Annotated in this window: 37 protein-coding genes and 8 pseudogenes (1 of these 45 running past the window's edge); 21 read left to right on the top strand and 24 right to left on the bottom strand. The window is 57.1% G+C overall.

The annotated features are described in order from the left end of the window. A protein-coding gene (locus ACYP5B_RS48150; protein WP_459574483.1) for a hypothetical protein crosses the window boundary here: on the top strand, positions 1-525 show its 3' portion. It extends 453 nt beyond the left edge of the window; the window shows 525 of its 978 coding nt (coding positions 454-978); its start codon lies beyond the left edge, outside the window; the stop codon is at positions 523-525. A gap of 1569 nt (positions 526-2094) precedes the next feature. On the opposite strand, the gene ACYP5B_RS48145 is transcribed toward ACYP5B_RS48150, so the two are convergent. From ACYP5B_RS48145 to ACYP5B_RS48135, 3 genes and pseudogenes are all read right to left on the bottom strand, one after another. Beyond that, positions 2095-3126, bottom strand: a complete 1032-nt coding sequence (locus ACYP5B_RS48145; RefSeq protein ID WP_459574632.1) for a type I glyceraldehyde-3-phosphate dehydrogenase — start codon at positions 3124-3126, stop codon at positions 2095-2097. A gap of 512 nt (positions 3127-3638) precedes the next feature. Continuing rightward, positions 3639-4666: pseudogene (locus ACYP5B_RS48140) on the bottom strand (tyrosine-type recombinase/integrase); the annotation flags it as partial. Positions 4667-4849: 183 nt separating this feature from the next. Further along, positions 4850-5359: pseudogene (locus tag ACYP5B_RS48135) on the bottom strand (IS5 family transposase); the annotation flags it as partial. Positions 5360-5597: 238 nt separating this feature from the next. On the opposite strand from ACYP5B_RS48135, the gene ACYP5B_RS48130 reads away from it, so the two are divergent. Next, complete coding sequence (locus ACYP5B_RS48130; RefSeq protein ID WP_459574482.1) at positions 5598-6704, top strand: porin; 1107 nt, start codon at positions 5598-5600, stop codon at positions 6702-6704. A 207-nt stretch (positions 6705-6911) separates the two neighbouring features. Then, positions 6912-8321 (top strand): purine-cytosine permease family protein, encoded by a 1410-nt coding sequence (locus tag ACYP5B_RS48125; RefSeq protein ID WP_459574480.1) that lies wholly within the window; start codon positions 6912-6914, stop codon positions 8319-8321. A 1513-nt stretch (positions 8322-9834) separates the two neighbouring features. On the opposite strand, the gene ACYP5B_RS48120 is transcribed toward ACYP5B_RS48125, so the two are convergent. From ACYP5B_RS48120 to argE, 4 genes are all read right to left on the bottom strand, one after another. Continuing rightward, positions 9835-10968, bottom strand: a complete 1134-nt coding sequence (locus ACYP5B_RS48120; RefSeq protein WP_459574479.1) for an aminotransferase class V-fold PLP-dependent enzyme — start codon at positions 10966-10968, stop codon at positions 9835-9837. 24 nt (positions 10969-10992) lie between these two features. Next, a complete protein-coding gene (locus tag ACYP5B_RS48115) occupies positions 10993-12111 on the bottom strand; it encodes a porin (protein ID WP_459574477.1) in 1119 nt (372 codons plus the stop codon). Between the two features lie 72 nt (positions 12112-12183). Beyond that, positions 12184-13509, bottom strand: a complete 1326-nt coding sequence (locus ACYP5B_RS48110) for an MFS transporter (RefSeq protein WP_459574475.1) — start codon at positions 13507-13509, stop codon at positions 12184-12186. Between the two features lie 42 nt (positions 13510-13551). Continuing rightward, the gene (gene argE, locus ACYP5B_RS48105; protein WP_459574473.1) at positions 13552-14742 is read right to left on the bottom strand and encodes an acetylornithine deacetylase; all 1191 of its coding nucleotides are present in this window, start codon (positions 14740-14742) and stop codon (positions 13552-13554) included. A 590-nt stretch (positions 14743-15332) separates the two neighbouring features. Here argE and ACYP5B_RS48100 point away from each other — a divergent pair. The 5 genes from ACYP5B_RS48100 (at position 15333) to ACYP5B_RS48080 (ending at position 21314) form a co-directional block, all read left to right on the top strand. Then, positions 15333-16826, top strand: coding sequence for a glutamine synthetase family protein (locus tag ACYP5B_RS48100; protein ID WP_459574472.1), 1494 nt, complete (start codon positions 15333-15335; stop codon positions 16824-16826). A 32-nt stretch (positions 16827-16858) separates the two neighbouring features. Continuing rightward, positions 16859-18244 (top strand): aromatic ring-hydroxylating oxygenase subunit alpha, encoded by a 1386-nt coding sequence (locus ACYP5B_RS48095; RefSeq protein WP_459574470.1) that lies wholly within the window; start codon positions 16859-16861, stop codon positions 18242-18244. A gap of 2 nt (positions 18245-18246) precedes the next feature. Then, positions 18247-20064 (top strand): FAD-dependent oxidoreductase, encoded by a 1818-nt coding sequence (locus tag ACYP5B_RS48090; protein WP_459574469.1) that lies wholly within the window; start codon positions 18247-18249, stop codon positions 20062-20064. Positions 20065-20105: 41 nt separating this feature from the next. Then, complete coding sequence (locus ACYP5B_RS48085) at positions 20106-20426, top strand: 2Fe-2S iron-sulfur cluster-binding protein (RefSeq protein ID WP_459574467.1); 321 nt, start codon at positions 20106-20108, stop codon at positions 20424-20426. A gap of 165 nt (positions 20427-20591) precedes the next feature. Then, a complete protein-coding gene (locus ACYP5B_RS48080) occupies positions 20592-21314 on the top strand; it encodes an SDR family oxidoreductase (protein WP_459574465.1) in 723 nt (240 codons plus the stop codon). Between the two features lie 774 nt (positions 21315-22088). On the opposite strand, the gene ACYP5B_RS48075 is transcribed toward ACYP5B_RS48080, so the two are convergent. From ACYP5B_RS48075 to ACYP5B_RS48065, 3 genes and pseudogenes are all read right to left on the bottom strand, one after another. Next, positions 22089-22442: a transposase DNA-binding-containing protein gene (locus tag ACYP5B_RS48075; protein ID WP_459574464.1), complete on the bottom strand. Its 354-nt coding sequence runs from the start codon at positions 22440-22442 to the stop codon at positions 22089-22091. A 563-nt stretch (positions 22443-23005) separates the two neighbouring features. After that, positions 23006-23239 (bottom strand): annotated as a pseudogene (locus tag ACYP5B_RS48070) (helix-turn-helix domain-containing protein); the annotation flags it as partial. A gap of 117 nt (positions 23240-23356) precedes the next feature. Continuing rightward, positions 23357-23878, bottom strand: a pseudogene (locus tag ACYP5B_RS48065) (LuxR C-terminal-related transcriptional regulator); the annotation flags it as partial. A 717-nt stretch (positions 23879-24595) separates the two neighbouring features. Between ACYP5B_RS48065 and ACYP5B_RS48060 the strand changes: the two are divergent. Next, a pseudogene (locus tag ACYP5B_RS48060) lies at positions 24596-25580 on the top strand (IS5 family transposase). Between the two features lie 240 nt (positions 25581-25820). On the opposite strand, the gene ACYP5B_RS48055 reads toward ACYP5B_RS48060, so the two are convergent. From ACYP5B_RS48055 to ACYP5B_RS48040, 4 genes are all read right to left on the bottom strand, one after another. After that, positions 25821-27050: a dienelactone hydrolase family protein gene (locus ACYP5B_RS48055; RefSeq protein WP_459574462.1), complete on the bottom strand. Its 1230-nt coding sequence runs from the start codon at positions 27048-27050 to the stop codon at positions 25821-25823. Between the two features lie 139 nt (positions 27051-27189). Then, a complete protein-coding gene (locus tag ACYP5B_RS48050; RefSeq protein WP_459574460.1) occupies positions 27190-28320 on the bottom strand; it encodes a zinc-binding dehydrogenase in 1131 nt (376 codons plus the stop codon). Positions 28321-28797: 477 nt separating this feature from the next. Then, positions 28798-30264, bottom strand: a complete 1467-nt coding sequence (locus ACYP5B_RS48045) for an aldehyde dehydrogenase family protein (protein WP_459574458.1) — start codon at positions 30262-30264, stop codon at positions 28798-28800. Beyond that, positions 30261-31268 (bottom strand): PhnD/SsuA/transferrin family substrate-binding protein, encoded by a 1008-nt coding sequence (locus ACYP5B_RS48040; protein ID WP_459574456.1) that lies wholly within the window; start codon positions 31266-31268, stop codon positions 30261-30263. Before ACYP5B_RS48040 ends, ACYP5B_RS48045 begins: the two co-directional genes overlap by 4 nt. 236 nt (positions 31269-31504) lie before the next feature. On the opposite strand from ACYP5B_RS48040, the gene ACYP5B_RS48035 reads away from it, so the two are divergent. The 5 genes from ACYP5B_RS48035 to ACYP5B_RS48015 all read left to right on the top strand — a co-directional run bounded on the left by ACYP5B_RS48035 (position 31505) and on the right by ACYP5B_RS48015 (position 36636). Further along, on the top strand, positions 31505-32467 hold the full coding sequence (locus ACYP5B_RS48035; protein WP_459574454.1) for a LysR family transcriptional regulator: 963 nt from the start codon (positions 31505-31507) through the stop codon (positions 32465-32467). A gap of 135 nt (positions 32468-32602) precedes the next feature. Then, positions 32603-33295, top strand: coding sequence for a GntR family transcriptional regulator (locus tag ACYP5B_RS48030; protein WP_459574452.1), 693 nt, complete (start codon positions 32603-32605; stop codon positions 33293-33295). A gap of 339 nt (positions 33296-33634) precedes the next feature. Next, complete coding sequence (trpB, locus tag ACYP5B_RS48025) at positions 33635-34828, top strand: tryptophan synthase subunit beta (RefSeq protein ID WP_459574451.1); 1194 nt, start codon at positions 33635-33637, stop codon at positions 34826-34828. 185 nt (positions 34829-35013) lie between these two features. Next, positions 35014-35829 carry a tryptophan synthase subunit alpha gene (gene trpA, locus ACYP5B_RS48020; protein ID WP_459574449.1) on the top strand — a complete coding sequence of 272 codons (816 nt, stop codon included), beginning with the start codon at positions 35014-35016 and terminating at the stop codon, positions 35827-35829. 441 nt (positions 35830-36270) lie between these two features. Beyond that, the gene (locus tag ACYP5B_RS48015) at positions 36271-36636 is read left to right on the top strand and encodes an EF-hand domain-containing protein (RefSeq protein ID WP_459574448.1); all 366 of its coding nucleotides are present in this window, start codon (positions 36271-36273) and stop codon (positions 36634-36636) included. A 175-nt stretch (positions 36637-36811) separates the two neighbouring features. On the opposite strand, the gene ACYP5B_RS48010 is transcribed toward ACYP5B_RS48015, so the two are convergent. Next, positions 36812-36910, bottom strand: a complete 99-nt coding sequence (locus tag ACYP5B_RS48010; RefSeq protein WP_459574447.1) for a hypothetical protein — start codon at positions 36908-36910, stop codon at positions 36812-36814. Positions 36911-37448: 538 nt separating this feature from the next. Here ACYP5B_RS48010 and ACYP5B_RS48005 point away from each other — a divergent pair. The 6 genes from ACYP5B_RS48005 (at position 37449) to ACYP5B_RS47980 (ending at position 44806) form a co-directional block, all read left to right on the top strand. Continuing rightward, positions 37449-40910, top strand: coding sequence for an adenylate/guanylate cyclase domain-containing protein (locus ACYP5B_RS48005; protein ID WP_459574631.1), 3462 nt, complete (start codon positions 37449-37451; stop codon positions 40908-40910). 88 nt (positions 40911-40998) lie between these two features. Next, entirely contained in the window at positions 40999-41223 is a 225-nt protein-coding gene (locus ACYP5B_RS48000) for a helix-turn-helix domain-containing protein (RefSeq protein WP_459574445.1), read from the top strand. A 205-nt stretch (positions 41224-41428) separates the two neighbouring features. Beyond that, positions 41429-41650, top strand: a complete 222-nt coding sequence (locus ACYP5B_RS47995) for a hypothetical protein (RefSeq protein WP_459574443.1) — start codon at positions 41429-41431, stop codon at positions 41648-41650. After that, on the top strand, positions 41651-41902 hold the full coding sequence (locus ACYP5B_RS47990; RefSeq protein WP_459574629.1) for a zinc ribbon domain-containing protein: 252 nt from the start codon (positions 41651-41653) through the stop codon (positions 41900-41902). Between the two features lie 431 nt (positions 41903-42333). After that, positions 42334-43722 (top strand): citrate/2-methylcitrate synthase, encoded by a 1389-nt coding sequence (locus tag ACYP5B_RS47985; protein ID WP_459574442.1) that lies wholly within the window; start codon positions 42334-42336, stop codon positions 43720-43722. A gap of 97 nt (positions 43723-43819) precedes the next feature. Then, positions 43820-44806, top strand: coding sequence for a tripartite tricarboxylate transporter substrate binding protein (locus ACYP5B_RS47980; protein ID WP_459574440.1), 987 nt, complete (start codon positions 43820-43822; stop codon positions 44804-44806). 463 nt (positions 44807-45269) lie between these two features. Here the strand turns inward: ACYP5B_RS47980 and ACYP5B_RS47975 are convergent. The 7 genes and pseudogenes from ACYP5B_RS47975 to ACYP5B_RS47945 all read right to left on the bottom strand — a co-directional run. After that, a pseudogene (locus tag ACYP5B_RS47975) lies at positions 45270-45503 on the bottom strand (transposase); the annotation flags it as partial. A gap of 484 nt (positions 45504-45987) precedes the next feature. After that, the gene (locus ACYP5B_RS47970) at positions 45988-47979 is read right to left on the bottom strand and encodes a hydantoinase B/oxoprolinase family protein (protein WP_459574438.1); all 1992 of its coding nucleotides are present in this window, start codon (positions 47977-47979) and stop codon (positions 45988-45990) included. 10 nt (positions 47980-47989) lie between these two features. Continuing rightward, complete coding sequence (locus ACYP5B_RS47965; RefSeq protein WP_459574437.1) at positions 47990-50107, bottom strand: hydantoinase/oxoprolinase family protein; 2118 nt, start codon at positions 50105-50107, stop codon at positions 47990-47992. Positions 50108-51480: 1373 nt separating this feature from the next. Further along, positions 51481-52092 (bottom strand): annotated as a pseudogene (tnpC, locus tag ACYP5B_RS47960) (IS66 family transposase); the annotation flags it as partial. 123 nt (positions 52093-52215) lie between these two features. Further along, positions 52216-53214: a tyrosine-type recombinase/integrase gene (locus ACYP5B_RS47955; RefSeq protein ID WP_447430064.1), complete on the bottom strand. Its 999-nt coding sequence runs from the start codon at positions 53212-53214 to the stop codon at positions 52216-52218. Beyond that, positions 53207-54151 carry a tyrosine-type recombinase/integrase gene (locus tag ACYP5B_RS47950; protein ID WP_459574435.1) on the bottom strand — a complete coding sequence of 315 codons (945 nt, stop codon included), beginning with the start codon at positions 54149-54151 and terminating at the stop codon, positions 53207-53209. Before ACYP5B_RS47950 ends, ACYP5B_RS47955 begins: the two co-directional genes overlap by 8 nt. Continuing rightward, the gene (locus ACYP5B_RS47945) at positions 54148-54693 is read right to left on the bottom strand and encodes a tyrosine-type recombinase/integrase (RefSeq protein WP_459574434.1); all 546 of its coding nucleotides are present in this window, start codon (positions 54691-54693) and stop codon (positions 54148-54150) included. Before ACYP5B_RS47945 ends, ACYP5B_RS47950 begins: the two co-directional genes overlap by 4 nt. 510 nt (positions 54694-55203) lie before the next feature. Between ACYP5B_RS47945 and ACYP5B_RS47940 the strand changes: the two genes are divergently transcribed. After that, positions 55204-56469, top strand: coding sequence for an IS256 family transposase (locus ACYP5B_RS47940; RefSeq protein WP_459574433.1), 1266 nt, complete (start codon positions 55204-55206; stop codon positions 56467-56469). Positions 56470-56508: 39 nt separating this feature from the next. Here the strand turns inward: ACYP5B_RS47940 and ACYP5B_RS47935 are convergent, their stop codons facing one another. Both ACYP5B_RS47935 and tnpC (ACYP5B_RS47930) read right to left on the bottom strand, forming a co-directional pair. Continuing rightward, positions 56509-56808 (bottom strand): hypothetical protein, encoded by a 300-nt coding sequence (locus tag ACYP5B_RS47935; RefSeq protein ID WP_459574431.1) that lies wholly within the window; start codon positions 56806-56808, stop codon positions 56509-56511. Positions 56809-56933: 125 nt separating this feature from the next. Further along, a pseudogene (gene tnpC, locus ACYP5B_RS47930) lies at positions 56934-57671 on the bottom strand (IS66 family transposase); the annotation flags it as partial.

Raw genomic sequence — 57671 nt, 5'->3', positions numbered from 1 at the left:
AAGTACAAGCGCAAGGTCGAATGGTTCGAGCGAGAGTCTTTGGTTCAACTCGCTTCGAAAGTCGAACGAGAGCTTGCAAAGAACCTATACGCCTATCTGTTCGACCAGGGACTGGACTTTCACATTGAGCCTCAGTCGGCATCCGGGGAGGCCGACCTTGTAGCGCCCGACTTGGTCTTGGATGCCAAGGTATTCGATGGCTCCAGGAGAGGTGTTCAGTATCTGGCAAGTGGCGTTCATCAAGTTCACACCTATGCTCGCGACTTCAATCAAGACGTCGGGTATCTAGTTGTGTACAAGACCTGTCCGGAGACGCTGAATTTCACTTTCGCATCTGCTGGCCAGCATGCCCCATATGTGACCGTGGGAGGTAAGACAATCTATATCTTTGTCGTGGACATTTGCGAGTATGAGGTGAGCGCGTCCAAGCGTGGCGCAATGAAGGTGCATACGATCGAGCAGGAGTCTTTAGTGCGCATGGCAGAAACAATGGCGGACGCCGCCACTATTGCTTCGTCCCTGTAAAACAACGGTCGCCGACCAAGTAATCCGGCGGAGACTGTCTTAGCGGTGAAACTGGCTGAGGCGAATAGGTTCCCACCATCATAGGTGGGAACCTATGGCCGGGTTAGGCGGAGGGCACGTTGCCGCAGTCTGGGTGGGCAGTCAGGGGACGAGCTTTGCGCTCCCCTGGTAAAACGTATCGAGAGGGGCGACCCTCACGCGGCCAAATCTTTAGGGAGGGGTTCTGTAAGGGAGGGGCGAGAACCGAATCGCAGATCACCGCCCCACACGCCTTCCCTGGGGACGGGTTTGAGCAGCGCTACGCCCCAAGCCATCCGCCCTGGCTGCCCGACCGCGAAGCGGTCTGCATCCACACGTATTGATATCCTCGTCACTCGTGTTCACAAAAGCGCAGGTATGCATCTGGTTATTCCGGTTCGATATGCATACCCTTGAGTATGCTCAGGAATAACCTTCTATCCTCAATTGAGGATCTCCACACGTTGTTTCAGTAAGCATATCCTCCCTTTAGAGTAGAAAGGCCATGCCGAAGGCCCCCGCAAGCATATTGCAGGAATCCTTCTACCATCCATAGCCAGGATGGTTCCGACAGTCATTCGAGCCACGCGCTATCTTCGCCCGCGTGCTGGTCGTCTCAACTCTTTCCCCCACAGAGACCAGTATCCCCCCATCGCTGCCGTATCAAGCCGACCAATGAGGCGGTCACCACCGAAGCCTCCCAGTCGGGGAGGGCGGCACTCTCGTCGGGCGGCTTCGTGCTCGGCCGACGCGTGACAAGAGAGTATACGTTCGCAGCGGCGTCATGGCTCAGAACGATTTTGCATATCAAGCAATGTAGTGCGCCGAAAAGAATATAAATCGTGTGCGCACGCGCGAGAAAATGGTTCCAATACGTCTTTGACGTGCAATCTGCTGCCGGGACACCGTCCCCGGTTGCCCATTCGCTGTCGGCGCGACTTCCAGTTGGCGAGATCGCGCAAGCTGTGCAAGCGGACGGCTATCTGGCAACACAAGTCGTCTCAGTTGTACCCAAGGATAGCGACTCTGGCCACAGGAGAAGATACAGCTCATGGCAAAACTCCTGACGACCATCCCGTAGACATTGAGTGGCTCGCGAAAGGGCAATAGCAGTAGTGGACTACACGGAGCAAAATGCGCCGGATGTCGGGCCCGTTCCGCACGGCGCAGAACCCGGCAGCAAGCAGCGCGGTAGCACTAGCATCAAACTGTTTGCAAGCTCAGGTTCGGTTTGATCGGGGCTCGATGTCAGGAAGAATAGCCCTGCTTTGGCGCCTGAATTGGGTGGACCCGGCCGCGCTGGCGCAGGATTCAAGCGTATTATCAAGCGGATGAGCCGGAGTTCTGCAAAATGCAGCCTCTGTCACTGAGCTGACGCAGAATCTTGTTACGCCAGCCCACAAAAGCGAAGCCGCTGTGCAGAGTTGGGAAAAGTGGCCGCCGTGTTCGGAAAGCGCCTGGATGTTGCCGAGGGCTGCAGCAGCTACGCAAGAAGCGGAATGCCTGCGACGCTTTGGCTTGCGGGGGCACGACAAGACGGCGTACCTCGTTTCAAGTCTTCCCGAGCCAGTGGCGCGCCACGTCCAAAAGTCGGCTCGCGAACCCCCATTCATTATCAAACCAAACCATCAGATTAACCAGGCGCCGGCCGCTGACATAGGTCTGCGCACCGTCCACGATTGCGGAATGCGCGTCGTGGTTGAAGTCGATCGAGGCGTGCGGGTCCTCGGAATACGCAAGGAGCCCCGCGTAAGGCCCAGCCGCCGCCTTCTGCAGCAGTTCGTTAACGCCGGTGGCACTGACGTCGCGCCCGACCGATAGCACCATGTCGATAGCCGAAACGTTGTGCGTTGGGACGCGGATCGCTTTCGCATGTACACGTCCATGAAGCACAGGGAGCAGGCGTTCCACGCCGCTCGCAAGACCTGTGGAAACTGGGACAATGGACTGCATTGCGGACCGTGTACGGCGCAAGTCGCGATGATGGTAGCCATCGATGAGTGGCTGGTCGTTCATCACAGAATGCAGTGTGGTGAGCACGGCCTGCTCAATCTCGAACTCCTGATGCAGTAGCGCTAGGACCGGGACCACAGCATTAGTTGTGCAGGATGCGTTGGAAACCAAGCGCTCCTTGCCGGAAAGGATGCCCTCGTTTGTACCGAAGACGACCGTGGCATCGACATCCTCGGCACTGTTGCCAGGGTGGGATAGAAGCAGCCGTCTGCATCCCGCATCGAGGAAGCGCGTCAGTGATGCGCGATCGCCGTATTGTCCCGAGCATTCAACGAGCAAATCGACGTTGAGCGAGCCCCAGGAGGCCGCTTCGGGTGTGGTCGCGTGGAACACCGGGATTGCATCGCCGTTGATAAGTAGTGTCTCGTCACCTACCTCGACTTTTCCGGGAAAGCGGCCGTGAGTCGAATCGAAGCGCGTCAAGTACGCCATGCTTGGGAGGTCGGCGGGCTCGTTGATAGCCGCGATTTGGAAGGCGTCGCGGAAATCTGACTCATACAGCGCCCGAACGAAGCAGCGGCCGATGCGGCCATATCCGTTGACGGCGATACGCTTCGGTGCAGGGAACATGTGAGGCACGGCTTGCTTCCTTCCATAGTAGAAGGCGAAATTCTACCGCGCACGGCGCGCAGTCTTGCTGCACATTGCGGCGGGGTAGTAGAGGAAATTCGCGAATGTCGCCGGTATGGGGTCGTGCGCTCCAATACGGATTCCCGGCTCGGGCAGCCAGGTGGGAGTTGTGGGGGCTCGCGCTATTCGCAGAAGGGCAACCAGATGCGCGTCGACTCGCTTCGCAGCGACGAGAAGTTCTATGACTTCTACCGGATGATGCGAGAGTGCTTTGCTTGCGCGAGAGACGGAAATACCTTGGTGACGTGTCCAGCACAATCCGGGGAAACACGGAGGCCGGTGCTGCGCGTCTCCTGGCCTGTAGCCATGGTCACGCTGACTCAGCGACGCACCCTGAAGACAGGATTTGCCTTCAAAGAGAGGCTCAATGCTTGGAGCAAGGGCGGGGCCACGGCCGGGAGGGTGGGCGCGAGGCCTTTGATATTTGCGATAGTGAAATCGTCAGCAGGCCATCATCTTTCGCTTCCCCACCCGATCCGGTGCCGCTCCTGTGCGGCTTCATGGCGCGCATCCTCGTCGCTGTGCAAGTAGCCGCGCGTCGTCGACAGCGAGCTGTGCCCGAAGTTGTCGCGCACAAAAAGCTGGTCGACCTGCCGGTCGGTCATGTGCGAGCCAGCGGTATGACGCAACCAGTGGGCCGAGGCGCTGGCCAGCACCGCGGCCTGCGCCTCCCATTCCGGTCCGCGCGTGTGCAGGCGCGCCGCGGCCATGCCGAACACCTCTTTCAGGGCCAGGTGCAGCGCGCCGCGTGACAGGGGCTTATCGCGGCCGATCACCGGCAGCACCAGCGGACGCGTCTCCCCGAACTGCGGGGTTGGCGGTAACGCGCCAGTTTGGCAATCAGCTCGTCGGTGGCCGGCACCAGCCGGGTCTTGCTGCCCTTGCCGGTCACTTCCAGCCACCAGCGCTCGATGCCCTGGGCATCGCGCCGGCAGAAGAACGCGCCCATGGTGGTGGCCGTCAGCTCGGATGCACGCAAGCAGCCCAGATACAGCACGGTCAGCACCCAGCGCCAGCGCGCCGCGTGCAGGCGTTCCCGCGCCGCCTCCGTCGGCATTGCCGCGACCGTGTCCCTGACCGTCGCCCACAGGTCGTGGCTCAGATAGCGGGTGACGCGCGCCTGGGTGGAGGCACGCCGGTGGCGGGCGAGGGCGAGCGGGTTGCCGGCCAGGTAGCGCGCCTCGGTCAGCCAGGCGAACAGCGCGTTCAGGATTACCATCGCCTGGCGCCGGCTGCCGGGCGACAGCGGCCCGGCAAACGGGCGCTAGGCGGGGTGGCTGCGCGCGAGCTTCTCGCTGCCGGCCAGCACCCAGCCCGCGACCGGTTGCGGATCGGCGAGGAAGCGCTCGTAGGCGAGCAGATCCTCGTGCGTGAGCGAGGACAGCGGCTTGTCCAACTGCAGCATGGCCCACAGGATCAGCCGCTCGACTTCGCGGCGGTAGGTGGTGAGCGTCGCGGCGCTGTCGGCATAGCGAGCCAGCCGTAGAACGAAGCAATTCTGTCACTCCGGAAGCCGCCTGGAACCCGCGCCGTTTATTGTCCCCTGCGCTTCACACCGAGCAGTTGCCTGCTCCGCATGTCCGGCTAGGGAGCGGTTGATGGAGCAACTGGTTTCATTAATACCTTACTTCGTGAAACAGAAACTCATGCGACTTTCAGATCGCACGTGCGCTTTCATGCCAAAGTACCATTGGTTGATCTTCTTGCTCTGGTGCATTTCCGGGTCGCGTTCGCCTGACGCATTCTTGGTCGAATTTTTGTGCGCTGATCAGAGTGGCGTCCACCGCCGTGCCGGCCCGCAGCAGCAATCCCTTGGCGCGCAGAATTTCGTTGACCAGCGCGAGGATTTTGGCAGCCAACTTTTGCTTCTTCAGCAGGTGACGGAATCGCAGGATGGTGCTCTCGTTGGGTAGCCGTACCGTCCAGTTGTCGAGCCCGGCAAACTCGGGGTACAGCGGTCGTGCAGCGCTTCTTCCATCGCCGGGTCCGACAGGCCGAACCACTGCTGCAGGAAGTGGATACGCGGCATGGTCTCGATCGCGAATGTCGGGCGTCCGCGCTTGCCCTCCGGGGCGTGTGAGGCAATCAACATCACCAGATCGGCCCACGGCACTACCCGGTTCATCTCTTCCAGAAATTCGCGCTTGCGTGTGCGCTTGGTCGACAGGTTCAGTCCACGGCCAGCTTGTTTATGGGCAACTTGCTCGCTTGGTCCGTTCCCTCTTGCAAGTACAACTGCCGGGAATTTGTGCAGATTTTCCCTACTAGGTAGCGTCATTTCAGGGAAACGCGTCCCGTAGCCCCGTCACATCATCGTAAATACCTATGCCATTGATTCAACTTTCAAGATTGATCTGTCGACTTTTGGTCACTAAATTTGCGGTCACTACAAAACAAAACGGAGACATGGCATGTCAAAGAGGATTTTGCTTTTCGTTGGATGGATGCTCTGCGTAACGATCGCTCAAGCGCAACAGAGTCAGGATTCATCGGGAAGCAGTGTCATGATTTCTGGATTGCTCGATGCGGGTGTCAGTTACGTGACCAATCAAGCAGGTCATTCTGCCACGTTCGCAGATAGCGGGATTATCGCGCCAAATCTGTTGGGGTTTCGTGGTACCGAAGATCTCGGTGGAGGATCGTCAGCAATATTCAACATAGTTACACAGTTCAATCTGATGAATGGAACGGTGTTGCCAAGCGCTGGCGCCCTGTTTAATCGAGAGGCCTACGTGGGGCTGAGTAACAGACGGCTCGGTACCCTGACTTTTGGTAACCAGTTTGACTTCATGATGGACGAGTTGCTTCAGTATGATCCATCCTGCTACTTCGGAGGGTTCTATAACTTCAGACAGGGCCCGTTCGCCGGGTTGGGAATCCCACAGAACCCGACCGGCTCATTTGACTTCGATCGAGTCTCGGGGTCAACGCGCATTCCAAACTCAGTCAAGTACAAATCGCCTACTATAAGCGGTCTGACAGTCGGAGCCATGTATGGGTTTAGTAACCAGTCTGGTGCTTTTTCCGCTGGCAATACACTAAGCTTCGGTGCCGATTACACGATCGGCCGGCTTGGGCTAGGCGCGGCCTACACATATATCAAGTACCCGCAGCTCAATAACGGTCACGATGGAATTAGGAATTTCGGACTCGGAGGACGCTACGATGCGGGGATCTTACAAGGATTCCTACTTTACACGCATACAGAAAACACGTTGTCCGGGGCAGAAATAAACGTCCTGGTGACCGGCGCAAACTGGAACATAAGAGGTGCTTGGTCGCTGGGAGTTTCATATGAATACATGAAAGGTAATACTGTGCTCGCAAACAACAGCGCCAGCCAGTTTTCCACTACGCTTGGCTATGCGCTCTCTAAGAGAACTGCACTTTCTATTACGGCGCTATATCAACATGCAAACGGCAATGGAGCACAGACGCAGGCATGGATGAACGCGCTGCAATCGTCATCGACGAGCGACCAGGCACTATTCAGAGTCGGCATGACAACGCGATTTTGATTCAAGTCAAATATAGATGGTTAGAGAATGGTCGGATTTACTTCGTTCTATCGGTGTGAACAAAGCTGTGTTTGATTTTGGTCGGCTGAATGGCTAATCGCTAATCGCGGAAAAGAATGTCGTTGTCTTGCCGTTCGCGCATGAATTGTTTTATGTTTTTATAATCATTCAGTTGGGTCGGTTTTTAAAAAATACAAGGAGGCAGGTATGAACAAAGATGGTAAAACGGAAGATCACGCGCTGGAATCTGTGCCGCACCATTTGCGGCACGGGTGGATGAAGTTGTCTTGGAACACAGCCGGTATTGCGACGACACTCGTGGTGCTCTTCCTTGGCGCGCTCACGAGCTTCACTGCCGGGATCAAGATCGCGATGGTGGCCGGCATCTTTGTGGCATCGGTCGGTTCGCTTATCGGATGGGCGTGTGGGCACATTGCGTTCAAAACGGGGCTTTCCAGTACCGTCATGGCCCGTCACTATGGGTTTGGTACGCGCGGCAGCCTAATCGGCTCTCTTATTTTTGGATTCATGATAATCGGATTTCTGGCGCTCGAGAATGCCTTACTCTACTCGGGTTTTCGCTTTGCGTTTGGATTTCACGATACGCTCATTAACAAGCTTTTTGTGTACGGACTGTTGACGCTTGCGTGGATTCTAATCACGGCCTACGGGTTCGAGACAGTGTCGAGAGTATCTTCCTATACGCTAATCGCCTTTATCGGGTTGTTGATATATATCACTTGGAAAGTTGTGAGTAAGCAGGCGGACAGTCATGTATTCGATTTCCCCGCGCTATTTCCGCCGGAAGTTCTCGCCGGGCTCGGCGCTTCCAACGATCTCGGCAAATTCATCTTCTGTACGAACGTACTAATCGGCTCAGCAGGTGCGCTTGCCCTCGTGGACGCGGATATCGGTAGGTTCGCGCGGAGTACCTCTGACATTGGCGTTGCTGCCGCCGTTGGGAACGTCGCACTCGGTGTTGGTATGGTGTTTGTCGGTGGTGTATTCATGTATGCCGGCATGGGAGAGTTGGTAACGTATTACTCTACAGTGATGCACATGGAACCGGAAATGGCGCGGAAGTTGGCCATGAGCCCAGACGGCGTGACCGCTGCTTTCCTGCTATTCGGTGGCGGAGTCGGGGTTGTGCTCATGATTCTGGCGCAGAGCAAGGCACAGGTTCTCAATACATACAGCGGCTCCCTCGCGCTCTCGAATCTCTTTGATGCGGTTGGGCTTCGGACACGGCGTATTGTGACGGTCGTCATTGCGAACGTGTTGGGGTTGGTCATGGTGGCATTGGGAATCCTTGATCAGGTCCAGGCATGGCTTGAAATACTGGGTGTGATTACAACGGCATTTGCAGGCGTCATGATTGTCGACTACTTCGTCGTAAGTCGTATGGCCGGAAGCAATGCCGTCTCGCAGCCTGAATTGGTAAATTGGGCAGGTGTGATCACCACTGTGATCGCTGCAACGATGGCGCACTACGTGCTGGACCGGATCGTGCCCATTCAGTTTTTCACTTCGCTTGGTATGAGTTTCTTGCTATATCCGATCCTGAGGTTGGCTGTGTTTCGGCCCGTTTTTGCAACGGATGTCGGTGACCCTGCCTGAATCCGGTCAGCAATTAGGCACGTTGCAAATTTGGAAGCACGGCGGTACCGGATGCCGCCGCGGTCCCGTGGTTGACACCGCCGTCTTGTTGGGCTAACTCCTGGCCTGCAAATCCTCAGGAAATCCTGCGGACGCCCAACTGGTGTTGACATACTTCGAGCCTTTAGACTTGCCTTCAGGACTGGGCCAGGCCAGCCACTTGACCCAAAGGGAGCACTTTCAATTGCCCAATATTAAGTCCGTCCCTGGGGGGCAATCCCTACGACGGCCACACCCTGCATGCCCAGCTTGATCAGACCACCATTCTGCTGCAGGAGCCGCCGGGCGCCCCGAAACCCAGCACGGCCATCGTCGATCTGGGATACCGCGGCATGGATGCCGAGGTGGCACCGGTGAAGAGCGCGCATCGCGGGCGAATCAAGGCGATGAACCGAGTCCATCGCGGCACGCTCAGGCGGTCGAACCCGTCATTGGCCACGTCAAGATGGACCACGGACTGCGGCGCAACTGGCCCAGAGTGAAGCCGGTGATTGGCAATAGCTTCCCCGCCCTGTGCGTGCGGCGCAGTGTCACAACCGCAACCCCCAACATCACCGCTAACTCGCCGATCGAAAGTAGTTGCACCTGACTCCGTTACTCCGCCGCACGGGTGTAAATGATCAGATTTGATTGCAGAATCCGCCTACAGTTTAAAACCCCTCGCTGTGGAGGGCGCGCAAAATGACTCCGGCACCACGGCCGGAGCGAAGCTTCCGTCGGAGCGCGAGCTCGACGGACACTGGAGACGTGGCTCTTGTTGGATCATGGGCACATTGCTGCTGCGCAAGTCGACCGGCCAGCTGGCGAGCCATCAGTTGTAGCCAAGGATCGCGACCTTAGCTACATCCGGGCGTATGCTAGAATTCTCAACCAGCACTTCAGAAGGCCTTTTGCAGAAGGCGACGCTCGGTAAAGAATAGGCGATAGCAAGCGTGTCAAACTCCGTCTTTGCCTGTCGATCGCGTTCAAAGCCACTCGCATAGCAATACGAGGGAAGGGTGCTAGCCATCATAAACTCCTGATGAGAGAGATATCTGCCGACGTCTGCAGGCACCGATCCAAGCTGCGTGCATCCAGATACGGGCACTTTTAGACCCATTCGTTGAACCGGAAAAAATGAGTCTGGTTTACGACGGGGTGGAGACGGGTCCCGGGGTGCGCAGCCGCGCCAAGGGTCGATTCGCAATTAGGGATGGAAAGCTAAACAACAATCCACCGAACGGGCGATACGGCACCTTCTGAAGGATTGTCTTCACAGCCCTTAACTGTCAAGGACATGTAGCACTGCACTGGAAGTAGCATAGCCTTGCTTGAGAGCGGAATTGCGTGAAGCCGCCGCGGCAAACGCAGAAAGAAAGCGCTCTAGTTGCGTTGCAAGGTGCACAACGCCCCACAGGAGCGTTGTTTCGCACTAAAAAATCAGCACCATTCGACGTCAATGGAGCGCAACTACCTGCGCCGTGCTATTCGTCAATTAGTTCGGAAGCAGGTCCTCAAGCACTGACGTCACCGATTCGTTGGTGACGACCCCCGGCGAAAAACGCATGACGCGGCCACGCGTGTCAACGCTCACCCCAGCTGCAAAAAGGTTTTCTTCCAGGACACGTGGACTGATATGGTCCGGCAGTCGAGCCATCACGCTCCCACCTCGTTCGTCATCAGAGCGAGGGGAGGCGAGCGCATAACCTCTGCGATCCAGCACCTCCATAATCTTGTGGCTGACGCGCAAATTTTGGGCGCGCAGGTCCTGAGATCCGCCAGCCAGGTGCCACTGCAGCCCCGGTCCTGACGCCACAAACGGTAACAGCGATGGCGTTCCGATATCAAATCGTCTCGCGTCCGGTGCAAACGTAAATTTATCCAGGTCCCAGTTGAACGGGTTTGGTTGACTGTACCAGCCGCGGTTGACGGGAAAGAGTCCCTCCTCCAGTATTGCCGGGTTGATGTATGCGAGCCCCGCGCCCGTGGTACCGCAGAGCCATTTGAGCGTCGTCGATACGACGAAATCAAGGGGTGTTTCCGAAATATTGAAGGGCAACAATCCCATGCCCTGCGTCATATCGGCAGCCAGCAGGCTTCCTTGCTTACGACCATGTGCCACCAGTCGCTTAAGGTCGGCACGCTTCGATGCCGTCGATGTCACCCACGTAATAACGGCCAACGCGACGCTGTCGTCCCAACTCGCGATGTAATCATCGTCCGTAACATAGGACTTGTCATGCGAGAGTGGAACTGTCTCGAGTGTAAAACCGAGCGATGGCGCTAGGCCCGTCAAGAGAAAGTGCAGGCTCGGGAAGCAGTCTGCAGCAATCAGCACCTTTCGCCCGGCCAGACGTCGCTGGCCCAATGCATCGATGAATTTGACGAAGGCTTCAGTGACGTTTTCTGCGGTGAACACCGCGTTCGAAGGCGCACCGATGAGCTTCGCCCAATCGTCAATGACCTCCTGCCGGGCCTGCAGTCCGTACTCCCAACGGGCATCGTCTGGCCGATACCACACAGAAGTGAATGACTCGAGCGCAGCCTGGACGGCGTCCCGTTGACCAGGGAACAGGCCTACCGAGTGGTACAGCAACCACCCATCGTACCCACTTTTGTAATCGTTCATATGCGTCTATCGTTGATATAAGGTTTAGAACTTGTGGCGCATGCCAACTCGAAACAGCATCTGATTGCTGCCGGAGGAGCCTGGCATGCTGATAATGGCCGCATGAGCCGTGTCGCCATCCGCATGCTGGAAGATGGTTTGCACGTAGACATCAGTACGCTTCGACAGGAAGTAGTCTGCCGTCAGGTTTCCCTGGTGGTACTTGTTGCCATTCATTGTGGTCAACGTATAACCGAATCCAAAATTCCATGAGTAATCGTAGAGCCACGCAACGCCACCTTCATAGTTGCGAAACGTTCCATTTGACGCGGCGGATTCTCCACGATAGATGGCCTGAGTGAGCAGCGCATACAAGGTTACGTTTGGAACTACCTTATACGTTCCTCCTGCACCCCACGTGTGCGCAAAGTCTCCTCCCAAAGATACTGGTGTTGGTGACCCGATTATTGGAGAAATATCGAGCTTCTGGCCCTTGACACTGGCATACGCCGTTCCAATATTAAAAGGGCCGTTTGTATAACTTGCGCTAAGGCTATAGGTGGCACCCGTACCGCTGAACTGACCAGGAATTTCCGAAAAGCCATACATGGCGCCGAACGTGATGCCACCGTAGTTCGGACTGAGGTACTTCACCGCATTGTTGACTCGCTGGCCGCCCAGCCGTCCATTGTCAAGCGGGTAGTTTGCATATCCGCCGGCGGACAATGTCGGCGTGTTGTAAGTGCCGAGCGGGTCATACATGAAGTCCAGCTGACGGCCCAGCCTCACCGTACCGAAGCGATTTTCATCGGACAGCGAGACAAAAGCTTGACGTCCGAAGGCGAGTCCTCCTTGACCAAGTACGCCGGTGTCAAGGCTGTAGCCCATCTCCAGCGTGAAGCCAGCTTTCAGGCCGCCGCCAAGGTCTTCCGTTCCACGGAAGCCCAGGCGGTTGGCCTGCATGATGCCGGTGTCCAGCAACACGTTGGAGTGGCCACCTGCATTGCTGACATACGTGATGCCGCCGTCAACAATCCCATAAATCGTGACACCACTTTGTGCAAAGGCTGTATTGGTTACCCCGGTAACTGCACAAGCTGCAAAGGCAAGCTTGACGCCTAACTTTTGACGCGTATTGGAACTACGGTGCTGCATTTGAACCATGTTCGTCTCCTACCTTCCCTATTTGGCGTCGAGAGAGTCTCTGTTTATTATTAAAATAGCCAACTGAACCGATTAAGCCCGGATATCCTTGCGAAGGCACGGCGGTGCGGGAAGCGCCAGAATCAGCAAACCACCTACGACGGCGCATGCTGCAATCGCCAGCATCGATATAACGGTATTGCCTGTAAGGGATTGGGCAACACCCATTGCGTAGGGGCCGAAGAATCCGCCCAATGCGCCCAGCGCATTCATAAGTGCCAGACATGCGGCAGCTGCGCGGCCCGTGAAGAAGTTCGAAGCAAACGCCCAAATAAGGGGAGTCGACCCTACAAATGCACCCGTCGCTATGGAGATACCCGCGATTGACAACCAAGGTGAAGACTGGAATACGATGCTTATCAGTAGGCCCGTCGCACCGGTCAGGCATGCTCCGGCGATGTGCCAACGGCGCTCGCGAAAGAAGTCCGAACTCTGACCGAGCACAAGCATCCCAACGGCCGCAGTGGCATACGGGATTGCCGAAATGAGGCCAATGGTTCCGTATTGGTGAAATCCGGCTGCTTTCACGAGAGTTGGCGTCCAAAATACCACCGAATAGGCGCCGAGGTTCGCACCGATGAGCACGAGACCAAGCAACCAGACGCGAGATTCACGCAGTGCGTCTGAGATTTTCGCTCGCTGGTGCTCCGGCGCACGGTCGCGATCGACAATCTGGCGCAGCTGGGCACGTTCCTCGTCGTCAAGCCAGGTGGCCTCTTTGGGCGAATTCGTGAGAAAAAGCCACACGAAAACGCCTAACACCACCGCCGGGGCGCCTTGCAGCAAGAAGAGCCATTGCCAGTTCCTCAGGGAGCCAAAGGTGGAAAATGCACTCAGCATCCAACCCGACAACGGCCCGACCAGGATGCCACCGACCGCGGTTGCGGCAATCAAGGTCGAGATGACTCGTCCCAATCGGCGCTGCGGATACCACTGTGTCAGGTAGTAAATGACACCAGGTGTAAAGCCGGCCTCTGCTGCACCGAGCAAGAAGCGGCTTAGGTAAAACATTTCTGGTGTCTTGACAAACATTGTCGCCATGGAAATCACACCCCAAGTGACCATGATTCTCGAAATCCAGAACCGCGCTCCAACCCGGTAAAGAATCATATTGCTCGGTATCTCGAACAAAATGAACCCGATGAAGAATACTCCGGCCCCAAACCCGTACACGGCTGCGCTGAAGCCGAGATCGTCCAGCATTTGCAGCTTCGCAAAACCGAGATTGACTCGGTCGATGTATGCGATGATGTAACTCAAGAAAAGCAATGGTAGAAGACGTCGGCTAATCTTCCGAAATAGTCCGTCTTCCTTTGGCGATACCAGCAGCGCGTCACTGCTGAGGTTGAGGGCTTTCATAATTTATCTCCGAGAATCGTTTTATAATGGGTATTCAAATACTCAGGTACTGATTCGGCCAACAAGATTGACGATGAATCGTTCGCATGCAGCGAGCTGGTCGAGCGTCACGTACTCGTCGGCTTTGTGCGCCTGCTCAATCGAACCTGGGCCGCAGACGATGCTCGGCACGCCATATTGCTGAAAGTATGCAGCTTCAGTTCCGTATGCCACCTTCTCAGCCCGATCCTGGCCAATCAGTTCGGTCGCGATTTTGTAAATCTCGTCGCTTTCTTTTCCGTCCAGTGCGGGAATATTTCCGATGCACTCGAAGTCAATCGCTGCGTCCGCATACTTTCGGCGCATCTTGGGCAACAACACTTCATTTGCATAGCGTTCCACCGATTCGATGAAAGGATCGGGCGAGAGACCCGGTAGCAACCGATAGTCAAAAACGAATTCGCAGTTCGCCGGAATGATGTTGTCGGCCGAGCCACCTACGATATTGTTTGTTGAGATCGTTGAGAAAGGAACGTCGAAGATATTGTCTCGGGTTCCGTGGCTTTCTTCCTTCTCGGCGAGGTCTTGAATATGGCTGATCAGCTTTGACGCGTATTCGATGGCATTCACCGCTTTGGGCGTCAGTGACGAGTGCGCTGCGCATCCCCGTACCCTGCAGCGATAGATTCGGCCGGCCTTGTGCGCGCCAATCACTCGCATGCTGGTTGGTTCTCCGACGATACAACCTGCCGGTCGAATCCCGGCCCGCTCGATTTCCGCAATCAGACCAGGTACGCCGAGGCATCCGACTTCCTCGTCATACGTCAGCGCAATATGGACTGGTTTGGCAAGCTTCGCGGTGGCGAACAACTCGGCATTGGCAAGGACCACCGCAATGAATCCTTTCATGTCGGAGGCCCCACGGCCATAAACGCGACCGTCGCGGATATCAGCAACGAAGGGGTCGCTCTGCCAATGCTGGCCGTCTACCGGTACTACATCGGTATGTCCAGACAGGACAATACCGCCATGGTCACCCTCGCCAAAGGTTGCGAATAGATTGGCCTTAGTGCGGTCAGCGTTATAGTCGTATCGAAGACGAGCCCCGATCTTCTCGAATCTATCGGCCGCCCACTCGATTAACTGAATATTCGAGTTGCGACTCGTTGTGTCAAATGAGATCAGGTCAGCCAGACACTCGACTGTCTTAATCAAGCCCGCTGGCTGAGACCGCCCGTACTCCACTGCGACCATTAAAGGTTCCTCCTTCGTTAAATAGTTTTTCGACCTTTTCTTCGGCGAACACGCTAGTGACAACTCGCGCCACCTCAGTGGCCACATATAGCTATCAGAATTCTGAATTCAGAATAGGTCCATGTGGACTCGGTGTCAATTGGGTGACGCCCCGGGTTTTCCCGTACTCGCCTGCATGTGGCGTAGACGGGGATTCGGATAGCTGCGGCGTGACTGGGCAGGAGCTAGAAATGGCCCAGAGGTCGTTGGCCGCGTGGGTGTGCGCCGTATGTGCGTCAAAGGGCGCGCGACGGTGAGTGCAGCATTCTGCTAGTCGCTGGGAATTGGGGGTATGTCAGCGCACTCAAGGGAGGTTCGGCATAGTTGCGGAGATCTCTGCTTACCCAGGCAGAACCCCCACTGTCATCTAGACCGCCTTAGCGCGGGCAGGGGTACGTGTGCGGAGGGCAGCCGGTCTCGCCAGTCTGACCCATAACAAAGTTGTTATCGATTCGAACAATCAAATCATTTGATCATGCTCAATGGAGTTTCCCATAATGACGTTCCATGAGCGGTAACTCCGTCATGTGATGTGTTCTTGGAGCGAATAGATGGCGCACAATTTAGGGTTCATCGCGAAGCATGGCCTTTGGTCGGACGAACAAAGGCGGCTGGCCGAGGAAGTTAAAGCCCGAGTAGAAAAGGAAAAAGTCGAGCTGTTCAGGATCGCGTGGGCGGACCCCCATGGTGTCTCCCGTGCCAAAACCGTTACGCTTCCAGCGTTTCTGAGCGCCCTGGAGGACGGCTACAACATTAACGTTGCCACGACTACCCTGGACGCTTCCGGCGCACGGGCGTTCTCGTCCTTCACGCAAGGTGGCGGGATGGGGCTTGAGGAGATGACGGGGTCGCCCAACCTCATCGTCGTGCCGGACCCTGCGACATTTCGCATCTTGCCGTGGGAGCCCAATGTTGCCTGGATACTTGGCGACGAATACTTTACTTCGGGTAAGGGTTTTCACTTTTCTCCACGACGCCTACTGCGCGACCAGTTGGACAAACTCAAAGCCCGCGGCATGCGTTGTGTCATTGGCCTCGAGGTCGAATGGTATCTGCTGCGCCTGGCCGAAGGTCACCTATCGCACGAGGATATAGGTGCACCGGGCGTTAAGGCGCGCGCACCGCGGACTTTCCCAGTGGAGCCTGGCTATTCGTTCCACTCTGAAAGCAATATGGACGCGATTCACGCTCCTATTGCGGCGCTTTCCCGGTCACTGCAGGCTCTTGGATTGCCGTTGAGGTCAATCGAAAAGGAATGGGGACCTGGCCAGATTGAGTGCACGTTTGCCCCGCGCGACGCACTCGAGGCGGCCGACAACTTGGTACTTTTCCGTAGCGCGACACGCCAGGTTTGCCGTCGGATGGGCTATTTGGCGACATTCATGGCTAAGCCGGGCTTGAAGAACTTCTACTCGAGTGGATGGCACCTTCATCAATCGCTGGTAGACGCGGAATCTGGCCAAAACCTCTTCATGCCAAACACGAAAGGCGATGTTCTTTCGCCTATGGGTATGAACTACCTGGGCGGGTTATTGCGCCACGCCTCTGCAGGAACGCTGCTTTCCAATCCCACCGTTAATGCTTATCGGCGATTCAGGGCAAATTCTCTTGCGCCAGACCGTGTTGCATGGGGCACCGACCATCGCGGCGTGATGCTCCGTGTGCTGGGTGAAGTCAACGATCCGGCGAGCAGAATTGAGAATCGCGTGGGTGAGCCTTCGGCGAATCCCTACCTTTACATCGCATCGCAGCTCATCGCTGGTTTCGATGGCATTGACAACAGAATCGACCCAGGGCCGCCTGACACTGACCCCTACAACACTGAGCACACGATGTTGCCGGAGTCCCTGTCAGAAGCGCTGCAGCGCTTTGCGAAAGAATCCCTGTTCAGCAAGGAGCTAGGGGAGGTCTTTGTCGACTACTACACGCAACTCAAGCGGACCGAACTGCAGAGGTTCGAGGCGTTTGTTAGCGAGCACAACATCGATCCCGACAGCGAAGCAACGACTGAATGGGAGCAGAACGAGTATTTCGACTTCTTCTAAAGGAGAAGTCCCCCAATCCGAGGACAAATACCATGGTCACAATTCAGTGCATCCCGGCTCCCGGCAAGACGAAACCTAATTCCCAGGTTGACTGGGACTATCTTGTTCAAGAGCACCGCGTTCATCGCACCATCTATACCGATCCGGCAATCTTTGATGCCGAAATGACACACATCTTTGGCGGCACTTGGGTCTATCTGGCTCACGAAAGCCAAATTCCCAACGAGAATGACTATGTAACGGGGAAGCTGGGCCTGCGCCCCATCATCGTTACCCGAAGTGGCGACGGCAAGATTCGCGCCCTCTACAATCGTTGCTCGCACCGTGGCACGACGCTCTGTCGTTGGGAAAAGGGCAACGCGCGGTCGTTCCAATGCCCTTACCATGGATGGAATTTCGCCAACACTGGCAAGCTTCGCGGTGTTCCATGGGCCGATGGCTACGCTGAGCGTCTTGTCAAGAATCCGGAATTCAATCTGGCTCAGGTACCGCGCGTCGAGTCATACCGGGGGTTCATCTTCGGTACTCTGAACACTGACGCCCCCTCAATCGAGGAGCATCTCGGGCCAATCCGCAAGCCCATTGACGAATGGATTGACCGTAATCCGGGGGGTAAAGTGGTCGTCTGCGAAGCCAACCGCTTCAAGTTCAAAGGAAATTGGAAGCTCGCCTACGATAACTCCGGTGACGGCTACCACGTCATCTACTCCCACCAGTCTCTCATTGAGACAGAGAATCGGTTTAAGGACGAGGACACCGCAAAGGGGATGTCCTATTACAAGAATGAGCCTGACAAATTGCCGATGTATATCCAGTACATGGGCAACGGCCATCATTTTAAGGACAAGCGCCCGGCGCTTGAAAAGCGTCCCGGCGGTCTTTGGGCGATTGAGTCGCTGCATCCTGGAATGGAGCATGTCGCGGAGAAGCTGCGCAACCGCTTCGGCGCGGATGCAGAGCCAATTCTCGACCTCGCAGGCTCGGAGCCCGTGAATATCAACATCTTTCCCAACCTTTCACTGCTAGGTAATCACATCCAGGTATTCCAGCCCGTTAGCGCCGGTGAGACGGACTCGGTTTGGTATGGCACCAAGATTGAGGACGTGGACGGTTCACTGGGAGAGGACGTATTGCGGGACATCAATACGCTTCGCATGCGTACGCAGGAAGGTTTTCCAAACTTCGGCGAAGTCGACGATTTGACCAACTTCGAACAGATTCAACGTGGTCTGGATTGCATCGAAGACGAATGGATTTACATGAACCGCGGCTTGGGTATTCCAGACCGGTTCGAAACTTTGCCCGATGGCACGATTAAAGGACCGTCGACGGACGAACTCTTCATGCGCGAGTACATCCGGGAATGGAAACGACTGATGGCAGGCACACCCAACAACAGCGTCCAACGGGAAATCTAGTCATGAACGTTCACGCAAGCCACGATCCGTCGCGCTTCTCCTATTACATGACGGACGAGTTCTATCAGGAGCTGGTCTCGGATTTCTCCGATTGGCAGACCGAAGACCGCGTCGTCCTTGACGTGGCAGAGCGAGACCAATTTCGCTCGATGCTTGAAAAGGAATCGAGGCTCCTTGACCGGCAACGGTTCGAGGAATGGCTGGACCTGTTTATCCCGGACTGCACCTACTGGGCTCCTTCCACGAGAGACCAGGGTGACCCGCGCTCCGAGATTGCGGTGATGTTCGATGACCGGCGCAGGCTTGAGGACCGTGTCTACCGCCTGCGAACAGGACATGCATGGTCTCAAGCACCCGCATCGAGAACCACGAGAATCGTCTCCAATGTCGAAGTCTTCAAGGGAAAGACTGCCGACTTGCGAATGGTCAGAGCCAACTTCCTCATCAGCGAATTCTGGGATAGCGAAACTCGGATCTTGACAGGTTGGGCAGGGTACCGGATGAGTTTTGGTTCAGCTGGCTGGAAAATCTCCGCCAAGCAAATCAATCTCATCAACTGCGACCAATGCATTCGTATCCCAGCATTATTCTCTGAGCATATCGCCATGCGTGGTAGATTACTAATCGTTGGCGGCTCTTACGCCGCTTCCGAACTGGCGTCGTCGGCTCGGGAACACGGTTATGATGAGCAGATTGTGATCGTGAGCGACGAGGGTGAACTCCCCTATCACCGGCCGCCGCTCTCGAAAGCATTTCTGAAGGGACAAGCGGAAGGTCCTCTGCCCATCAAGTCGGAAGCATTCTATGAATCCAATAGGCTCGATCTCGAGCTCGGCCTCAAAGTCACCACTATCGAGACCGATACAAACACTGCGGTTCTTTCCAATGGCGCACGCATTTCGTTCGACACGCTGGCTCTTGCCGTAGGGGCGCGGGCCAGAGAGTTGCCCGTCCCCGGCGCCGACTTGCGTAATGTCTATTATCTGCGGTCGGTAGCCGACGCCCGAGCGCTCAAGGCGGCGGCCGAAGATGCTACGAATATTGTTATCATCGGCGCCGGCTTCATAGGCCTTGAAGTGGCCTCGGCACTTGTCAGCCCTCAGCGGCAAGTCACAGTTGTCGAAGCGACGGACCGCCTCCTTGGACGAGTCGTTGCACCGGAACTTTCAGAGTTCTTTCGCTTGGCTCATACGCGTCGCGGCGTCAAGCTGTCGCTGTCCAGTGAAGTCAAGGCGCTCGAGGGTGACAACGGCGCGGTCCGGAAGGTTCTACTTAAAGACGGCCGTTCCCTCGAGGCTGACACGGTTGTCATCGGAATCGGCTCCGTTCCAAACGCGGACTTGGCGCGTCAACTCGAACTAGAGTGTCAAAACGGCATCATCGTTGACTCGCAGTCTCGAACCAGCCGCGCCAACGTCTTTGCCGCAGGCGACTGTACGCTGTTCCAAGGGGCCTTCAATTCTGCTGGCAGCCGGCTTGAGTCTGTGCAGAATGCCATTGACCAATCCAAGGTGGCGGGCGCTGTTATCGCAGGTGTCGATAAATGCTATGAATCGCTCCCCTGGTTCTGGTCGGACCAATATGACCTGAAACTTCAGATTGCGGGCCTGCCTGCGGGGGCAACAGACCGTATCGTGCGCTTCGGTACCGATTCGCAAATTTCGGTGTTTCATTTCTTCCATGACATCTGCATCTGCGTGGAAAGTGTTAACCGCTCACGTGAACATATGTCGGCCAGGCGTCTATTGCCAACGGGAAAGGTGACAAGAGGGCGGCTGGAAGAGGTGGATTTCGATATTTCCGCGCTCATGACACGGTAATGCGTTGCCTTTCCTTGTTCTTTTTGAAATGAGTGGTACCAATGACGAAGATTACATTCGAGGACCATACCGGTCAGTGCGTTACCGTAGAAGCAAAGCTGGGCTCGACGATAATGGAAGTCGCCATCCAAAACAATGTTGCAGGCATCGTTGCGGAGTGTGGTGGAGCCTGCGCATGCGCAACCTGCCACGTGTATGTTGACCCTGGATGGATGGACACGGTAGGGCCTCCCGGTGAGTCGGAGCGAGACATGCTCGAGTTTGCAAACGGGGTCCGCGAAAACTCCCGCCTTTCATGCCAATTGAAAGTCAGAGAGGCATTCGAGGGTCTGATTGTGCGGACCCCGGCAGAACAGGGATAATACCTACCATTGAACGCTCGGCGACATTGCCGCTCGATTCAACGGTAGCGACGGCTACGGATACACAAGGATAGTTTCACAAAAAGGAGAAGCGGGAGCAGGCCGTGCTACGTACGGCGCGCTATCCCTCCCCGGCCTGAAGGTCGGGGTATCCCGCGCATTCGGATGAAAGTTCACATCGAAGGGTCCATTGTCTTCCTCACAGGGGCTACGGGCGGGATTGGGAAGGCGTTTATCGCGGCCCTGTTCGAGCGCGGTGCGGTCAAAGTCTATGCGGCCGCACGGGACGCATTTGAGTTGCCCGCTTATCCTGGACTCGTGCCGATCAAGCTGGACGTTACATGCGATGACGAAGTTGCCGCTGCTGCAGCGATTGCCACCGATGTCACGATTTTGATTAATAACGCTGGCGTGAACCACAACACATCTTTCATGAGGGCTGTGGATCTGCAGTTTGCGCGCGAGGAGATTGAGGTCAATTATCTCGCCCCGCTTCGCATTACGCGGGCGTTTGCACCTGCACTGATCAAGAACGGCGGCGCCGTACTTAATGTACTGGCGATGTTGGCGCGGGTAAATCTGCCTTTGATGGGCTCGTATTGTGCATCAAAGGCTGCGGCGTTCAGTCTTACGCAAGGCTTGCGCGGCGAACTCGCGCCAGCAGGGGTTCGAGTCGTTGCGGCGCTGCCGGGGGCTATCGACACCCCCATGACGGCCGGGCTGACAATCCTGAAAATGACTCCAGCCGAAGCTGCAGCGGAGACGCTCGATGGTCTCGAAGCAGGAGAGGACGAAATCTACGTCGGCGAGATGGCGCGCAGCATGGCGGAAGCTCTTGCAAAGGATGCGAAAGCCGTGGAGCGTCAGCTTGCCTCCGGTCAAATCTGACCATGAGATGTCGCAGGGTGGAAGGCGGACATTGCACCAGGCGTCCCCAAGTATGGCAGAAGATTCGCTGGGACCGCGCTGCCTTCTGCTACTGCCGCAGCGGCCTGTAGTAGGTACGGCAAGCCAAGCGTCTTGCCAGTTCCTTGGACACTTGGTATAGCGAGGTGTCTTAAGGAAAATCTGAGCGTCTACTGCTGAACACGGCGGGTAATGACCGCAATCCTAGTTATCTAACCCATTTAAGGACTAAGATTGTGGTCGGTTTGCTTTTGAGCTTCAACCGCCGTATGAGGGCATGGGCCAAAGGTGTACTGGCTCAAGCGCTCGATGAAGACTGTTCCATAAAATCTGCTCAAAGTTGAGCATTGGATTTATCCGCACTTTGTTGACGCGGCTTGCGCCGCCCGACTGAAGCCACCTGACGCTCAGTAGCGCCGGAGAAAACGCGCGAGCAGAATCTGCCTCACCTTGAGGTGAGGCATGTACCGGGTGATTTCCCGGTCGTGAATGCTGTTCCGCACCGTCCGAACAGACCTCTGGCGTCGCTACGGCGCGCTGAGGACGGTGGAAAGAGTGCGACTGATATCCGCAAGGAAGTGACTGCTGGCGGCTGGTATGCTTCGCTCGCGGTGGACGGGACGATCCGAGCCGAGACGACGAAGGACGCCATCAACGACATCTTAACGCACAGGCCGGCCGCATGCGCGAAGGTGCGCCAGGCCATCGCGAAGCGGACCTCCGACGAGGCAGAGCGAATGCGGCTCTATACCCTGTTCAGAAGACAAGTAACTCGAAGACAAGTACCTGCACCGGATGAAGCGCAAGCGGCCGTCCCGCCTGAAGTCCCCATTTCCGACAGCAGCGGATCGGCACAGGCCGGTGGCGCAGCGTGGCGACGATCTTGCTAAAAGATGGCGAGGCTTTGCTAAGGAAGTGCTGATCAATGAGGTTTGCGCTTGATGTTGCACAAGCCAATGACCTGGTTTTCACAATCTCCTTCGGTACGCTGGCCATCGGATCGGCCGCCAATCGCTCCATCAATATCCTCGCTCGCTTGTCGAGGCGCGCAGCACCGAGATCCAGTCGAGCAAATTCGGTCGCTGCCCAGTGCGTTGATTCAGTCGCCAATGCGTCACCCAAAATGCGAGAATAAACGCGAGACTCGGGAAGTTTACAAGTGCCACCTCAAGTCATTGAAAGTAAAAAGCTTTCCTGCGCGCCAGGATCGCCTTGAGCGGTCAAAGATGTGTATAACCGCATGGGTGCAAACCTGTTCCGATTACGGCTCTGCGATCCTTACGCGCCGCGGTTCCACGATATCCGCGTAAGCGGCCATAGCACTTCGGCCGTATCGTGCCGATCAGCATCTCAGGCCAATTGTCGCTCCTACGGCTTCCAGTCTCAGGCATGCTTCCGGAATCCTCCAGGATGAGGTTAGCCGAATTGGGCTCCCAAGTGGTCCACGTATGACGGCTACCGACGGCATGCACGCCGTCACCGAGATCGTTTATTCGTTTCATCTTGCTGCTGAACTCTTGGCTAATCGCCACCACGTATGGGTCGTGGGCATCCAGGCCGGTCGCCGATGACCGGAACTGCCGTCAAGACGGTATAGCTCGATCGAGGCATGATGACATGTGCGGCAAGGTAGGACGCTTCAAGCGAAGCCGGTAGCCGAGCGTGCATACCATCTAAGGCGTGCCCTCGGTTGCGATCTGTTGCACGTGGAAGGGCTTCATTCGCAACATCGCCTCGGTACGCGTGCGCACTTCCAGACGCTGAAGGATGCCGGATACATGTTCCTTGACGGTGCCCTCGGTTAAGCCCAACCGCCGCGCGATAATCTTATTCGGCAACCCTTCGAGCAGCAGAACTAGGACTGAGCCCTGGCGTTGGGTTAGTCCCAAGGCTTCCGGTGTAATCGGTGCACGCTGCGCCAGCTCGATCGTGCCATCCTGCTCGACCGCCGCTGCTGCCGTGAGGGGGACGCTGTCTCCCCTCCGCGCCGCGGCGACGTGCGGCTCCATCCGCGAGATCACCTCGGCACGGGAGCGCAGGTCAAGTCGCAGCAGGATGGCTGACACGTGTTCCTTCACCGTGTTTACTGTCAGACCGAGCCGGCGCGCGATGAGCTTATTGGACAACCCCTCGAGGAGCAGATTGAGTACCGATCCTTGGCGTTGAGTAAGATCGGGCCGAGCGGCCGGGGCGGAAGGAATCGTCCCGGCCTGCCGAGTTGGGCCATTGTGGTGTCGTGCGCCGGGGTCGGTACGCGAGCGCTTGGAGCCCAGGACCTCCACCTTCCATTGACGTTTTACAATCGGGATGACTTGCTTGCGATTGGTCACGCCAAAGCACCCAAGGATCTCCTTCACGTGATCCTGCACCGCCCTTTCGGTCATGGCCAACCGTTGCGCGAGAATCTTGTTCGGCAATCCGTCAAGCAGCAGGACAAGGACAGCGCGTTGCTGGTCGCTGAACGCACTTGGATCCGCCACGGCGTTGGAATGCTGTGTGGACCCGATTCCTGGCGTTCCCGCAACGACTGTTGCGTCGTCGGCCATCTCCACCTTCACTACTGCAGCGAGCGCACTGGCAATCTGTGGTTCGTTGGCGGCTGCTGGGCGTGAGCAATCCGCGCTACCTAGCGCGGTCACGAACGAGGAGCTTTCCTTTGCGGTGGAATTGGGGTCGGATGGGCTCCATAGATGGATGCGTCCAGGGATCCCGATTTCCCCGCTCTCCCCGGAGCGACGTTCCATCGTTGCCTGCAACTCCTCGAACTGCGTCGTGGTCAATTTGGCCACGCCGCGCAACATGTTCCTTAACTGCCTTGAGAGCATCGTCTTGCTAGAGAAAGGCTGAAATCAGTGTGGCCGTCATCGTTGAGTGGCTCGTGAGCGTTGTCATGTGTGTGCCAGAAAATGAGTCAAAGATGAAGCGACAGATCAGTTTGCGGAGGCAGAACGTCAAGGCAAGAAGCGCGTAACCCGTCGCCAACGAGTGGTACAGACTGTCGGCACAACTGTTCAACCTGTTCAACCTGTTCGAGCTGGTCAACTTGGTGCCGGGCAACAATGCGTTGCTGTCGTCTGCGGGGAACAATCCGTCCCGAGCACGTAGAACGCGCCAAGAAGTGCATGAGATTGCGCTCAGATTGCCTTCGCCTCCCGCATTGCAGAAGTCGAAGGCCTAGGGAAAGACTGATCTATTCAGTGCTGCGGTCATCGTTGAGTGGCTTGTAAACGTTTTCCTATGTGTGCCCCAAGAGACGAGTCGATATGAAGCGTCAGATCAGTTTTGCAGAAGCGGAAGGCCACGGTAAGAATCGGGAAACGCGTCGCCAGCGCTTCCTGGCGGAGATGGAAAGTGTTGTGCCGTGGCATCGCCTGATCGCGGCGGTCGAGCCGTACTACCTCAAAGGCAAACGCGGGGGCCGCCAATCGGACTGGAGCGGATGTTGCGCATCTATTTGCTTCAGCAGTGGTATGGGCTGTCGGACGAGGCGCTGGAAGACGCGCTGTATGACAGTATGGCTATGCGTGCGTTTGCAGGGATCGACTTGGCGGTCGAAGCAGTGCCAGACGCGACGACGCTGCTTAAGTTTCGCCGCGTGCTCGTCGCGCATGAACTGACGCGAAGGCTGTTCGACGAGATTGGCATCATGCTGTGCGAGCGTGGGCTGATGATGAAGGAAGGCACGATTGTGGATGCCACCATCATCGAGGCGCCACCGTCGACAAAAAACAAGGAGAAGAGCCGCGACCCGGAGGTGCACCAGACGAAGAAGGGTAATGAGTGGCCTTTTGCATGAAGGCCCATGTCGGCGTGGATGCGGCTTCGGGCCTGGTACACAGCGTGGTGGGCACGGCGGCCAACGAGTCCGATGTGTCGCAGGCACACGCCTTGCTGCATGGCCACGAAGACCACGCGTTTGGCGACGCAGGCTACGCGGGCGTAGAGAAGCGCGACGAGATGCAAGGCAAGTCCGTGAAGTGGCAGGTGGCCGTCAAGCGCGGCAAGATCAAGGCGATGCGTGACGGCGCCGTCAAGGACTTGCTGATCGCCGTAGAGCGGGCCAAGGCCCGGTTCCGGGCGCGGGTCGAGCGTCCGTTCCACGTCATCAAGAATCTCTTGCGTCATCGCAAAGTTCGCTACAAGGGCCTGGTCAAGAACACGGCGCAGTTGTTCGGCCTGTTTGGTCTGGCGAATCTGGCGCTCGCCAGGAAACTGTTGTTGCCCTCACAGGGAAGCAATCCGTCCTGAGCGTGCCAAGAAAGGCGCGAAACGAGAGAAAAATCGGCTTGAATCTGCCTATCTCTCTCGCATTGTGAAAAGCAGGTCATTGCCTTGTGCAACATCAAGCGCAAACCTCATTGATCAGCACTTCCCTAATCGATTGAAGGGAATTGGGCCGCCTGATTCATTAACGGGTCACTTAGCTCTGTCCATATCCCGATGGGCTGACGCCGGCTACGCAGAGTCAGCCCACCTTGGTCAGAGCGGCTATGACGCGCTTTTCGCCCAACTGGCCATCAGTGCGTTCGAGGGCAGCGTCTCATCGACGAGTTTCTTCGCCGATTCCACACCAACCACGGGCAGATTTCCACGTTCAAGTAGCCCAATCTGCACCAGCACCGAGGCCTGGTCCCAGTAGATGTGCTCGTTGTAAAGCTTGTCTCCACGGAAGCGAACAATCGCAACCAACGGAACCTCGACATACTTGCCAGTTGGTGGCACCCCGGGCAGCATCCAATCAATCTCGATATCGTGCGTAAAGCAAAACAACACCTCGTCAACGATACGGTCGGCACCTATGGTGCGTGAAATGGGGATGAGCTTGGCATCTGCCGGATTCTTTGGAATGAAATGGTCTTTGTAGAAGCGAAAGAGATCGCGATAACCCACGCCACCTGTCAAGGTTGGAATGTGATTGACGTAGGGCTCTGGAACCATCGTCGCCATTGTCGCGTCAACCGAACGCTCTACGAACTCCAAGTCGCTATGCCGTTGCCACAGACTGTCGAGGTCGTAGTGAGGCCCGAGCACCTTGCGAAATAACGCGATTGACCGCGAATGTGCCATCAGGCTCGCTGGCTTATTGAAGGTTGCTCGCTCCGAGGCCGCGAAGGCGTGGTCGCAACCGGGATACGAATATAGTTCGACTTCGGGCCGCTTTGAAAACGCGGCTCCAATCTGCGCACGCGCTTCAGCTGGCACAAAGTGGTCAAGCTCGGCGAAATGAAAGACCATCGGGCAACTAACGTGGTCAACCTCGTCCAGGTTCTTCTCGATACCAACACCGTAGTAACTGACAGCGCAATCCACATCAGTCCGCGCAGCCATCAGATAAGCGAGCTTGCCTCCGAGGCAGAAACCTAGCGCACCGACCTTACCCGTGCACTCGGGGCGCGCTCGCAGCACCTTCAGCGCATCGTCGACATCCTTGACGCCTTGTTTGGCATCAAAGGATTCGTTATATACCAATGCTTTGGAGAAATCGTCGTCGCTGTAGCCCAGTTCAACCCCGGGCTCCAATCGCCAGAACAGGTCCGGGACGAGGACGACATAGCCTTCCTCCGCATAATAGTCCGCGACGCTACGCATCGTCGCGTTGACGCCAAAAATCTCGTGCAACAGCAGGATGCCGGGGCCAGAACCTGATTCAGGAACCGACACATACCCTTTAAAAGTGCCGCCATCTGCAGCGCCGATTTCAATCCATTGTCCCGCCATACCGTGGTCTCCTCCTGAAAGGGATAATTACTGCTGCGTCTGTCGCTAGCAGGGTATTTCAAACGACTGCATAGCGTACCCGCGGTCATTCATGAAAATCGCAGCTTGCGTCGACTGCTATTGAGTGATTCGAAGTGCATTACCCTTGCAATTCTTTGCTCAGCCGAGGAACGATGACAGGCTTGACTTCCCTGAACTCACTCATCGCCTGCAGCGCTTCGGTTAGCCGATCGAGGGGGTAACTGTTCGAAATGAGCTTCTGAAAGTCGAAATATTTCTGCCGTGTCGAAACGAAGTCGATAGCTTGATAGAAGTGCCTCGCTTCGGCCATAACCGTAGAGATGATTTGCACGCCGCGAAACAGAAGCTTTGGGGCCACGGGAATATCACCGGCACCCGAAATGCCAACTTGAACCAGCCGCCCTCCGGGACGCGTCATTCGCAGACCTTCCACTAATGCGTGCGAATTCGCGCAATTCAGGACAATGTCCGCGCCTCGTCCATAGGTTAAATCACGCACCCACTGGACACGTGCGGCAGGGTCCGCCACCTCGGACAAATCGAGAACGTGGTCGGCACCCCATTGTTCCGCGACTGCCAATCTTGGTTTCGGTGCACCGATTACCAATACATTTCTAGCCCCACGGTCTTTTGCGACCGCAAGAGCATACAATCCAAGTGGACCGCATCCCTGTATCAAGACGGTCTCGTGGCTTGCGATTGGCCCAAGCTGTTCGAAACTATGCATGACCGTACGTAGCGCACAAGCGGCAGAGGCGGCAATTTCAGATGCCACGTTATCCGGTACTCGGATAAATAACGCGCCTGGCGGAAAGTAGTGATATTCACTGCAGCCACCCATTAACCTATTAGGGTGGGAGTGTCCATAACTTTTGACATCATGACACAACGTCGTCTGCGTCGAGATGCGACAGTAGTAGCAATGGCCACAATGCGCATATGACGAGATGATACGGTCGCCTGGCTTCAATGGTTCATTGAGCACATCGACAATGTTCCCCCCCGTCTCGACAATGGTTCCGCAAGTCTCGTGTCCTGGAATGTAAGGCAGCGACAATGGCTGAAGGAACGGCTGGTCACCGCCGCCTTCGGTAAAGTGCCCCATCCATCGATGGGCATCGGTGCCACACAACGTTGCAGCTTCAACCCGAATCAAGGCCGAGGACGGTTCAATCTGCGGCAGCGGAACGCGCCATAACTCGGTAGGTGCCTTAAATCCTGTTACAACGGCAGATAAGCTTTCTGACATTTAATACTCCTGAACCAAACAAGCGTCGGAAGGAAGACTTTCCAACGCAATCACCTTGATGTTACGCCTGCAAATCTGTGGGATGGCTCGCCCATTGTTCTCGCGTGGGAGGTAAGTTTGTAGCAGCGAATCCGACAATGCGAACGCGCGTGAGGAACAAGTTGGCCAGCGATGCGGTAACTGTCGTTTGGACTCACGATGAGTGAGTCGCAAGGAGTTTTCTTCTCGCGTAGGGGCTCTCATGCGGGCCAAGCACTTTACGTCAATAGAAAGTGTCGCTTGTAGCGACGGGATGGCACCAGCGATTTCCGTATGGCACAGCACGTGCACATCAAGGGTTACTTTTCCCCACCGCGTGGTAGGCATCATCTTCCAGCTCCGCCTGCGCGAGACTCTCGATGCCCTGAAACAGGGCCGCCGATGGCCCGATAGAACCCCCATGAAAAGGTCGCTATCTGCGGCCAGGACGACGTTATCTCAAAAAGCAATGTTAATGTTCTTGATTTGAGTGAATGCCCTCAGTTCATCGACGCTTTCCTCTCGGCCAATTCCAGACTGCTTGTAGCCGCCATAAGGAGCACCAAGGAAATGCGGGCCGGCACGATTTACCCAGATGAAGCCCGACTCGATTCGAGACGCGGCACGGTGGGCTGTAGCTAGGTCTTTTGTAAAAATTGCACCGGTCAGACCATACTCGACACCGTTCACCTCCGAGAAGAGCTGATTTTCATCTTGCCACTTCAGAACCGACAAGATTGGGCCAAATACCTCTTCTTGAGCAATGCGCATTTGGCTTTTTACGTTAGCGAACACCGTCGGTTCGACGTAAAAGCCATTTGCAAGTTCTGGCTCTGTGGGTCGCTTGCCGCCAGCAACCAACTCTGCGCCCTCATTCTTGGCTATCTCGATGTAGTCAAGAACTTTGTCCAATTGGGATTTTGAAATGAGCGCGCCCATCGTCGTCGCAGGGTCGGTCGGAATCCCGGGCTTGTACGCTTTAATCTTCTCTATCACGCCTGCAAGCACGCGGTCGTGTACGGATTCGTGGACAAATAGACGCGAGGTAGAGCCGCACGATTGGCCGCACCAAGTGAAATTCATGCCGCGCACGGCCCCGTCAATTGCCTGGTCTATATCCGCGTCGGGGAAGACGATTAACGCGTTTTTTCCGCCCAACTCGAAGATGAGTTGCTTGAGTCGATTCGCCGCCTGCTTGGCGATAGCACGGCCAGTCGGTACGCTGCCAATCAGCGTGACGATAGGGACCTGAGGGTGCTCCACGAGCGCCTCACCTGCGGGTACGCCACCTGTGATGACATTAAGAACTCCAGGCGGGAAGACGCCATCCAGGAGCTCCATCATGCGAAGCGCCGACAGCGGGGCCTGTGGCGGCGGCTTGATGATCACGGTGTTGCCCGCAGCGATGGGCGCTGCAAACTTGCCGGCACTGAACATCAGCGGGTGGTTGTACGCGACGAGGCGGGCGCAAACGCCCACTGGCTCGCGTACCGTCAGATTTGTGACGCCACCTCCCATGGGAATCGTTTCGCCTTTCAGCTCGGTAACCAAGCCGGCGAAAAAGTCAATCTGCGCCGCAGCATGCAGGACGTCGTTTGACATTTCGCTGACGGGATTACCGCAGTTTTGCGCATCGATTAAAGCCAGTTCCTCCACATTCGCGCGCAGAATTTCGGCAGCCTTCTTCAACATCGCTGCTCGGTCGAGCGGCTTGCTATAACGCCAGCTGTCAAAGGCTTTTTGAGCAGCCGCGACTGCTGCCTTGACGTCTTGAGCATCGGCTTCCGCACAATTGCCGAGACTCTCACCTGTGCCAGGGTTGAATGTCTCGCTGTAGCCGCCGCGAGGGGACTGCCATTTGCCGTCATAATAGAGTTCTCTATTTTTCGGCAATACGTCGCTTAGTTGTGGAAGGACTTGCTTCACTTTTCTGCCCCGCCGGCAATCGGGCCGGAGTTGCCGGACTCCAGATTCAGGAATAGCTCGGACACCTCTGGTTTGTTCGAGATGATGTCCTGGTCATACAAATGGCGCACGAACGTCTCGATGGCGTGCTTATTGGCTTTCACGCCGAAAGGCCAGTAATCCATGCCCATCAATTGACGCGTACGCTCGACCTCATGAACGATGAAGGGCGCGGCGACCGCCAACGCATTCAGTTCATACAGGTTAAAGACTGCGCGATTCTTGGCCTCCTCGAATGCATCGAAGAGATTCTGCGCCGCCCAAGGATGCTCGTCATAAATCTTCCGCTGCATCACCAGCGTATGCATCATCGGGAAAATGCGGGTCCTGCGGAAGTACTCTTCCTCGACCTCACGGCAGTTCTCGAACAGGTATCGAACGGTGCCTTCATTGCGCGCCATTGCCCTGGGAGAGTGCACCGATAGCAGCGCATCAATCTCGCCGCTTTCCAACATCAGTTCAAGGCGCGGCTTGTCCTGCCTGGTTCCACGCACCATATCCGCTGCTTGATGAACCTGGTCCGCATCAGGCGCCGCCTTGACCTCGGTTCCAGAAATCCAGGTGATTTCATTCGGATTAACCCCGTATTCATCCATGAGTGCGCCACGACACCAGACTGCACCACTCATTTGATACCAGCCGATTCCAACCTTCTTGCCTCGCAGTTGCTCCGGGTGCCGAATGTCAGAATTCGTCTGAACGTAGAGAGCCGAATGCCGAAAGACCCGCGACGGGAACACGGGAAGGGCGATGAGGTCGTCTCGTCCTTTGGAGCGCATCTGCACATAGGCGGACATGGACATTTCGCAGATGTCCCAGCGCAAATCCTTCATCTGCTCGTAGAAGGTGAGCTCTGGCGCTTGGGGCGTGTAGTCAATCTCGATGTCCCGAGGGCGAATTTCCCCTGTCCGGAAGGGAATAGTGCGGTCATATTGGCCGCAAGCGAACTTGAGTTTCAAAGACATCTAACAACAGCCTCCATTGATGGGGAATGTGTATCTTCCCACTTGTTGGGCAGTACATCGGGAGCACAAGTCTGAATGTGCTTAGTGGGGCACATAGCTTGCGAGCGGGTCCTCGGCCTTGGGATGCATGCGGCGCATTGGATCGGGTTGCGGCATGTGGACCAATTATGGGAATATCGATAGAGGCGGATCAAATGATTTGTTTGATGCAACCGATAACATGTTTGGTATGAGTCATGGACCCATTGAAAAAGGTTGGCCGACTGAGGCGCATGGTGCGTCCAGCGCACCTCGAGTTGCTGGCAGCGTTGCAGCACGCGCCTACGCTGGGCGCAGCGGCCAGGGCGGCTGGTGTCGCGCAGCCGGCTGCGTCGCGCCTCCTGCGAGAACTGGCAGAGATTACTGGAATCGAGCTCTTTGAGAAGTTCGGACGTACGCTGCGCCCCACTCCCTCGGGAAGAATAGTGTTGCAACACGCTTCTCGCCTCGTTACCGACTTGGACCGGTTGGAGGAGGAACTGGATGCAGTCGACAAAGGACTGATGGGAACAGTTTCGCTTGGCGCCGGCGTGGCGCCATGTTGCGTCCTCGTTCCGCGTGCAATAAATCTGATGGCTGAATCGGTACCGAAGATTTTCGTCAGCCTCCGAGAGGGCGGAATGGAGGAGTTTGCGGAAAAGCTACGAGACGGCCAAATCGATTTGCTCATTGGCCGAATTGAAAACGCCGGCCGTTATAACGACCTTGCCTTGGAGGAACTTTACGACCCACCGATGAGAATTGTGTGCGGAACGAACCATCCGCTTGCGTGCAAACGGCATGTGTCGATTTCGGACGCCATCAACAGTAACTGGCTCCTGCCAGAGCCTAATACAGCCATGAGGCGTGGCACCGAGGCGATGTTCAAGGCTGAGAAGGTATGGCCCGTCGAATGTCTGATTGAATCATCATCCATTCTCGCAAACGTCGCGTTGCTGAATGGAAACAACGTGGTCTGGGTACTCTCGGCGGATATCGCGGCTCATTTTGAGAAACTTGGTCAGTTGAAGGTATTACCAGTGCCCGAATTGCCCGGTCCCGGCCCCATTTTCATTGCGAGCTTGAAAGCGCGAAGCATGTCTGCTTCTGTTATGCGTTTGAGGGATTGTCTGAGGACGGCTGCGCAGGAGGTGGCCCAGGCGTCGATTCCGACTTCTTAATGTGCCCTATGAGTAACGTTACGGAGTGACAAACTAGGAGAGGTATTCTTGGCGTGCCTAGCTCGGAGCTGGTGACTTGACGTGTGACACGTGCCGCTGTATTCTGAAATGTGAATTCAGAATACAGGAGGCGATTTGTCGACAGCACAAATGAAGGAGGCGAAAGCTCCACGCCGCAATGCACTCAAACAGACCACGCTGACAGAGACGATATACCGAGAATTGCTTGGTCGTCTTCAGCGCGGTGAAATCGGCGCGGAAGCCCGCCTGCTCGACTACGAGATTGCCACGCAATTTGATTGCACGCGGATGCCAGCTCGTCAGGCGTTGATGAGGCTCGTCAACGAGGGATACCTAATCGGAACGACGCGCGGATTTGTCGTGCCGACAATCACGACGCAAGATATTCGCGATATCTTTGAGGTGCGCCGGTTGTTGGAGCCGGCAGCTGCGGCATCGGTGGCGAAAGCGTTGACGGATGACCAAATGGAGGCACTCAAGCGCGCCTACGCGCAAATATGCCTTGCTCACGAGACGAACGACGTTCAGTTGATGGTTGCGGCCAATACAGATTTCCGCGATACCTGGCTTGAAAGTGTCCCCAATGCGCGACTTGTATCGACCATCCAGCGCTTTGCCGACCATGTGCAGCACGTGAGAGCAAAAACCCTGACTCGGCCTGCAACGCAGAAAGTCGTCGTCGATTTTGTGGGGGCGATGCTCGAGGCGTTTGTGCAACGTGACCCCGAGCGAATTCGAAGCGCGTTGGATAAGGGGATGAGGGCTGCGGAGGATGAGTACTTCGAGTCCTGGCATGCCGCAGAATGAGTTTCCAAATAGCGGACCTGGTTTTTGCTTTATCAAGTCTGATTGTTCAGCTGCTAACAATTGGTATTGAGAGGTAATTGTTTGGTTATTTTTTCCAGTAGATGCCGGGCGTCGGGCCGTTTCGAGTGGTGGGTTGAACTCGCGAAGCGCCAATGACGCGACCCGTTCTGAGTCCGTTCGCAATGATGGTTGACTGACTCGACATAACGGTTGCTACGGGCTGGAGGATTCCGCCCGAAGGATGGCATTTGTATGCGCGACGCGCACTGCCGACGCCCAACGACATTAGCACCGCCGCATCCTGCATCCGCAATGGGTTGGCGTGCTCTGGAGAATGACATGTATAACCTTCCCGATGAGCGGGGCCATTTTGGCCAATATGGCGGCGTATTCGTCTCCGAGACACTTGTCCACGCGCTTGCCGAGCTGCGCCAAGCCTACGCCAAGTGCAAGCTGGACGCTGACTTCGTCGGTGAATACCAGCGTGAGCTGAAGCATTTCGTCGGCCGTCCGTCCCCGGTGTATCACGCGCGTCGCTGGAGCGAACTCCTTGGTGGAGCCCAGCTTTACCTGAAACGCGAAGACCTGAACCACACGGGAGCCCACAAGATCAACAACGTCATTGGCCAAGCCTTGCTTGCGCGTCGCATGGGCAAGAAACGTGTGATTGCCGAAACGGGGGCGGGTCAGCACGGTGTGGCCACGGCGACGATAGCGGCGCGCTTTGGGATGGAGTGTGTCGTCTACATGGGGGCGGAGGATGTTAAGCGCCAGGCGGCAAACGTCTACCGGATGAAGCTGCTGGGAGCGGCGGTCGTACCCGTGGAGTCTGGCTCGCGTACGCTCAAGGACGCACTGAACGAAGCCATGCGCGATTGGGTCACCAATGTCGAAAGCACGTTCTACATCATCGGCTCGGTGGCCGGTCCGCATCCGTATCCAATGATTGCGCGCGATTTCCAGCGAGTAATCGGCGACGAATGCCGAGAGCAGATGCCGGAGCTAGTCGGCCGGCAGCCAGACGCGGTAATCGCATGCATTGGCGGTGGATCCAACGCAATGGGCATTTTTTACCCGTACATCGACGATGGATCGGTGCAGCTAATTGGCGTCGAAGCAGCGGGCGATGGTATTGAAACGGGTCACCATGCAGCAGCACTGACAGCCGGCGTACCGGGCGTGCTGCACGGCAACCGCACATACTTGCTGCAGGACGAGAATGGCCAAATTATCGAGGCGCACTCGATATCGGCAGGCCTCGACTATCCGGGAGTGGGCCCTGAACATGCATGGCTCAAGGACAGCGGTCGGGCCCAGTACGTCAGCATCACTGATAACGAGGCGCTCAAAGCGTTTCACGACTGCTGCCGGATTGAGGGCATTATCCCGGCGCTCGAGTCTAGCCACGCCCTTGCATACGCTGCCAAGCTTGCACCTACGCTGCCGAAGGACAAGGTTCTGCTCGTCAACCTGTCGGGCCGCGGTGACAAGGACATGCATACGGTCGCCGACCGGTCCGGCATTAGTCTGTAACTGCGACCATGCACGCCGGCGTCGGGTACACGCTGACAGTTGTGTCTGTTCAGGACACAGCTCACGCTGTGATACAGCGACGTCCCGCCACCGGATGGCCACTTCCACATATCGACCCTCAATCGCATTCGGTAGGGCATTGCAACACGAGGTGGCCCCTCCTTATTGATATTTAGGACGCTTCTATGTCACGCATTAAAGCTACGTTCGCGGAACTTGCCACGCAAGGCAGAAAAGGTCTTATCCCCTTCATTACTGCCGGGGACCCCGACCCGGAACGCACCGTTGACTTCATGCATGCCCTTGTCGCGGGCGGCGCCGATGTCATCGAACTTGGCGTTCCGTTCTCGGACCCTATGGCAGACGGGCCCGTCATTCAGCGCTCGTCCGAACGTGCGCTCGCGAAAGGTGTGTCGCTGCGTCAGGTACTGTCTGACGTAAAGCGCTTTCGAGAGACCAATGTTCACACGCCAGTCGTGCTGATGGGGTACGCGAATCCCATTGAGCGCATGGGGGTTGACACATTCGCGACGGCAGCAAAGGAAGCGGGCGTCGACGGCGTGCTCACTGTCGACTATTTGCCGGAAGAGTCGGCTGATTTCGCTGAAACACTGCGTTCAGTCGGCATTGACACTATTTTCTTGCTTGCCCCCACCTCTACGGAGGAACGCTTTGCTGCAGTCGGCCAGTTGGCAAGCGGCTATGTGTACTATGTGTCACTAAAAGGCGTGACCGGTGCGGCAAGCCTGGACGTGCAAAGCATTGCGGAAAAGATTCCAGCTATCAAGTCGCAAGTACCATTGCCCGTAGGGGTCGGTTTCGGCATCCGCGACGCGCAAACCGCAAGTGCTGTTGCTGAGTTCTCCGACGCCGTGGTAATCGGTAGCCGTCTCGTGCAGCTACTCGAAGACGCGTCGCCACAGAGTGCTATTGATACGCTCACCCGATTCATTGCCGATGTGCGGGAAACCTTGGACAAGACAAATCGACGGGCATTGTAGAGCCGCTTTCCGTTAAACATCCACGGCTTTGGCCAGGCTTTGGAAGAGGGGGGCCCCTCTCCTGAAAATATGTGTTTAAAGTCACTAAGAGAGGAGATGCATCAGCGAACTCATGACGAATGTGTTATCGATTCGAGTAATCAAATCATTTGATTGTGCTCTAGAGGGTTCCCATAATGTCGACTCACGGTCTGATTCCCATTGCGCAGTGCGTTTTAGGAGCGAATAAAGGGCGTACCGTTTGGCACGCCTCCTTGCCTGTCATCAAGTGACAATTTGATGAAACCTCAGGCGGTGCGCCAGCTCCTTCCACTACCATGGTATTCATTGGTGCGATATTCTCGCTGTCGAAATTGGCATGGGCGAAGCAGTTTTTTCAGGCGCATAGGCCATGGACGTTTCGGATATAAAGTGTTTTTACGAAATCCAAAGGAGTAGGAAATGCACGTACGTAAACTGACTGCTGGTTTTGCCGTTGTGATGACGCTCCTCTTTACAGGTGCAAACGCGCAGCAAGCGCAGGAATCGAATTCTCAACAGGGAGCAGAATCAGCGGAGGTTCCGAAAGCGCCCCCGACCACCAAGGAAGCTAAGGCTCTGATTAAGGAGCGGTTTAAGGCGGCCGACGTCAACCATGACGGTAAGCTGACCCGTGAAGAAGCTAAAGCGGGTATGCCGGAGGTTTATAAACGCTTCGACAAAATTGATGCCAGGAAGAAAGGGTACGTGACTGAACGCCAAATTGGCGCGTACTGGCAAGCGAAGACCCAGGAGCAAATGCAGCGGGAGAACCCGGTTTGGCATTGAGCTTCTTTACGGATAGGGCGAGGCTTGATTCCCTTGGCCTCGTCGCGGTACCCCAGAACTGAACTGGCATCACGGCCTGATGCTTCCTTGTTCCCCCAGAGACGTACTCGCGGCGCCACTGCGCACATGATTTCATCGCCGATTGTGCCTGCGGCTGCGGCAACGTCAGCAATCATCAGCACGTGCATGTCCCAAGCTTGACAGGTGTGCCGACCGTGGCCTCGGGGCATTTGGCGAGGTCTACGGCTAGCATGTCAATCGATATGCGTCCCACTGTGCATGTATGGTGTGTGCCAACGAGCACTGGAGCGAAGTGCTCGGTATGCGACGAGCAGCTTGCTGCTCTCGCGCGTTATAGACCGGCTCAGCCACCGGGTGTTGAGACTTATGTGTCTATGGCCTCCCGGATTCTGGGTATTTCGAGGTGTACGTTGTGCGTGAAGTTGGCCAAGATTCGGGCTGTGCCTGACTCGATTGGTTTCTCGGTGCCCATTGACTCCTCGGGGAGAAGCGTCTCGACGTAAAAACGCAATTAACCGACAGCCCCAAGAACCCACACTCACTTTGAGGCCAGCAGGGGATTCACTGCCGGTAACGGCCCGATGAGCTTATAGCATTGCAGGTACGGATGAAATTTCATCATCGTGAATGTATGCAGGGCTGCGCCCCCGCTTAGAATCCTGGCGCAAGCCAAGGCGGCCTCTCCATCTTTTCACCTCTCGTTCACGACGCCGCATGGTGGCAGTCTTGTCAACGACGGTGATTGCACCTGTAATGGGTGCATGACGGCCAATGGCAGTTGGGGGGACGAAATGCGCTGCACACACTGCCGGTTCGAGAATCCCGCCGGCGCCAGGTTGTGCGAGCATTGCGGGCAGCCGCTGACGCAGACCTGTCCGCAATGCGGCCACGCGTGCAGCCCAAGCGCTCAATTCTGCGAGACGTGCGGGGCTCAGCTGACCGACATGGGGCCAGCGCCACGCCATGTCCCCGCGTTAGCTGTCCCGCCTCTAGCGTCCCTGACGCCCCCGGGGCCGGCCCCGGTCTTTTACACCCCGCCTCATCTGGCTGAGCGCATCCGAGCGGAGCGCGCCGCCATGGAAGCCAAGGGCGGGGACGCAGGTGGCGAGCGCAAGACCATCACGGCGTTGTTTGCGGACATGGCCGGTTCAACAGCATTGATTCAGGACCTTGACCCCGAGGATGCGCGCAGCCTGATCGACCCTGTTGTGGCGCTGATGATGGAAGCGGTCCATCACTATGAAGGATATGTGGCCAAATCTCTGGGTGATGGCATTCTCGCGCTGTTCGGTGCACCCATTGCCCACGAAGACCATGCGCCGCGGGCGTTGTTTGCAGCACTTCGCATGCAACAAGCCATGAGCCGCCATAGCGACATGATCCGACTGGAGCAGGGCATTCCACTGCAGATTCGGGTTGGCGTTCATACCGGGGAAGTCGTGGTCCGCTCGATCCGTCAGGACGACTTGCGCACCGACTACGATCCGGTGGGTCAAACCATCCACATCGCCGCTAGAATGGAAGGGGCGGCGATGCCGTCGTCCATCCTCGTCAGCGATTCGACCTACAGGCTGACCGAGGGGTATTTTGAATTTAGGGCCCTGGGGCGCACACAGATTAGGGGGTTGCGCGAGCCGCTTGAGGTGTATGAGGTACTCGGCCTGGGAGCGTTACGTACGCGGCTGCAGGTGGGGGCGCACCGCGGCCTGGCGCGGTTCGTCGGTCGTGAGCCCGAACTGGAACGTCTTAGTGAGGCATTGGAACTGGCCAAGGCTGGCTGTGGGCAGATCGTCGGCGTCGTGGGGGAAGCGGGAGTTGGCAAATCCCGTCTGTTCCATGAATTCAAGGCGCGCTCGCGGCAAGGCTGCATGGTGCTCGAGACCTTCTCAGTGTCGCATGGCAAGGCGTTTCCCTATTTGCCTCTGATCGACCTGCTGCGCAACTACTTCCAGATCACGACACAGGATGACGAACGCCGCTATCGGGAGAAGGCCGCCGGCAAGCTGCTGATCCTGGATCGCTCTCTTGAGGAGCATTTGCCGTACCTGCTCTATCTTCTAGGTATTGCCGAACCGGGGTCCACAATGCCGACGATGGATCCGACCACCCGGCGCCAGCGAACCTTCGAGGCGATCGTAAGACTCTTGGTGCGCGAGTGCCAGAACCAGGCACTCATTGTCCTGTTCGAGGATTTGCAGTGGCTCGATAGTGAAACGGAAGCCTTTCTTAATATTCTCGTTGCGGAGGTGCCTGGCTGTAGGATGCTTCTGCTTGTCAACTATCGTCCCGAATACAGGCATGACTGGGGCGGAAATCGCTGCTACATTCAGTTCCATTTGGAACCGCTTGGTCATGCGGAAGCGCATGGGCTACTCACGGCACTGCTAGGAGACAATCCGTCGCTGGTGCCGCTCAAACAGCTGATCCTGATAAAAACTGAGGGCAATCCCTTCTTCGTGGAAGAAGTTGTCCAGACGCTTGTCGAGGAAAACGCGCTGCTCGGCCCGCGGGGAAACTACAGGATCGAAAAGGCCCACCTCGCGCTGCATATCCCGACGACCGTCCAGGCGGTGCTGGCGGCCCGTATCGACCGGCTGTCGGTCCCCGAGAAGGAACTGCTGCAGACGCTGGCGGTGATCGGCACGGAATTTCCTTCCAGTCTGGTCGGTCATGTTACGGGGCAGACCGAAGGGATGCTATATCCTTTGCTGGCGGCCCTCCAAGAGGGGGGCTTCATCTACGAACGTCCTGCTTACCCAGAGGTACTGTATGTGTTCAAGCATGCGCTGACACAGGAAGTGGCAAGCACCTCGCTACTTTCCGGACAGCGCAGCATGCTGCATGAGCGCACGGCTCAGGCCATTGAGGCGCTGTTTCCGGACAAACTGAAGGAATATTGCAGCGAACTGGCATACCACTACAGCCAGAGCGGCAACGTGCCGAAGGCAATCGAATACCTGACGCTGGCTGGCACGCAGAGTCTGCAGCGTTCGGCGCAGCTCGAGGCGATGAGCCATCTCAGTGCGGCCCTCGATTTGCTGAAGACCTTGCCTGATACCCCGGAACGCCGGCGCGAGGAACTAACGCTGCTGCTAACCCTCGGTCCAGCCTGGATGGTCGCGCGTGGCTCCAGTGCGCCGGAAGTGGAGCTTATCTACACGCGGGCGCTAGCTTTGTGCGAAAAGGACGAGAAATCACCGCAGTGCTTTTCTGCGCAATATGGACTGTGGTCATTCTACCTGTTGCGTGCGCAACTCAATAAGGCACACGTCCTTGCGGACCGTCTGCTCGGCCACGCGCAGGTCACACAGCAAACTGAAGAACTCGCAGAGGCGCACCGTCTTCTCAGCTCCACGATGTTTCGACTCGGAGAGATCAGTCTAGCGCGTACTCACATAGAACAGGCGTTGAAACTGTACCGCCCGGACCAGCAGTCATACGGCCATCTCCTGCGCTATGCGCGAAATCCCGCAGTGCACATGCGCAGCACCCTGAGTTGGATCCTATGGTATCTGGGCTTGCCGGATCAGTCACTCGCCCGTTCGGAGGAGGCTCTGGCTTTCGCCCGGGAAGCCGCAGATCCATTTAGCCTTGCTCTAGGCCTTGTTTTCGCGGCCGAACTGCACCAGCGACGGGGTGAACTGGGACCGGCGTTGGAGTACGCCAATGCCGCGTTCGCACTATCGAGTGAACGGGGCTTTCCACTTTATTTGGCCTGGGCGACGATCCTGCGCGGCTGGGCGCTTGTACGACAAGGCAACCATGAGGAGGGAATCGCGCTAATTCACCAGGGTCTGAGCGCCAACGAGTTAACCGGAGCGGCGTTGGGGCGGCCATCCCTTCTAGGACTCCTCGCCGATGCGTATGGCAACGCAGGGCAGCCCAAATTGGCGCTGAGGGTGGTGGATGACGCGCTGATGTTGGTGGGCAATACCAGCGAGTGCTTCGATGAAGCGACGCTGAATCGCCTCCAGGGAGAATTGATGTTGCAGTTGCCGGGGAAGGATGCCAGCTTGTCCGAGACGGCCGAAGCAGCACAGGCATGTTTCCAAAAGGCAATTGCGCTGGCCCGCCGCCAAAAGGCCAAGTCAATTGAGTTGCAAGGCGTGCTGAGCCTTGCCCGGCTTTGGCAGCGTCAATGCAAGAACGACGCCGCCCGGAAAATTCTGACAGAGACCCATGGTTCCTTCACGGAAGGATTCGAGACCGTCGATTCGCGTCAGGCAATAGAGCTGCTGAATGAGTTGTCTTAAAAGTTGTCAGCCGAGCTGGCGTGCACGATAGCAGCGACCGTGCCCGGATGGCCACGCGCACAAAGCCCGTTCTCTTCAGGTGGCGGAAGTGGCGCCGCAACAGCGTGCCGGTCACGAGTACGCGATATCTGAGCCGCTCGCGCAAGAACCGGAAGTTGCTCGACGGCGTGCGCCAGGCCGGGGCGGCGTCGCAGTGCTGATCGCCCATCGCATCGCGCTCGATCCGAACAATGTACAGGCTACCTATCTGGCCCGCGCAGCGGGCACGGCGCGCTTTGCCTACAACTGGGCGCTCGCCGAATGGAAGCGCTAGTACGAGACGTTTAAGGCCGATACCAACCATTCCAGGCCGTCGCTGCACTCCTTTCGCCGGACTCAACGCCATCAAGCGCGAGCAGTTCCCGTGGATGCTGGAGTTCACGAAGAACGCGCCGCAGATGGCCATCATCTAGCTCGGGCAGGCATTCCAGAACTTCTTTGCCGGCCGCGCCCGCTACCCCCGGTTCCGCAAGAAAGGCGTGCACGACCGCTTTACGCTTACCAATAACCAGTTCAGCCTCGACGGTTCGCGCATTCGCATCCCCAATCTCGGTTGGGTGCACACGCGCGAGACGTTGCGCTTCGCTGGCAAGATCATGTCCGCCGCGGTCTCCCGTGTGGCCGACCGCTGGTTTGTCCACACAATTGGCATCGAAGACCTGAACGTTCGCGCGCACAAGCTGAATGAGTTGGCGCTGTAGATACGTCCGTGGTCGTGCCCTGTTTGCGGCATAGCGCGCGATCGCGACGTGAATGCCGCGATCAATCTGAAGTTCATGGCGAGTTCCACGGTATCAGTCTGCGGAGAGGGAGGGCGCTGGCCCCCCTCGCAAGACGGCGGTGAAACTGGCCTCGATGAAGCAGGAAGTCGGCTTTGCATCCATCAATGCATGACGTTCTTGTTATGCGTTGGTGGAGTTTTTGCATTGGAAGTCTATGGCGATCAGGCTTAAGATTCGCGTGGGATCGTTCGATACCACCTTTCCTCGAAGCCACAATCCTGGTACCGAGTGCACAGGCTGAGCGCGGCGGACTCGCACGACGACCAAGAATCGAGTAGCCAGCCGTCGTACGTATTGCGGGGCGGCGTCCAATTGTGTTATGGCTTTCGAAGCAAGTGACGGCTTCCGGTATTGTCTATTCGGTCCACCCCTCACTTGACTCATACCTATCAGTCGGAAGACTCAGGATAACGAGCTACGCGAAGGCGGCGATAGAGAACGGGGGCAAAAGAGTGGCAATTCAGTAGAGCAAAGCTTTGTCGCGCTTGAGTCCAATTGTCTACACTGACGTTCATCAGCGAGAAGCGCTTCTCGCGTTTTTCGCGTCGACTACAGGCCCCGCTTTCATTGCGACCGAGAGAGAGAAAGCATGGAGGATCTGAGTGAAATCTGCCCGACTCGATAACGAACCTACTCAAGATCGCGGTGCTCGCGAAGTCGCTGACATGCACGAAGCGCCGATTCGAGATGACCGCTTTCCGCAAGCGGAGCGTCGTCGACGAATCGTAGTGGAGGGCGCCATCTCGACTACGGAGTCTGCGGTGCTGCCTGACTTCGTTCCCGCATACCGCGCAATCGAACTGCTTGGTATTAAACCGCAGACGTTATATGCCTACGTCGCGCGCGGTTGGATCGGTGCAATAGCCCAAGAAGGGACACACCAGAAGCTCTATTCGCGCGAAGATGTCGAGAGAGTGCGATTGCGCAGCATTGCGCGCTCTGGCCATGGCCCTGTGGCTGCAGGTGCACTGCGTTGGGGTGAACCGGTCGTTTCATCTTCGATCACGGAAATTACCGGTAGCGGCCCACGTTATCGCTCGCATTTGGCCACGGAACTTGTTCGTCATGGCTGCACGTTCGAGGCAGTAGCCGATTTAATCTGGACAGGCGTATGGAGTGAGCGCACAGGGGGCTGGGACCAAGAGCTTCCGCCTGACGCCTTCTATGTCATTGCCAATGACTTGGTATCCCGCATCCCGACCATGCGATTTCGCGACTTGCTGTCGATGCTCGTGGAGTTGCTATCTGCGACTCAAAACGGGAATCCCGAGCTCAAGTTGGGGGGCACCGCCCCGGCGGCGCGACAGATCATCCAGGTGCTTGCCGGCGCATTTGCTTGCCTACACGGCGAGCCGTTGATCGTGCCTCTTTCGAGCGAATCAGTAGCGTGCTTGCTGGGTCGTGCCCTGAACGTGCGGAGCGAACACCTAGCACTATTCGATGCAATGTTGATTCTCTGCGCGGACCATGAGCTTGCAACTGCGACATTCGCCGCTCGTGTAGCCGCTTCTACCGGCGCCAATTTGAACACTTGCGTTTTGGCGGGCATTGCCGCGTTTGAGGGACCTCTAACAGGCGGTGATGCGGCCTGGACCGACGAACTTGTCAGGACATCGGCGAGCAGGGCGATCTTGCTCGAAGAATTTGCGCAGGCACGCGAGAACGGCTGGCAGATTCCGGGCTTCAGCCATCCCCTTTATCCCAAAGGCGACCCACGCGCTTCATTGCTAATCGATGCGGTAACGCGTATGTCCAACCCAGCACCAGGAAGTCGCGCGCTCCTCGAATTCATTGATGAGTGTGCACGAAGGTGGCAGGTTAGGCCAAGCCTACCGGTTGCTCTTGTTGCGGTACAGCTTGCTCTGAACTTGCCGCAGGATGCACCTGGCGCACTGTTTTTGCTTGCGCGTATCGCGGGATATGCAGCGCATGTGCAGGAGCAGCGGCTTTCAGGCTTCCTCGTGCGGCCACGAGCTAAATTCGCGCCATAGCCAAGTAATGCTATTTATCCCCTCTCTTTACTTTATTTGATAATAGACCGCGCCTGGCCTTGAGTCAGAAGGGATCAGGCGGGAACAGGAGACCCCAATGAAGGCGATGTTTTCATCGGTCGGAGCGGCTCTGCTCGCGACCGTACTCGGCAAGATCGTTGCCCCCCAACCCGCCACGGCCGCCGAGCAGTATCCCACAAGGCCGGTACGCATTGTCGTGCCTTTTCCTGCTGGCGGTGGAACGGACACCATTGCGCGCGTTCTAGCAAAATCATTCACATCAGATACTGGCCAAGCATTCGTCGTGGAGAATCGCGCCGGTGCCTCCGGGAACATCGGTTTCGATACAATTGCCAAATCAACCGCAGACGGCTATACGATTGGTCTAATCAACAACAATCTCACCATGAATGGCGCGGTGTACAAGAGGCTGCCGTTCGATCCACAACGGGATATCCAACCTGTTTCGCTGCTTGCTACCTCCCCGCTCGTCATTGGTGTGTCGACCTCCCTCGGAGTACTGACGCTTCCAGCTCTGCGCGCGAAGGCAGAAGCGCAGGGGCAACCACTCGCATTCTCCTCGTGCGGAAATGGAAGCCCCGAACATTTTTCCGGGATGATGCTCGCGGCTGCCTGGAATGTGCAATTCGTCCATGTTCCGTATAAGGGTTGCGCACCGGCACTTGCCGATGCGCTCGGCGGTCAAGTGCAAGTTTTTGTCAGCACCGTAACCAATACGTTGCCGTTCAAACGGGATAGTCGCATACGCTTGCTCGCCGTCACAGCACGCGAGCGAAGCAAGTCCATGCCTGACGTTGCATCGGCCGCGGAACAAGGGCTGAGCACTTTGGACATCAAGGTGTGGTTTGGACTCGTCGTACCTCGGGGTTTGCCTGACCCAATTTCAAACAAGCTCGTCGCGCTCACAACGGCTGCGCTCAGAAAGCCAGACGTACGGGAGGCCCTCGCATCGCAGGGTTATGAAATCGTTGGATCAAGTCCCTCAGTTTTTGCTGAGACCATCGCTGACGAAATCCCGATGTGGAAGAAGCTCGCGGTGAGATATGCGGTATCTCTGGAGTAGTATCCGCCATCGACGTCCCGCGGGTGCATAATGCACGTCTTCTGCATGGAAACCACGCGCGATCGCGGCAAGGCTCGGCAGGACGAGTCAGGACTCTAGCCGCGCAATACGCTCGCGCCAAGCCTGGCCTCAATGAGCGAATTCTGATGAGCACGTGGGGCAAGACTTTGGCGCACAATACAAGGCACTGCGTTGAAACACGTTAGTCGTGATGGTGCCACCGCATTACAGTTCGCAGGAGTGTAGTCGATGCGGCCGGACCACTCAGACAGCCGGCCCACGTAGCCCAAGTTTGTCTGCCAGCACTGCTACTTCCGAGCCCATGCCGTGCGCAACGCGAGCGTGGTGGTCCGCGATCGGAGGCCAATGGATTCTCACCGTCGGGGAGGTCCTCTGCGCTTACCCGGCACATGGCAACAACATGCCAGCGAATGCCTTTCTCCTGAATCAGCAACACATCTCATTCGTCGCAGTGCAGTATTGAGCCAGCCGGGACGGTGTCGTGAACGTTTGCTGCGGCGGCAATGACAGAGTGCACAAGGCCTAAATGGGCGTCCACGCCGATGTGCGCCTTCGTCCCGTACCAGTTGCCGCTCTTTTGGGTCGAGTGAATTTCCGGGTCGCGCTCGCTACCTGGGTTCTTGGTGGAAATGGGCGCCGAGATGAACGTCGCATCGACTGCATTGCCAGCCTTCAGGGAAGGTCTGAATAAGTCCACGATTTGAGGAACTTGACACCGTACCCTGATGTTTAAAAGAAAATTCCACCGCACTCGAAAATTGTCGATAATCCTGAGACTACAAGCCGAGGGCTTCAGCGGTGGGTGTATTCGTTTGTTTGTGCAGGGGTATGGCCCGACGTTGCCTACGCGTCGGGCCGTCAAGCTAGTCCGTCAGGTATTCAGTGTCCATGTCCGGTAAGACATTTCGTCCTGTGGCACGATCTCGGTTTCAAGTAGAACTAGGCAACCCGGACAGAAAGTCCGGCGTAGGACGATTGGTCTTTCCGTAAAACGTGCCGGTTCAGCGCGCACACTCGCTCCCGCGGCAGTGGATGGAAACTCGCTCCGAATCGCATTCTTCAGTGGTTCGTCTGCGCAGTCGCCCAGAGCAGTCCCGCAATGCGAGCATGAAACCGCCCCAGATTCTGAGACCTCCAGATTGTCGTCAATTCGCATAGCGTCACTCCTTGTCAACGGCAAAAGTTGACGTACCTGTTCGTTCGCGGCGTAGTCGTACTCGATAACGGTCAGTTGCAGGCATATCTACCGTGCCCGCGCCGTCGAGGACGACGCCGTAAACATCTAGAGCCGAGTGCGGCGATACCTTATAGCTGGCGACATCAAGCGCAACCTTACTTGGATCGCGCAGCAAGGGGTCGCCGTAACCGCCGCCGCCTTGCCAATGCGTGTAATATGCGTCGGTAACTGCGAGATGCGTTTCAATATGAGGAGGCAAGACGACCGGCGCACCCTGGAGCGCGTCTATGGATGCTGGAATTTTGCCGGCAGCAAGCAGCTCTCGGGCTGTGGCGCCGCGAATCAGAACGTCGTGTTGGGTTGCTGCTGGATACCCACCACCGATTCCAGCGGCCATCGGAACGGCTTTGCCGGGTGCGGAAACTACAAGATGTATTTCGCCCAACGGGGAGTCGTGTGGCACAAAGCAACTGGAGCCACCAACTCCTCCGCGATATCTGCCTGGCCCACCAGAGTCGATTTCTTCTCGGCGCCACAGATACAGAATTGGAAACGCAAACTCGTTAATCTCCACGTCGGCCACGCGGCCCATTGGGATGCAGTTAAGGCCCCCTGTGTCGACTCCATCTTGATCGGCTCTGGCGCCGAGACCGCCTGCCATCGCATCGCACAGCATCGTGACAAATGGGCCACCGCGCTGGTCGACGCCAGCGATCAGCGCGAGGTCCCACGTTCCACAGCAGACGCACATCATAGACTTGCGATGCTCGGGGTGCACAGACAACATTTTCCCGACGCACTCTGAGACTGCGTTCTGCGTGGCCCATGCCGACGCGACAGATGCCTTGCCGACGCCCGCTGGGAATGTGCAGTTATTAATCGTTCCCGGTTCGCTAGTGATCTGCAAGCACCGGTACAAGCCACCCGGCGCCCAAGGAATATCGCCGCAGAGCATAGTCAGTACGATGGGCATTATCCCACCGCGCAAACCTGCAAAGGTGCAGTTGATAAACCCTTCAACTTGACTGTCTGTGCCAGTGAAGTCGAAATGGAGCGTATCACCGTGCTTGTGCATCGTCAGCACGATCTTGTAGATTCCGCGATCTCCGCTGCGCGCGCTGTCCTGGTGCGCAACCGCACCCCAGGAACCATCAGGCAAAGAGCGCAGTTTGGCGCGCAGACGATCTTCGGCATCGGACATGATTCGCTTCATCACGGCCTTCACGGTTCGGGCGCCGTACTTTGCGATCAAACGGGTCAAGAGCTCCTGCGCGATGTTGTTAGCACCGACCTTTGCGCGAAGATCCAGTGCGATTAGCCTAGGAACGCGGGAGCGCCGGATATACATATCTTCGACGTCGACACGCAGTTCCCCATTTTCGACGATTTTCACCGGTGGTACGGGCGTTGACTCCCAAAATACGTCTTGTCCTTCGACCGACCAACTTCCCGGCGAGACACCGCCGAGATCGACCTGATGGCATACCGCAGCCGTCCACGCAAAGAGCTCACCCTCGTGGAAGAGAGGGGCCAGTACGGTAACGTCATTCTGGTGAATACCTCCGCCAACCCACGGGTCGTTGCACAAAAACATGTCACCCGGTCGGATACCCGGTCGCTCCGAGCGATGCTCAAGAGTCCACTTGGCGGCCATGTCGACCGAGGCAGCGAGCTGCGTGTTGTACAGACCTACAAGTACTGAGTTGCCAAGTTCATCCAGAATCGTGGCACCGAAATCGTTGGCGTCCGTCACGACGACTGAACCGGACATGCGCTTGAGTGCATTGCCCATTTCCTCAGTGATCATCGCAAGTCTATGACGAATGACTTCGTACGTAAGGGGATCAACAGTCGCGATTTCCTGTTCGGTAACGCTATGCAGGTTCAGTCGGCCGTCAATTGCGCGGTAGATTTTGGCGTCGTTGTCCGGGCGGCAGGCGAAGCGTTCTGAACCGGCCACATGTAGAATAGTCATCAGAATCTCCTCATGCCGCTTGGGCGGCGGAAACGACGTCGTAGCGCAAGACGAGATTGCCGAGACGATCGACTTCCCCCGCGCAGCCTCGTGGGATAGCTACCGTTGTGGTCGGTGCCTCGACGACGGCCGGACCTTCGATTTGTGCGCCAGTAGCGAGGTCTCGATAGTCATAAATGGATGTGCTTTCCCATCCGTGACGCATATCGAGAAAGACTTGACGAGTCCGATGGGGGCGAGTCTCGCCGCGCTGACGTTTGAGCTCAGGCAACGTGGGGCGGGAGGGTAGACAGCCGATTGCACGGACGCGGTAGGTAATGACTTGCAGACCAGCGTCCGCGAAGCCCGTCCCTTTTCCGTAGAGCTTTTCGTACAGCGTTTCGAAATGGGTGCCGACCAGACGCACAGCGTCATCGTCGAGAATGCCGGTGGGCACGGGCGTCGATACTTCCGCCAGTTGCATCGTATAGCGGAGATCCGCTTCGCGTTCAAACCGGACTTCAGTAAAATGTAGGCCCTGGTCGACGATACGCTGATGGAGCTCCGCTTCAAGTCTGACAAAAATCTCGTTGACTTGATCTGCCGGCGAGGGGAAGTTGTCTGGTGCTGAGGATTCGGCGGTCAATACAATATCGGATGCGGCAAGTCCATACGCGGAAAAGACCGCAGCGGTTGATCCAAGCGGTACGACGACTTCTTGGACACCTAGATCCGCCGAATAGCTGGCACAGTGCATTGGGCCAGCGCCACCGAAGGAATAGACGACGAAGTCGCGCGGGTCGTAGCCGCTATTGACTACGACTTTGCGTACCAGGTCAGCAGTCTGAGCATTCTGGATGGCATAGATAGCGGCAGCGCCTTCATCGACCGAAAGGCCTAGTGGCTCCGCGATATGCTGTCGGATAGCCTCCTCCGCGAGTTCTCGATGCAGCTTTTTGCGTCCGCCAAGGAAGTTGTCGGGATTAATGATCCCGAGCACAAGATCCGCATCTGTGACCGTGGGGAGGGTTCCGCCTTCGCCGTAGCACGCGGGACCGGGTCGCGCGCCCGCGCTGCGCGGCCCGACACGTAGGTTGCCACCTGCATCCAACCAGGCGATTGCACCACCTCCTGCGCCGATCGTATGCACATCAACCATCGTGGTATTGATCTGATGCTGATGCAACACTGTTGTCGTTGTGGTTGCAGGCTTTCCATCCAAGACGAGGCCGACGAGGAATGTTGTTCCACCTATGTCAGTAGACACGACGTTCTTGTGACCAAGTGCGTCCGCGAGGTGAAGGCAGCCGACCACGCCGCCGGTAAGCACCGAGCCCAGCGTACTTACCGCGTGAGCGGGCGCATCGGCCGCCTGCACACAACCCCCAGAGCCCTGCATGACAAGCAATGCGCCAGTAAAGCCCCGTTCGCGCAACTGCGTCTCCAGCGGCACAAGGTACTTGCGCAACACGGGACCGATTTGCGTATTGATGATTGTCGTGGCGCTGCGCGCATACTCACGAATACGCGGGCTGACGTCACTCGAAAGCGCAACATACAAGTGAGGTGCTTCCTCGGAAATAATCTCACGTGCCCGACGCTCGTGAGTGGAATTGCGGAACGACCACAGAAACGATACCGCAATCGCCTCAACCTCCATTTCCACTAGTCTTCTGACTGCTTCGCGAACGCCGCGTTCGTCAAGAGGGACAATTTCGGCCCCCTTGTAGTCGATGCGCTCGTCAATTTCGAAGAGGCGATCGCGCGGAACAAGTGGCTGCGGCTTATTGGTGCGCGCCATGTTCTGAATCTCGTCTGGACCGAGACCCGCATATCGGCCTTCTAGATTCATGATGGAAATGGAGTCGGCGTGACCGCGGGTGGTCAGGAACCCCACTTTTGCCACGTCGCCAGTGATCACCGCGTTAATCGTTGATGTGGTCCCATGCACGATGTAACGCGTTTGCGCGAGAAGCTGTGCCGTGGAAATGCCGAGCTCGCGTGCCAGCTCATCGAGGACGTTGAGAAATCCCTGCGAGAAGTCAGGCGGTGTCGAGGGGGACTTGGCTGATGCCAGGCGACCGCTTTCATGCGCAACAAAGCCGTCGGTGAACGTCCCTCCGGTGTCGATGCCTATCACATAACTCATTCCGTCTCCTTGTCGTTTTTGACTACTAGTTCTTGCGTGCTCAAAAATCAAGATATTTTTGGAACGCATTGGAGCGGCGGATATGTGAGGAAAAGCGGGCACGCCGCACCAATACTACCGACTTTATGGTGGTGGATTGGCGTGGTCAATCTTGATTACATAATCAAGATTGCTAAAGCGAGGAGGTTGTAAATGACGGTGAAAATGCTACCCGTGCAACGCCGAGAGGTCAGAGGGGTGGCAGCACTTCGTTCAGATTGAGCCAACTTCATTGGGGCTTCGAATCGCTGTTCCGGACATCCGCTTCGGCTTAGCGCCTCGGGAATTAGCTCGCTAGACGCGGTAGACTGAAACTGACCAAGTCCAAGGTGGTGAAACATCTTTCGAGTCCCGCAACCTCTCTTCGCATTCATTGCGGCTGCGCCGCAAAAATCTTCAAGGCCAAGCGGGCGCGCGAGCTCGACTTCGGCCCGGGCGACACTCCGATCGAGATCTTGTTTGCTCTCAGACGCAAGCAGGCCGCAAAGCGTCGGAGGGCGGCCAGCGACATCGCGCAGGTGGGGCGCGAGCGCCAGACAGCAAAGCCCCCCTCCGTCTGCACCCGCAAGTGAAACAATGACACCAGTACAGCTGGTTGTGCAACTGGCCAAGGGTCCAGTTAAAGGTAAGGGCATTGCGCAATGCGCGGGGGTACTGCCGCTAATGGTTGGGGCGCGGGCGCAAATTGGCGCTGGCCAGGGTTCGACTATTGCCGGCCGTAAAGGGCGAAGAGGAACTGATCCCGCAGGCCAGGAGCCGGCATGAATGAGAAGACCACCACGGTCGCGAAAGTCGCACCGCGTGCCTCACGTGTCAGCGCGACCCGAGTCCGCGCGGCCAGCCGCGCTCCTATCGGCTATTGCAACGGCGGTGAATCCGGCAGAGCTGACGGTGCACAATCACCCGCTCGCTCTCCGCCACTATCGCGTGGCGACGGCAGGTATTGAAGCCTTCGTCGACCTTGTCGAACGTTGCGTGTGCGTGCCGATCCCGGGCGCATTGATCTACGCCCGTCCTCGCTTGGGCAAGATTCACGCAATTGACACTCGGCATTGCACCTCGGCAGGAGCCGCGGTGACATCCTCATGCTGAGGATGTCTTGCGAATATCATCGCAGCGACTACAAAGGCCCCTTCATCAGTGCCTTGTTGAGCGCCGCTGGTGTCAGGGATCCACAGCCCAGGGACCATTGCCGACAAGCGCTTCGCTTTGATGTGTCGATTTGACGTGCAATTGCAAATACGCTCGGGTCACATTGTCGTGCTCTTTTGCGACTAAGTGCGTAAGCGGATCGCCAGCACCGTGGTTGACGACGAGACAGGAATGGTGCTGCTTTAGGCTTGCAACGCCAGTTGAGCGGCGACGTTCCACGGCAGAAGTTCGTCGATCCGATTGACGGGATGATCGGCGATGCGGGCCAAGACGTGACGCAGATAGGCCTCGGGATCGATGCCGTTGAGTTTGCAGGACCCGATGAGCGAGTACATTGCGGCCGCGCGCTCGCCGCCACTGTCAGCGCCGGCGAATAAAAAATTCTTCCGACCCAACGCGACACCGCGCAGCGCATTCTCCGCGATGTTGTTGTCTATCTCTGCCAGGCCATCATCACAGTAGTAGATTAGCGCTTGCCACTGGTTCAGCATGTAGTTGATGGCTTTGGTCGTTTCCGACTGCGTCGAGAGCGTCAATAGCCGCTCTCGCAACCACACTTCGAAGCTGTCCAGTAGGGGCCGGGATCTTTGCTGCCGCACCTGTTGACGCACGGCAGGTGGCTTACCCCGGATTTCCGCTTCGATGGCATAGAGCTCGCCGATCCGGCGTAACGCCTCCGTTGTGGTCGGCGTTGCCTTGCGGACATGCAGATCGTGCACCTTACGGCGCGCGTGGGCCATACAAGCTGCTTCGCGCACACTGCCATCGGTAAAAACAGCGTTGAAGCCACTGAAATGTTATGCATAACATTTCAGTGGCTATGTTGCGATCGAATTTATGTTACGGCGATGGTGTCGAGTCAGGGCTTGTCCAATGACCGCTGACTCGTGTCCGCACATAAAAATGCCCCCTACAAACTAAAGTTGCTTCAGAAACGTCATCAGTGTAGGCAGCGTGGTTGCGCGCCTTGATGCTGCGGGCAAGCCCGAGAGGTCGACGCGAGCAAGCGCCTTTGCTTTCATTTCCAGGTCGACCTCGGCGTAGATGTGTGTCGTATCCAAAGAGACATGCCCTAACCAAGCTCGGATCGTGTTGATATCGACGCCCGCGCGTAGCAGATGAACCGCGGTCGTGTGTCGAACCGAATGCGGACTGACACGCTTATCTTTCATCGTAGGATGTGTCTCCGACGCGAGCGTGGCATATTGGGTGACGACACGATGTATGCCGAATCGTGTCATCGGCTGGTTTGTCCGTCCACGGAATACGGTGTCGTTTGCATTGCGTCCCGTTACAAGTTGAGTCAATACGGAAGATGTCGTAGGCCACAACGGACACACACGCATCTTGTTTCCTTTGCCAAGTATGCGAACGGAGGCCGGCTCAGTGAGCTGCAAGCGTCCGATGGTCAACTTCGCAGCTTCGTCCGCGCGAGCTCCGCTGTTGTACAGGAACAAAAGTAATGCATAGTCGCGCGCCCCAATAGCCGTGCGTCGATCCGGCGCTGCCAGCAAAGCATCCATCTCGGACTTCTCAAGATAGTCGATCAATGTCTTAGCCGTCTTTTTGAATGGAATTGACCGTACCTCACTACACCACGACAGATGAACAGGCGAATGCGTGCCGATAAAGCGAGCCATAGAATGGACCGCGCTCAGCCGCAGATTGCGGGTGGCGCCACCGCAATGCCGATCGCGTTCGACATGATCCAGAAACTGGCGGATGATGGTTGGCGAAAGGTCCTCAACTGTCATCCGATCGATTGCAATGCCGCCGAGCTTGGCCGCGAACGGTAATAGTAAAGTCAACGTGTCGCGGTAGCTTGCTTGGGTGTTGGGCGAGAAGTTCCGTTCCGCGACCATATGCTCAAGCATGAAGCGCCGGATCCAGGGTCCAAGCAGGTTCCTGTCATTCATGACCATCTCCACACTGCGCGTACTGTGCGAAACGCCGACTTGCCTCTCCGAGCAACTCCGGTGTCATACTCAGATATCGCTGCGTCGATTTGATATCAGCGTGGCCCAGATAGGTCGCTAATTGCGGAAGCAGGCGTTGCACATCCTTGCCATCGCGATACCATGCAAGAACCCGATGCACTGCCGCGGTATGCCTCAAATCGTGCAGGCGCGGCGGATGCAATTCTCCCTCGGGGCACTTGATCTTAGCCATCTGGCGCAGGCGCTGAAACAGGGTAATGACTTGCGAATACGGCCACCTCTGCCCAGTGCGTGAAGCGAACAGACGCGAGTCACTGCCCTCAGGCATCGGCAGGCCCCGACGGCGCTCGATATGCGAGGCCAATTCCATCGACAACCGTTGCCCAACCGGTACCAGACGAGTCTTGAAGAACTTCGTGTCGCGTACGATGATGACACGGTTGTTCAGGTCCGCATCCACAATGGTCAACCGCAGTGCTTCGCCGACGCGCAAACCGCTGCCGTACAGCAGGAGAATCAATGTCCTGTACATGGATGCCTGCTGTGGACTACGGTAGTTGTACAGCAGAGGCGTCGCGTCAATCAAGCGATGGAGCTCGTCCGTCGAGTACACATAGGGAGTTTGGGGTGGCGGCAGTTTCGGCACGTTTGCGGGAAGCGGACATGACCCACTGTATCCCCTGCTAATGGCAAACCGGTACAGCCCTGAAAGCACATTGTATTTGAGCCGCCATGTATTGGTGAGGGGGCCCGTTCCTTGCAGAAATTGCACGACGGCATCCGGCCGGACGTCGGCAATGCCGACGTCCCCCATCTGATGGGCAAACTGCCGCAAGAGTCGGTCGGCAGCTACGAATCGCAGGCCCAACGACCGTTGCGTTGTTACGTATGCTGTCACCACGTCGATCAGTTTCATGACAGGTCTCCCAGATCGAAGTCGCCAACTTCGCGTAGCGCGCGCATATCGACTTTGGCATACGTCATCGTGGCCGATGCACTATGGTGGCCAAGGTGATCACCAATCTCCTTGAAACTTAAGCCCTGATCGACCAGGCTTGCAGCACAGGCGTGGCGCAATGCGTGTGGGCCACGATGCTTCGCCTCAATTCCCAGCGCTCTAAACTTGCCATTGACTACGTCGAACACGGCCTGCGGGGTCAGTGGACGATGCGGTGCATGCAGTCCGAGAAATATCTCCGGTGCAGAAGTCCGCGGGCGCACGATGTCGATATAGCTGGCCAATGCTTCGGCAACGGTTGGCAACAACGGATAGACCTGCGGCTGCCGGCGTTTCAGGCGAAACACATTCAACGTTCGTCCGGCCCAGTTCACCTGATCAAGGCGCAAAGCCACTACCTCTCCGCGGCGCATGCCGTAGATCGATAAGAGCATCAGAATCGCGCGGTTTCTGATGTCAGCCGGCTTGTCGGTCCCGGTAGTTGCCAGGATCCGTTGCACGTCGGTCCATCTTGGCGCAGATGGTAGGGATTCCTGCGTGTAGACACGAGGCGTGCGTAGTGCCGTGGCAAGGCGTGCGTCGCATAATCCTTGCGTGGCCGCGTAACGCAAATATATCCGAAGGGCACCCGTTATCCCCTTCATCGATATCCGCCCCCAACGCGATGCATTCTGAACAAAGTAGGCATCGATATCATCTGGTTGCAGATCCTCCAGCCGGCGATCGGTGCTTACGCACCACTGAAGAAACTGTCTGGTCCTGCTCTGCCACTGACAAACCGTGGACGGAGTGAACCCTCGCTCATCGCGCATCCATTTGACGTAGCTGTCGAGATGGCTTTGAAACGGAAGAGCGACGGTTGGCTCACGCCACCACCCGAGGAACCGTAACGAGCTAAAGTCGAAACTGGTGTACGGACGGGGAAATTGAGGCGCGGAGTAGAGGGCGGTGGAGCTTTCCGCTGAGAATCTGATTGTCGAGATCGGAAACCAGCACAAGAAAGGTCCACCATGAGCAAGGATAAAGGGAAAGAAGCAGTCGGTCTATCGGGAATCGGGCTTGGGCTCGATGAGCTGATCAGGCGCGGGGCCCGGCGGGTGATCCAGGAGGCGATTGAAGTGGAGCTGGCAGAGCTGCTTGAGCAGTTCAGTAACGTCAAGACATTGAGCGGGCAGCGCGCCGTGGTTCGCAATGGCTACCTCCCAGAGCGCGAGGTGCTGACGGGCGCTGGACCGATAGCCGTGAAGGTGCCCAAGGTGCGCGACCGGTCCGGTTCCGGCGTGAAGTTCAACTCGGCGATCGTGCCGCCGTATGTGAGGAAGTCGCCGCGGGTGAGTGCGGCGCTGCCCTGGCTGTACCTGAAAGGAGTCTCGACAGGCGACATGAGCGAGGCGCTGTCGGTGCTGCTGGGCGAGGACGCCAAAGGGCTATCGGCCAACGTGGTGAGCCGATTGAAGGCGCAGTGGGCGGACGAGCATGCGAGTTGGAATCAGCGCGATCTGTCGGCGGCGCGCTATGTGTATTGGTGGGTGGACGGCATCCACACGGGTCTGCGCAGCGAAGGCTCGGACGGGCAATGCCTGCTGGTGATCATCGGGGTCACACCCGACGGCAGGAAAGAGCGCGTGGCGATCGGCGATGGCTATCGGGAATCGAAGGCATCGTGGGCAGAAGTACTGCTGGACCTGAAATCCCGCGGTCTGCAGGCTGGCCCGCTGGCGGCGGTCGGCGATGGCGCCATGGGATTCTGGGCTGCCCTGGAGGAGGTGTTTCCGGCCACGCGTACCCAGCGTTGCTGGTTCCACAAAATGGGCAATGTCCTGAACGCCTTGCCAAAATCCCAGCATGGCCGCGCCAAGGCAGATCTGCAGGCGATTTGGATGGCAGCCACCAGGGCAGATGCCTATGCCGCCTTCGATCGCTTTGTGACGATCTACGGCGCCAAGTACCCCAAGGCCACCGGCGTGCTCACCAAAGATCGAGACAGCCTGCTGACGTTCTACGACTTCCCGGCCGAGCACTGGCAGCACATCCGCACGACGAACGCGATTGAGTCGACCTTCGCGACCGTGCGTCACCGCACGACGCGCACGCGCAATTGTGTGTCACGAGCAACCTTCCTTGGCCTGGCCTTCAAGCTGATCGAGGAAGCCGAGAAAACATGGCGCCGCATCAATGGCGCCGAACACATCGAACTGCTCTTGAAGGGCGTTTCCTTCAAGGACGGAAATCCGGCGCATGACAATCCGCCGGTTCAGCAGAAACTCGCCGCCTGACGACCGGCCACGATCACCCCCCGTACACCACAATTGACTTTATCTCAACCGTAACCACGGTCGGGCGGTTACGATCATCCGATATCCCATTGTGACGCCCGTATGTATTGAAGCTCGCTTGCGCGCGATCTCATGCAGCACACTGATATCGACGCCTTGCGATGCAGTCGCAGGTAGAAGGCGAGCGATCCAGATGAGCTCATTTCTCTTTATACACAGCGATCCAGGCGTTGCACCCAACTCGGCGCAGTGGCGTAAATATCGCTCCCGTTCCAGCAAAAACGGCGCCTCGCAATGGCGGTTCCCTTCGACCTTTGCTGCGGCAGGCTTCTTGGACATGACAGACCTCCGAACGATGGTTGGAAGGTCACAGAGCGCCGAAATTTATGTCACGTCAATAGCCGGGTAATGTTCCAGGTTTCCTCGGCGACAATCGGACGCCGCAACATAAGTTCGGTCGCAACATAGCCCGCATACGCGTCTGCCTGCAGGATGCCGCGGAAGCCGGCCAGATGCGCTTGGGGATGTCGGCCCTGGCGATTTGGTGTGTAGGCGAACCAGACCGCAGGTGCAGCATCCGAATCCGATGCGCGATCGTCCCGCACGTAGGCCCATAGTCTTCCCGTCTTGGTCTGCCCCTTACCTGGCGCAAGTACCGGCAGCGGCGTGTCGTCCGCGTGCACCTTGCCGGGCATCATCACGTATCGGTGCAAAGCCTCGACCAGGGGGCGTACCAGCGCACCGCAAGCGCCGACACCGCGAGCCATGGTCGTGCGGTCCAGCTCCACGCCCTGCCGGGCATAGATAGCGGCTTGGCGGTACAGCGGTTGATGATCAGCGTATTTGGCAACCAGTATGTGAGCGCGCAGCCCCGCCGTGGCAATGCCGCGCTCAATCGGCCGGCTTGGCGCCTCAGCCTGGACGATGCAATCACAACAGGCGCAGGCCTTCTTGCGCCGCACCTGCCGAATCACCCTGAATGAACTGCTGATGATATCGAGTTGCTCCGAGATGTCCTCGCCCAGCGGCTTGAGCTTACCGCCGCACTCTGGACAGGCTTCGGTCTCGGGCTCGAGAATGCGCTCCTCCCGCTCCAAGTGCTCCGGCAACGGCTTGCGTACCGCTTTCTTCCGGACAGGAGGGGTAGCCTGCGGATCGGCTTCGGTTTCGGCCGCACCTTCCTCGGCCAGCAGATCTTCCAG

This window comes from Cupriavidus sp. 8B (assembly GCF_054589115.1).
Note: the sequence above shows the minus strand (reverse complement) of the source record. Positions and strands in the feature narration are given on the sequence as shown.

What these genes read in the sequence shown, in the direction of transcription:
- ACYP5B_RS48145 (WP_459574632.1), bottom strand. Translation starts at nt 3,126, where the DNA reads ATGTTCCCTGCACCGAAGCGTATCGCCGTCAACGGATATGGCCGCATC.
- ACYP5B_RS48130 (WP_459574482.1), top strand. Translation starts at nt 5,598, where the DNA reads ATGTCAAAGAGGATTTTGCTTTTCGTTGGATGGATGCTCTGCGTAACG.
- ACYP5B_RS48125 (WP_459574480.1), top strand. Translation starts at nt 6,912, where the DNA reads ATGAACAAAGATGGTAAAACGGAAGATCACGCGCTGGAATCTGTGCCG.
- ACYP5B_RS48120 (WP_459574479.1), bottom strand. Translation starts at nt 10,968, where the DNA reads ATGAACGATTACAAAAGTGGGTACGATGGGTGGTTGCTGTACCACTCG.
- ACYP5B_RS48115 (WP_459574477.1), bottom strand. Translation starts at nt 12,111, where the DNA reads ATGGTTCAAATGCAGCACCGTAGTTCCAATACGCGTCAAAAGTTAGGC.
- ACYP5B_RS48110 (WP_459574475.1), bottom strand. Translation starts at nt 13,509, where the DNA reads ATGAAAGCCCTCAACCTCAGCAGTGACGCGCTGCTGGTATCGCCAAAG.
- argE (WP_459574473.1), bottom strand. Translation starts at nt 14,742, where the DNA reads ATGGTCGCAGTGGAGTACGGGCGGTCTCAGCCAGCGGGCTTGATTAAG.
- ACYP5B_RS48100 (WP_459574472.1), top strand. Translation starts at nt 15,333, where the DNA reads ATGGCGCACAATTTAGGGTTCATCGCGAAGCATGGCCTTTGGTCGGAC.
- ACYP5B_RS48095 (WP_459574470.1), top strand. Translation starts at nt 16,859, where the DNA reads ATGGTCACAATTCAGTGCATCCCGGCTCCCGGCAAGACGAAACCTAAT.
- ACYP5B_RS48090 (WP_459574469.1), top strand. Translation starts at nt 18,247, where the DNA reads ATGAACGTTCACGCAAGCCACGATCCGTCGCGCTTCTCCTATTACATG.
- ACYP5B_RS48085 (WP_459574467.1), top strand. Translation starts at nt 20,106, where the DNA reads ATGACGAAGATTACATTCGAGGACCATACCGGTCAGTGCGTTACCGTA.
- ACYP5B_RS48080 (WP_459574465.1), top strand. Translation starts at nt 20,592, where the DNA reads ATGAAAGTTCACATCGAAGGGTCCATTGTCTTCCTCACAGGGGCTACG.
- ACYP5B_RS48055 (WP_459574462.1), bottom strand. Translation starts at nt 27,050, where the DNA reads ATGGCGGGACAATGGATTGAAATCGGCGCTGCAGATGGCGGCACTTTT.
- ACYP5B_RS48050 (WP_459574460.1), bottom strand. Translation starts at nt 28,320, where the DNA reads ATGTCAGAAAGCTTATCTGCCGTTGTAACAGGATTTAAGGCACCTACC.
- ACYP5B_RS48040 (WP_459574456.1), bottom strand. Translation starts at nt 31,268, where the DNA reads ATGTCTTTGAAACTCAAGTTCGCTTGCGGCCAATATGACCGCACTATT.
- ACYP5B_RS48035 (WP_459574454.1), top strand. Translation starts at nt 31,505, where the DNA reads ATGGACCCATTGAAAAAGGTTGGCCGACTGAGGCGCATGGTGCGTCCA.
- trpB (WP_459574451.1), top strand. Translation starts at nt 33,635, where the DNA reads ATGTATAACCTTCCCGATGAGCGGGGCCATTTTGGCCAATATGGCGGC.
- trpA (WP_459574449.1), top strand. Translation starts at nt 35,014, where the DNA reads ATGTCACGCATTAAAGCTACGTTCGCGGAACTTGCCACGCAAGGCAGA.
- ACYP5B_RS48015 (WP_459574448.1), top strand. Translation starts at nt 36,271, where the DNA reads ATGCACGTACGTAAACTGACTGCTGGTTTTGCCGTTGTGATGACGCTC.
- ACYP5B_RS48005 (WP_459574631.1), top strand. Translation starts at nt 37,449, where the DNA reads ATGCGCTGCACACACTGCCGGTTCGAGAATCCCGCCGGCGCCAGGTTG.
- ACYP5B_RS47980 (WP_459574440.1), top strand. Translation starts at nt 43,820, where the DNA reads ATGAAGGCGATGTTTTCATCGGTCGGAGCGGCTCTGCTCGCGACCGTA.
- ACYP5B_RS47970 (WP_459574438.1), bottom strand. Translation starts at nt 47,979, where the DNA reads ATGACTATTCTACATGTGGCCGGTTCAGAACGCTTCGCCTGCCGCCCG.
- ACYP5B_RS47965 (WP_459574437.1), bottom strand. Translation starts at nt 50,107, where the DNA reads ATGAGTTATGTGATAGGCATCGACACCGGAGGGACGTTCACCGACGGC.
- ACYP5B_RS47955 (WP_447430064.1), bottom strand. Translation starts at nt 53,214, where the DNA reads ATGAATGACAGGAACCTGCTTGGACCCTGGATCCGGCGCTTCATGCTT.
- ACYP5B_RS47950 (WP_459574435.1), bottom strand. Translation starts at nt 54,151, where the DNA reads ATGAAACTGATCGACGTGGTGACAGCATACGTAACAACGCAACGGTCG.
- ACYP5B_RS47940 (WP_459574433.1), top strand. Translation starts at nt 55,204, where the DNA reads ATGAGCAAGGATAAAGGGAAAGAAGCAGTCGGTCTATCGGGAATCGGG.
- ACYP5B_RS47935 (WP_459574431.1), bottom strand. Translation starts at nt 56,808, where the DNA reads ATGTCCAAGAAGCCTGCCGCAGCAAAGGTCGAAGGGAACCGCCATTGC.